Genomic DNA, 55434 nt, shown 5'->3' with positions numbered 1-55434 from the left:
ACGATGAGATCTGAGCGGCGCCGTCCACCGCTACGGATATTTCTCCGCGCAAATAGTTGATGGAATGAATACCATCGGCGCCATCAAATCCTTGCAAAAATGACTCCAAAGCCGACGTTTCCTGCCCGTTTTTCGCGCAAAATCGCATGATTTGGCGCAACTGCGGACATGGTGTGCTACACTTTTGAGGTTTTGCAGCACCGCGGGTGCGGTGGTTGTCCGTAGAAGCTGCGGCAACGTGCGTCAAGCACATGGCTGCTTATTAATTTCCGCCGCGCAAGCGGCATCGGTATATGTCCTTGTCAACTCCCGTTTCCCGACGTGCGCTGCGGCACACGCGTGCCATCGACGTCCAAGCGTTCAAGCGCGACGACGGCCTGTGGGACATCGACGCCCGTATCACCGATATCAAAGCCATGGACACCTTGCTGGCCTCCGGCCCGCGCCCTGGTGGTACCCATCTGCATGACCTCTCCCTGCGTCTGACCGTGGACCTGGACTTGAACGTCGTGGCGGTCGAAGCCGCTTCCGACGCCGTGCCCTATCCCGGTTACTGCGACACCAACGGCCATGCCTACCAACAACTGGTGGGCCTGAACCTGTTGAAAGGTTTCCGACACGAACTCAAGCAGCGCTTGGCCGGCATCGCCGGTTGCACCCATTTGACGGAACTGGCGCAGATCCTGCCCACGGCCGCCGTGCAAGCGTTTGCCAACGACGTGTGGTCGACCAACGATGCCGCCAGTCCCGACGCCGACCTGCCGCACCACAAACCGTTTCAACTGGACAAATGCCATGCCCTGCGCACCGATGGCGGGGCCGTGGCCGAGTTCTACCCGCGCTGGGTGGTCAAAGCAGCACCAGGATAGCGCGTAGCTTCACCTGCTTATTCAAGAGTTATTTTCCGCAGTATCAACCGATCTCAACCGATCTTTACACATCAGCATCAGAAGGGAAGCCAGCATGAAAATCCATGAGTATCAAGGCAAAGAAATCCTCCGGAAATACGGAGTGACGGTACCGCGCGGTATTCCGTGCATGTCCGTGGACGAGGCAGTCAAGGCTGCTGAAACCCTGGGCGGCCCAGTCTGGGTGGTCAAGGCGCAGATCCACGCTGGCGGCCGCGGTAAAGGCGGCGGCGTGAAAGTGGCCAAGTCGCTGGAACAAGTCAAAGAATATGCCAACCAAATCATGGGCATGCAGCTGGTCACGCACCAGACCGGTCCTGAAGGCCAGAAAGTCCGCCGCCTGCTGATCGAAGAAGGCGCCGACATCAAGAAAGAACTGTACGTGTCGATGGTCACCGACCGCGTTTCGCAGCGCGTCGTGCTGATGGCCTCGTCCGAAGGCGGCATGGACATCGAAGAAGTGGCTGAAAAGCACCCAGAGCTGATCCACTCGATCGCCATCGATCCTTCCGTCGGCCTGACCGACGCCGAAGCCGACGCCATCGCCACCAAGATCGGTGTGCCGGCCGCTTCGCTGCCGCAAGCACGCGCCAACCTGCAAGGCCTGTACAAAGCCTACTGGGAAACGGACGCCTCGCTGGCCGAAATCAACCCGCTGATCCTGACCGGCGACGGCAAGGTCATCGCCCTGGACGCCAAGTTCAACTTCGACTCGAACGCCCTGTTCCGCCAGCCTGAAATCGTCGCCTACCGCGACCTGGACGAAGAAGATCCGGCTGAAATCGAAGCGTCGAAATTCGACCTGGCCTACATCTCGCTCGACGGCAACATCGGCTGCCTGGTGAACGGCGCCGGCCTGGCCATGGCCACCATGGACACCATCAAACTGTTCGGCGGCGAGCCTGCCAACTTCCTGGACGTGGGCGGTGGCGCCACGGCCGAGAAAGTGACCGAAGCGTTCAAGATCATGCTGAAGAACCCAGGCCTGAAAGCCATCCTGGTCAACATCTTCGGCGGCATCATGCGTTGCGACGTGATCGCCGAAGGCGTGATCGCGGCCTCGAAAGCCGTTTCCCTGCAAGTGCCGCTGGTGGTGCGCATGAAGGGCACCAACGAAGACCTGGGCAAGAAGATGCTGGCCGAATCGGGCCTGCCCATCATCTCGGCCGACACCATGGAAGATGCAGCCAAGAGCGTTGTCGCCGCCGCTGCCGGTCAAGCTTAATTAAGGAATCAACATGTCCATCCTGATCAATAAAGACACCAAAGTTGTAACCCAAGGCATCACCGGCAAGACCGGCCAGTTCCACACCCGCGGCTGCCGCGACTACGCGAACGGCAAGAACTGCTTCGTCGCTGGCGTGAACCCGAAGAAAGCCGGCGAAGACTTCGAAGGCATCCCTATTTTCGCCAACGTGACGGAAGCGAAAAAAGAAACCGGCGCCAACGTGTCGGTGATCTACGTGCCGCCAGCAGGCGCCGCTGCCGCCATCTGGGAAGCCGTGGAAGCTGAAATGGATCTGGCCATCTGCATCACCGAAGGCATTCCTGTCCGCGACATGATGGCCCTGAAGGACCGCATGGTCAAAGCCGGCTCCAAGACCCTGCTGCTGGGTCCGAACTGCCCCGGCCTGATCACGCCTGACGAAATCAAGATCGGCATCATGCCTGGCCACATCCACAAGAAAGGCCGCATCGGCGTCGTGTCCCGTTCGGGCACCCTGACCTATGAAGCCGTGGGCCAGCTGACCGCCCTGGGCCTGGGCCAGTCGTCGGCCGTCGGTATCGGTGGCGACCCGATCAACGGTTTGAAGCACATCGACGTCATGAAGATGTTCAATGACGATCCTGACACCGACGCTGTCATCATGATCGGTGAAATCGGCGGTCCGGACGAAGCGAACGCCGCTTACTGGATCAAGGACAATATGAAGAAACCCGTGGTCGGCTTCATCGCCGGCGTGACGGCTCCTCCGGGCAAGCGCATGGGCCACGCCGGCGCGCTGATCTCGGGCGGCGCCGACACCGCGCAAGCCAAGCTGGACATCATGGAAGCCTGCGGCATCAAAGTCACCAAGAACCCGTCCGAAATGGCCCGCCTGCTGAAGGCGATGCTGTAATTTGGCAACGAGTTGGTGAATAATGACGGGGAGCCTGGTGCTCCCCGTTTTTTTTTGTGCCCCCTCCGGAGATCTAAGTTGGCGAAAATCATCATATCGCGCGAAGGCGTGGTGGAACAGCAAGTGCAGCTCAGCAAGGAGCGCATGACGATAGGCCGTCACCGGCATAACGATATCGTGCTGACCCACCCGGCCGTGAGCGGCGAGCATGCGGTGATCGTCACCATCCTCGATGACTCCTTCCTGGAGGACCTGCACAGCACCAATGGCACTTTCGTCAACGGCCACCGCATCGGCAAGCATTTCCTGCAGCACCTGGACATGATCAAGATCGCCAAGTTCCAGGTCGAGTTCGTCGCCGACGGCGTGCGCCCGCTGGCTGCGGCGGCCGCGGCCGAACCGCCGCTGGGGCAGATCGAGGTCATCAACGGCAATAACGCAGGCAAGCAGATGGCGCTGACCAAGCCGCTGACCACGCTGGGCCGGCCCGGCGTGCAGGTGGTGGTGATTAACCGCGACGCCGACGGCTACGCCATCGCCCACGCGGAAGGGGCACAGCCGCCGCTGGTCAATGGCGCCGCCGTGGGCAAGCAACCGTTGCGGCTCAAGCATGGCGACGTGATCGACCTGAGCGGCACCCAGATGACGTTCCGCCTGACCAACCCTGTCAGCTGACAAAATTTGTCAGCCAGGCGCCTTTTTTGGCCCGGATGACAGATTTCGGCAAGGGAACTGACAAAAATAGTCACCCATGTCGACAAAAACTGGCGCTCCATCCCGATTTTTCCCTCAAAAATGCCCGAAAAGCGGCTGGCACGGCCTTTGCTCATACAAAAACGTGGCACCAAACTTTTTACCTAACTCGGGAGTAGCAAAATGAAATCGATGAAAATGATCAAGAAACAAGCACAAGCCGGCTTCACCCTGATCGAACTGATGATCGTGGTCGCAATTATCGGTATCCTGGCCGCTGTTGCTATTCCTGCCTACAGCGACTACACGCTGAAAGCCAAGGTCAGCGAAGCGAACTCGACCTCCGGTCCTGCCCGTTTGGCCGTGGGCCAGGCCTTTAACGAAGGCACCCTGGCTGCCGGTGTGGACAACGCCGCCCTGGGCCTGCCAGCCGCCGCTTCGATCACCAGCAAGTATGTGACCTCCGTGGCCGTCGCCGGTGTGGACGCCACCCACGGCACCGTCACCGTGACGATGCAAGGCACCAACAGCGCCGATATCGACGGCAAGACCATCATCTACGCGATCGCTTGCACGGCCGGCTCGACCTGCCAGACCACGATCGACGCCACCAGCACGGTCCTGGCGAAGTACCTGCCTAAGATCTGATAGCAGTCGCTAACACGCAGCAATGAAAAACCCGGGGCGGCCGCGAGGCCGCCCCGGGTTTTTTTTGCATTGCTGGTCGCGCGCGCGGGGGCGGCGCCGGCCAGCGTCCGCGTCACACGATCTTCTGGCGGTCCGCGATCAGCGCTTCATAGGTCAGGTTCTGCAACATGGTGTAGTGCATGGGGTCGAGGTCGACGAACTGCACGCCGTAGGTGAACACCTCGTCCTTGTCGGCCGTGGCCGGCTTGACCACGTTGATGTTGCGGATGGTGGCGTTGGGATTGATGCGCACCTGGCGGTTGCCCGGCTGGGCGATCAGGTAGAACGACAGGCCGACCGTCGGTTCATCCTCGGGCAGGGGCTTGGTCGATTCGATCAGCGCGCCCGACACGCTCAGGTTGACGAGGAACACGGAAGTGTGCCCGTCCGGCGTGGTGACCTGGGCCGGGATATCGACCTTGACCCGCATCGCCGTGCGCAAGCTGGTGCCCTGGATGGCGGTCGGGAACGACAGGTGGACGTAGAACAGCGGCCGCAGGAACACGCGCTGCACGGTGCAGGCGAACGAACACACGTTCACGCCGGAAAACACGCGGATGGTCAGCTTGTCGCCATCGTTGAGCGCGATGGGGGCGCCGTTCTCCATCGGGATCTTGACGATCATGTACTCGTCCTTGACCCAGCCGATCAGCGTGGAAAAGTGCTGGATTGGCTTGATGGTGCGGTGGGTGATGAACTGTATCCTGCCACCGACCTGCAAATTCATCTGCTCGAATTCGTACTGCTGCGTCCTGGCTTCGCTCGGCGGTGCCGTGCTGCTCATTCTTGCGCCCTCTTTGCCTGCATGGATATCCTGTCTCCTGGCCGCCCTCGGTGCCACTTATTGTCAGCCGACAGGAAATATTGTCGGTTGTTATTGATTTATTGATTATATACCGGCCAACTTGCACCAACAACAAGAGGGGCAGGGCGCCGTCAGCTCGTCACGCTCCAGTCGCCCGACTTGCCGCCGTGCTTTTCCATGACGCGGATCTCGCCCATCACCATGCCCCGGTCCACGGCCTTGCACATGTCGTACACGGTCAGCAGGCCGATCTGCACGGCCGTCAGCGCCTCCATCTCCACGCCCGTCTTGCCGAAGGTTTCCACCTGGGCCCGGCAGTGCACGGTCGAGGTGGCTTCGTTCGTTTCGAAGTCCACCGCCACCCGCGTCAGGGCCAGCGGGTGGCACAGCGGCACCAGGTCGCTGGTGCGCTTGGCGCCCATGATGGCGGCGATGCGGGCGATGCCCAGCACGTCGCCCTTCTTGGCGCTGCCGGCCAGGATGATGGCCAGCGTCTCCGGTTTCATGCGGATCTGGCCGCTGGCCACGGCGATGCGGTGGGTTTCCTGCTTGTCGCCCACGTCGACCATGTGGGCCTGGCCGGTGGCGTCGAAGTGGGTCAGCCCGTCGGCGGGCGCGGTGGTTTTGCTGGTCGTCATGGATGAAATGGACTCGTCAGTGGGGCGCGCGCGGGGCGGCCCGTCATAGGGTAAATTGGTGGACGGCCCGCTGCGTGCGGACGCCAAGTGCGGGTATGATAGCACCGTGAACGCAGATCGAATCTTCCCCCCCTCTCACCACGGCCGGCCACGCCGGGCACCGCGCCTGCGCATGCTGGCCGTTGCGCTGTTGTGCGTGTTGCCGCTGAGCATGGCGCAGACGTCGTTGCCGCCCGCTAAAATTCCTAACCTGCCCAACCTGGGCGACACCGAGCGCGAGGATTTGTCGCCGCTGATGGAGCGCAAGCTGGGTGAGGAAATCATGCGCGACATCCGGCGCGACCACGATTTCCTCGACGACGCGCCCATCCTTGAATACCTGAACAATTTCGGCAACGCCCTGGTGGAGGCGCGCCCCGGCGCGCGCGGCGAGGCCAGCTACGATTACTATTTCTTCGCTGTGCGCGACCCGCAACTGAACGCGTTCGCGCTGCCGGGCGGCTTCATCGCCGTCCACTCGGCCCTGCTGCTGGCGGCCCAGAGCGAGGCGGAACTGGCGTCCGTGCTCAGCCACGAAATCGGCCACGTGGTGCAGCGCCATATCGCCCGCTCGCTGGGCCAGCAGCGCCAGGACGCGCTGATCCCGCTGGCCGCCATCATCCTGGCCGCGCTGGCGTCCAAGGCTGGCGGCGACGCGGCCATGGGCGTGTTCCTGGGCGGCCAGGGCCTGGCGATCCAGCGTCAGCTCAACTTCAGCCGCGACGCCGAGCGCGAAGCCGACCGCATCGGCTTCCAGATCATGGGCGCGGCCGGGTTCGACACCACCGGCATGGTGGCCTTCTTCCAACGCCTGCAGGCGGCCACCCGTAACTACAGCGACGTGGTGCCGGCTTACCTGCAAACCCACCCGCTGACCAGCGAGCGTATCGCCGACATCCAGGCCCGCATCCGCGAGCAACCATACAAGCAGCGGCCCGATAGCCTGGATTTCCACCTGGTGCGGGCCCGCGCCCGCGTGCTGCAGGATGAGTCGGCCCAGGGGCTGGCGGCCGCCGAAGCTTTTTTCCATACCCAGCTTGAGCAGGAGAACCGCCAGCAGGTGGCGGCCGCCAAGTACGGCCTGTCGTTTGTCGCCCTCAAGCGCGGCGACACGGCCACCGCCCAGCGCCTGCTGGACGAGGCGCGCGGCGCCATGCGCAAGGCGCCGCCGGCCGGCGTGTACGGCGCGGCGCCGGCCACCACGCCGAATGCCATCTTCGTTAGCATGGCGCTGGATATCAAGCTGGCGCAGGAGGGGAATCCTGCCGTGATCGCCCAGGCGCTGGCCGAGGCCGACGCGGCGCACCAGCAGTTCCCGCTGTCGCGCGGCATCGCGCGCCAGTACGCGCAAGCGATGGTCGCGGCGGGCAAGCTGGAGCCGGCCGCCGCCTACCTGCGCGATCAGGTCCAGCAGTACCGGGGCGAACCGGCCCTGTACGATTTGCTGGCCAGCACCTATGCCAAGCAGGGCAAGCTGGCCTTGCAGCACATGGCGCTGGCCGAATCGTATGTGCTGCAGGGCGGCGTGCTGTCGGCGCTCGACCAGCTGGGCATCGCCCGCAAGGCGCCCGACGCCTCGTTCTACGACCAGGCCGTGATCGACGCGCGCGAGCGCGAGTTGCAGGCGCGCCGCCGCGAGGAATTAGGGGAGAAGGGCAAGAAAGAGAACAAGGCCGCGCCGGACCATGAGCACACGGCGCTGGCGCCGATGATGGGGCGCTAGCTTCAGTGGCTTGAGAGGCAGGTCTTCGCAGCACCCGGGGCGCAGCACAAGGGTCTGACCCTGGTTTTTGTGTGGCGGGGTAGCGGGTGCGTTGAAGCCGAACCGCCAAACCAGGGTCAGACCCAAGGGTCAGACCCTTAAGGCCAAACTGCCAAATTAGGGGCCGCCCTAGCGCCCACTTGGCTACTTTGCCGCGCGGCGACTCAGGGCGCGGGGCGGGGCACGAAGCCGAAGCGCGACGCCAGCGCGGCGCGCTGCACGCGCTGCACCGGCAGCAATTGCCCGCGGTCGCGCAACACGGGGCCGGCGCCGGCCGGCTCGCCGGGTTGCTCCAGCCAGGCCAGCAGCGCTTCGTCGTCGGCAGCGTGGTCGGGCCATTCGAGGCGGGCCAGTACGTCGGCGCCGTCGCGGTCGTCGAGCTGGGCCAGCACGGCGCCGCTGCGCAGGATCAATTCCCCATGTTCCGTCATCAGCGCCTCATCGAGCGGGCCCAGCGCCTCGCCCGTGTGCAGGCGCCAGCCCAGCGCCGGATCGGTGCGCACGATGTAGGGCGTCGCTTCCAAATTCAGGTAGACGCGCTGCGGACCGTTCTGGAAATACCAGCAACCGCGCTCGTCGTTGCCGTAGTTGCGGGCGATGAAGCCGATCAGGGCGGCGTGCTGCAGCTTGTCGCCGGGCAGGTTCAGATGCTGGGCCCGTTCGTCGCGCATGCGCCACTGGCCGCGCGCATCGAGCGCCAGCCAGCCGTAGCAGTGCGGCACGTTGGGCCATTTGGCCATCGCTTGTTTGACGATCTCGTCCATATTGTTGTCAGTTGGTGGCGTGCAGCGGGACCGTGCTGCCGGTGAGGAAATGCAGCATGCGCTGTGGCAGCCAGTCCAGCCGGCCCGGCATCCCGCCCACGGCGAAACCCACGTGGCCGCCATGTTCAGGATAGTCCAATTGCACGCAGGCGGCGGCCCGGCGCGGCAGGTGCTGGCCCGGCAGGAAGGGATCGTTGAGCGCGTTGAGCACCAGCGTGGGCACCGTGATGTCGCCCAGCACATGCTTGGCGCTGGCCCGGTTCCAGTAGTCGTCGGTGTCGCGGTAGCCGTGCAGCGGCGCCGTCACCACGTTGTCGAACGCGTACAGGTCGCGCGCGGCGCGCAGCGCCTCCAGGTCGAACAGGCCGGGGAACTGGCGCAGCTTGGCCTCGCACTTGGGCTTGAGCGTTTGCAGGAACATGCGCGTGTAGACCAGGTTGAAGCCGCGCGACAGCGAGATGCCGCCCTGCGCCAGGTCCAGCGGGGCCGACACGGAACAGGCCGCGTCCACGAAGTCGGCCTGGTGCTGCGCTTCGCCCAGCCAGCGCAGCAGGGCGTTGCCGCCCAGCGATACGCCCGCCACGTAGAACTTGCCGCTGCAGCGCCCGTGCAGCTTGCGCACGATCCAGTCGATCTCGGCCGCGTCGCCGGAATGGTAGAAACGGGGCGCCCGGTTCGGTTCGCCCGAGCAGCCGCGGAAATGGGGCACGGCGCCGGACCAGCCGCGCGCGGCCACGGCTGCCATCAGGGCGCGCGCGTAGTGGCTGTCCGACGAGCCCTCCAGTCCATGGAACAGCACCACGAACGGCTGCCCCGGCTGGCCATCGACGAAATCGACGTCGATGAAATCCCCGTCTGGCGCATCCCAGCGCTCGCGCCGGAACGCGACGGCAGGCTTGGGGATGCAGATGGCCGGATAAATGGTTTGCAGGTGGCCGCTGGGCAGCCAGCGCGGAGCGGGGTAGTGCATGCGGCCTCAGTGCAGGACCTGGCCCGGCGCCTCGGCCGGTCCCACGCCCGGCGCCACGGACACATGGTGCAGCACGATGCGCCAGCCGCGAGGCGTTTTCACGTAGACGTTGGTGGCCAGCAGATGGGCCGGTTCGCCGCTGGCGGTCGAGGTGCCCTCGATCACCGTGTGCACCGAACTCATCAGGTTATGGGTTTCATGCAGCTGGGACGGCCGGATGTGCAGGCCGCCATGTTCGAGGATGGCGGCCCAGGCATCGCGGATGGCCGCGTGGCCGATCAGGCGCGGTCCGCCCGGATGGATGCAGACGATTTCCTCGTCGTCGGCCCACAAGGCCATCAGGGCGTCGAGATCGGCCCGGTTGAGCGCATCGTAGAACGCCGCTTCCACTTCGGCGGCACTGCCATTGAGCTGTTTGGTGCGTTTCATGCGGGTTCCGGGCCGGTCGGGGAGCGATCAGTTGTCGTGGGCGATGCGCTTAGTGGTGCGCAACGACGGTGCCCGGTTTCAGGCGGTAGGCCGTGCCGCAGTAGGGGCACTTGGCTTCGCCGTGCTTGAAGTCGAGGAACACGCGCGGATGGGACGACCACAGCGGCATGGCCGGGTTGGGGCAGTAGGCGGGCAAGTCCTTGCCTTCGAGCTCGACTGCGTTGGCGGCGGCGGGTGTGGTAGCGTGGGTCATCTGCGGGTTCTCCGTGAGGCAAAAGGGCACGACGGCTCCCGGCTGGAAGCCGCCAAACAAAACACGATTTTAACGGATTCGCGCAGCGGACAAAATTCATCGGTAAAATAGCGCCTTCATTATTCCCCTGCCACCAGCGTGTGTTTTCATTCAAACAACGCCGGTGCCGCACTCCACATGACGCCACAAGCCGAACTGTCGACCGCCACCGCCATGCCCGTCACGCCGTCCCCGGCCGTGTGCGCCGCGCGCCGCCGGCGGCCATGCCAGCGCGGCTGTGGCAAGAAAACCACATGACCGAATTGACCCGCGCCGCCACTCCCTACGTCGCCGAGCATGACGAGCCGTCCTGGCGCGAAGGCCTGAAGACGGGCATGCCCACCCTGTTCGGGATCGGCGCCTGGGGCCTGGTGGTGGGCATCGCCATGGTCAAGACCGGCCTGACGGTGCCGCAGGCGCTGGCCATGACGCTGGTCGTGTTCGCCGGCTCGGCCCAGCTGGCCTCGCTGCCGCTGATCGCCGCCCATGCCCCGATCTGGGTCATCTTCGCCACGGCCCTGGTGGTCAACCTGCGCTTTGTGATCTTTTCCGCGCTGCTGGCGCCCCATTTCTCCAACCTGCCGCTGCGCAACCGCTTCCTGCTCGGCTACGTGGCCGGCGACATGACGGTGGCCCTGTTCCTGCAAAAATACCCGAGCGAAGCGCCGCAGGTGGGCAAGCTGTCCTACCTGAAGGGCTTGCTGTACCCCAACTGGGCCGCTTGGCAGGTGGGTTCCATCGCCGGCATCTTCCTCGGCAGCGCCGTGCCGCCCGAATGGGGCCTCGGTTTCGCCGGCACGCTGGCCATCATCTGCATCACGGTGCCGCTGGTGGCCAGCCGCCCGGCCCTGTGCGGGGTGCTGGTGGCCGGCGTGGTGGCCGTGCTGGCGGCTGGCCTGCCGTACAAGCTGGGCCTGCTGGCGGCCGTGTTGCTGGGCATGGGCGCCGCCATGCTGGTCGAAGAATTCACCGCCAAGAAGGAGGCATGATGGCTGACTGGGAAATCTGGGTCACGATAGGCGCGCTGGCGCTGGCCACGGCCTGCACCCGCAGCTCGTTCTGGCTGATCGGCCACCACATCACCATCCCGCGCCGGGTGCAGGACATGCTGCGCTACGCGCCGGCCTGCGCGCTGGCGGCCATCATCGCGCCCGACCTGTTGCTCAATAACGGACAGCTGCAACTGGAGCTGGCCAACCTGAAACTGGTGGCCGGCATCGCCGCCATCGTGTTTTACTTGCTGCGTCGCAATATGTTGCAGACCATCGTGTTCGGCATGGGCAGTTTCACGGCCCTGCGTTTGCTGCACGTGTTCTCGTAAACGGATGAATGGGCGCGGCCTTGCGGTAAAATAGCGGTCTTTCTTTCAACTTTCCTCCTTGGGTAGCCATGCAAGCTGTTCTGAACTTTCTCCGCCTGCAAGACCTCGTCGCGCGCGATGCGCTGCGCGGCAAACGCGTCTTTATCCGTGCCGATCTGAACGTGCCGCAAGATGATGCGGGCCGCATCACGGAAGACACCCGTATCCGTGCCTCCGTCCCGGCCATCCGCGCCGCGCTGGACGCTGGCGCCAAGGTCATGGTCACGTCCCACCTGGGCCGTCCCACGGAAGGCGAGTTCAAGCCGGAAGACAGCCTGGCGCCGGTCGCCGTGCGCCTGGCCGAGCTGCTCGGCCAGCCAGTCGAACTGAAACAGAACTGGGTTGATGGCGCTGGCCTGGACAACCTGCAGGATGGCCAGGTGGTGCTGCTGGAAAACGTGCGCGTCAACCCGGGCGAGAAGAAGAACAGCGACGCGCTGGCCCAGAAGATGGCCGCCCTGTGCGACGTCTACGTGAACGACGCGTTCGGCACCGCCCACCGCGCCGAAGCCTCGACCCACGGCATCGCCAAGTTCGCGCCCGTCGCCTGCGCCGGCCCGCTGCTGGCCGCCGAGCTGGACGCGCTGGGCAAGGCGCTGGGCGCCCCGGCCCGTCCGCTGCTGGCCATCGTGGCCGGTTCCAAAGTGTCGTCCAAGCTGTCGATCCTGAAGGCGCTGGCCGAGAAGGTCGACAACCTGATCGTCGGCGGCGGCATCGCCAACACCTTCATGAAGGCCGTCGGCCTGAACGTCGGCAAGTCGCTGGTGGAAGCGGAACTGGTCGGCGAAGCCAAAGCCATCATCGACATGATGGCCGCGCGCGGCGCCCAGGTGCCTATCCCCGTCGACGTCGTGTGCGCCAAGGAATTCTCGCCCACGGCCGCCGCCACCATCAAGGATGTGGCTGACGTGGCCGACGACGACATGATCCTCGACATCGGCCCGAAAACGGCCGCCACCCTGGCCGGCCAGATCGGCGCGGCCGGCACCGTGGTGTGGAACGGCCCGGTCGGCGTGTTCGAGTTCGACCAGTTCGGCGAAGGCACCAAGACGCTGGCCATGGCCATCGCCAACTCCAAGGCGTTCTCGATCGCCGGCGGCGGCGACACGCTGGCGGCGATTGCAAAGTATGACATTACCGATAAAATTGGTTATATCTCCACCGGCGGCGGCGCCTTCCTGGAATTCCTGGAAGGTAAGACCCTGCCGGCCGTGCAGATCCTGGTCGATCGTCAGGCCAAGTAAGTGTCAAGCAAGTAAGCATCAATAAGCTTTACGACCAAGCTTTAAGAGCAAGCTTTACGGCAGCACCGCAACACGGCAAGCATCACGGCGCGGCCCCGCCGCCGCGCCGGTGCCGTGATTCCAGCCGGGACCCGTGTCCCGGCGAGTCCGCCTGACCTAACGCGCAAGGAAACCTATGTCCCGTGGTACCAAAATCGTCGCAACGATAGGCCCCGCCTCCACCGACTTCAACGTCCTGGTCAAGATGATCCGTGCCGGCGTGGATGTCGTGCGCCTCAATTTTTCCCATGGCAAGGCGCAGGACCATATCGACCGGGCGCGGCTGGTGCGCGACGCGGCGGCCGAATGCGGCCGCGAAGTGGCGATCATGGCGGACATGCAGGGCCCCAAGATCCGGGTCGGCAAATTTGAAAACAACAAGATCGAGCTGGCCAACGGCGACAAGTTCATCCTCGACGCCAAGTGGGGCGAGAACGGCGAACTGGGCAACCAGGAACGCGTGGGCCTGGATTACAAGGCCTTGCCGCGCGACCTGCACGCGGGCGACGTGCTGTTGCTCAACGATGGCCTGATCGTGCTTATCGTCGACAAGATCGTCGGCCACGAGATCTACACCACCGTCAAGATCGGTGGCGAACTGTCCAACAACAAGGGCATCAACCGCCAGGGCGGCGGCTTGACGGCCCCGGCCCTGACGGCCAAGGACATGGAAGACATCAAGACGGCCATGAGTTTCCAGGCCGACTACCTGGCCATCTCGTTCCCGAAAAGCGCGACCGACATGGAAATGGCGCGCCAGCTGGCCAACATCGCCGGCGAGCCGTATGGCCACAAGCCGATGATGATCGCCAAGATCGAGCGGGCCGAAGCGATTCCCGCGCTGGCCGACATCCTCAAGGCGTCCGACGGCATCATGGTCGCCCGCGGCGACTTGGCCGTGGAAGTGGGCAACGCGGCCGTGCCGGCGCTGCAAAAGCGCATGATCCGCATGGCGCGCGAAGCCAACAAGCTGGCCATCACGGCCACGCAGATGATGGAATCGATGATCCAGAACGCCGTGCCGACCCGCGCCGAAGTGTCGGACGTGGCCAACGCCGTGCTGGACGGCACGGACGCCGTGATGGCGTCGGCCGAGACGGCCTCGGGCAAGTACCCGATCGAGACGGTGGAGATGATGGCCGCCATCTGCGAGCAGGCCGAGCAGTCCGAATACAACAAGCTGGACGCCGATTTCCTCGACGCCACCTTCACCCGCATCGACCAGTCGATCGCCTACGGCGCCCTGTTCACGGCCCACCACCTGCGGGTGAAAGCCATCGTCGCGCTGACGGAGTCGGGCTCGACGGCGCTATGGATGAGCCGCCACAGCATCGACACCCCGATCTATGCGCTCACGCCCAGCGTGACCACGCAGCGCAAGGCCGCGCTGTACCGCAACGTGCGCGCCTGCGCCCTGGAGCCCAAGGGCGACAGCGGCGTCGTGCTCCGGCAGGCGGAAGAAGTGATGCTGGCCAATGGCGTGGCCCAGAAGGGCGACCTGATCGTCGTCACCTGGGGCGAGCCGATGGGCCAGGTGGGCGGTACCAATGCGCTGAAGATCGTGAAGGTCGGCGCATTTGAATAGTTGGAAGTAAGCAGCAGCAAGCAGCAGTAAGCAGTAACCAAGAATTCAGGCCCACCGGCCGCCGCCCGGGCGATCCGCCCGGCGCGCAGGACGGCCAGGTGGCCGACACCATTTTTCTATAGTTGGAGTATTTACCATGTCTCTCGTATCCATGCGTCAATTGCTGGACCACGCCGCTGAAAACGGCTACGGTCTGCCTGCGTTCAACGTCAACAACCTGGAACAAGTGCAAGCCATCATGGCCGCCGCCGATGCCGTCGGCAGCCCCGTGATCATGCAAGCGTCGGCCGGCGCCCGCAAGTACGCTGGTGAAGCGTTCCTGCGCCACCTGATCGACGCCGCCGTCGAAGCCTACCCGCACATCCCCGTCGTCATGCACCAGGACCACGGCCAGTCGCCGGCCGTGTGCCAGGCCGCGATCCGCTCGGGCTTCACCTCGGTGATGATGGATGGCTCGCTGGAAGCGGACGGCAAGTCGGTCGCCTCGTACGAGTACAACGTGGAAGTGTCGCGCGAAGTGGTCAAGTTCTCGCACGCCATCGGCGTGACGGTGGAAGCGGAACTGGGCGTGCTCGGTTCGCTCGAAACCATGAAGGGCGACAAGGAAGACGGCCACGGCGCCGACGGCACCATGACCCGCGAACAGCTGCTGACCGACGTCAACCAGGCCGCCGACTTCGTGGCCCGCACCCAGTGCGACGCCCTGGCCATCGCCATCGGCACCTCGCACGGCGCCTACAAGTTCTCGCGCCAGCCCACCGGCGACATCCTGGCCATCGACCGCATCAAGGAAATCCACGCCCGCATCCCCAACACCCACCTGGTGATGCACGGTTCCTCGTCGGTGCCGCAGGACCTGCTGGCCATCATCCGCCAGTACGGCGGCGACATGAAGGAAACCTACGGCGTGCCGGTCGAGGAAATCCAGGAAGGCATCCGTCACGGCGTGCGCAAGATCAACATCGACACCGACATCCGCCTGGCCATGACGGCCGCCGTGCGCAAGTTCATGTTCGAGAACCCATCCAAGTTCGACCCGCGCGACTTCCTCAAGCCTGCCCGCCAGGCCGCGATGGAAATCTGCAAGGCCCGCTTCCTGGCGTTCGGCTGCGAAGGCCAGGCCGCCAAGATCAAGCCTATCCCACTGGAAAAGATGGCCGAGCGCTATGCCGCCGGCAGCCTGGCCCAGGTTGTGAAGTAAAATCCCATCCGGACGGGGCCGCAACGGCCCGTCCTTCCCAACCGGCGGGAGCCACCTCCCGCCGGTTCCGCTTACCAAGATATTGCCCGTTATGAACAGCCTCTACCAATCCTCCATCCAGTCCCTCCCTCTGTTGGGCCACGGCAAAGTCCGCGACAACTACGCCGTTGGCGACGACAAGATCCTGATCGTCACCACCGACCGCCTGTCGGCGTTCGACGTCGTGATGAACGAGCCCATCCCCGGCAAAGGCATGGTGCTGAACCAGATGAGCGACTTCTGGTTCGAAAAACTGGGCCACATCGTCCCCAACCACCTGACCGGCGTGGCGCCGGAATCGGTGGTGGCGCCGTCGGAGGTGGAGCAGGTGAAGGGCCGCGCCGTGGTGGCCAAGCGCCTGCAGCCGATCATGGTGGAAGCCGTGGTGCGCGGCTACATCATCGGTTCGGGCTGGAAGGATTACCAGGCCACGGGCAGCATCTGCGGCATCAAGCTGCCGGCCGGCCTGCGCCAGGCCGACAAGCTGCCTGAGCCGCTGTTCACCCCGGCCGCCAAGGCCGACCTGGGCGAGCATGACGAGAACATCAGCTTCGCGGAAATGGAGCAGCGCATCGGCGCCGAGCTGGCCGAGAAGATCCGTAGCATCAGCATCGCCCTGTACACGGCCGCCGCCGAGTACGCGGCCACGCGCGGCATCATCATCGCCGACACCAAGTTTGAATTCGGCCTGGACAAGGACGGCGTGCTGCACCTGATGGACGAAGTGCTGACGGCCGACTCGTCGCGCTTCTGGCCCGCCGATTCCTACGCGCCCGGCATGTCGCCACCGTCGTTCGACAAGCAGTTCGTGCGCGATTACCTGGAAACGCTGACCGAGTGGAACAAGACCGCGCCCGCGCCCGCGCTGCCGGCCGACGTGATCGCCAAGACCCAGGCCAAGTACCTGGAAGCGATCGAGCGCCTGACCGGCCAGCCGCTGAAGGTGTGATATGAGCGAGCAGAATCAAGCACTGGTGGGCGTGATCATGGGTTCGTCCTCCGACTGGGACGTGATGCAGCACGCGGTGGCCATCCTCAAGCAATTCGGCGTGCCGCATGAGGCGCAAGTGATTTCCGCGCACCGCATGCCGGACCAGATGTTCAGCTACGCCGAGACGGCGCGCGCGCGCGGCCTGCGCGCCATCATCGCCGGCGCCGGCGGCGCGGCCCACCTGCCTGGCATGGTGGCCGCCAAGACCATCGTGCCGGTGCTGGGTGTGCCCGTGCCGTCCAAGTATTTGCGCGGCGAGGATTCGCTGCTGTCCATCGTGCAGATGCCCAAGGGCGTGCCGGTGTCGACCTTTGCCATCGGCGAGGCCGGCGCCGCCAACGCGGCCCTGACGGCCGTGGCCATCCTGGCCGCCACCGACGCCGCGCTGGCCGAAAAACTGGAAGCGTTCCGCGCCCAGCAGACGGCCGCCGCACAAGCCATGACCTTGCCGCTGGCGTAATGCGTAATGAGTAAAGTAGATTCCTCCATTCTGTTGCCCGCGCCCGGCCATTGGCTGGGTGTGATGGGCGGCGGCCAGCTGGGCCGCATGTTCGCCCAGGCCGCCAACAGCCTCGGCTACCAGGTGGCCGTGCTGGAACCGGCCGCCGATTGCCCGGCCGGCCAAGTGGCCCAGCACCTGGTGCAGGCCGGCTATGCCGACGCGGCCGGCCTCGATGCGCTGGCTGAACGCTGCCTGGCCGTCACCACCGAGTTCGAGAACGTGCCGGCCGACAGCCTGTCGCGGCTGGCCGACAAAGTGTTCGTGGCCCCCAACGCGCATGGCGTGTCGGTGGCCCAGGACCGCATCGCGGAAAAGGCATTCTTCGTCGCCTGCGCGCCCAAGTCGGGCGTGATGCCGGCGCCGCACAAGGTGATCGCGTCGTTCGACGACGTGGCCGCCATCGAGGACGCGCTGCTGCCCGGCATCCTGAAAACCGTGCGTATGGGTTACGACGGCAAGGGCCAGGTGCGCGTCAAAACGCGCGAGGACGTGCGCGCCGCGTTCGAGTCCATGGGCCAGGTCACCTGCCTGCTGGAGAAGATGCTGCCGCTGGCCTATGAAGTGTCGGTGCTGACGGCGCGCGGCGCCGACGGCGCCTCCGTGGTCTACCCGATCGCCGAGAACGTGCACCGCGACGGCATCCTGTTCACCACCACCGTGCCGGGTCCCAACGTCTCGGCCGACTGCGCGCGCAAGGCGCAGGACGCGGCGCGCGCCATGGTGGCTGAGCTCGGCTACGTGGGCGTGCTGTGCATCGAATTCTTCGTGCTCGACGATGGCACGCTGGTGGTCAACGAGATGGCGCCGCGTCCGCACAACAGCGGCCACTACACGATCGACGCCTGCGTCAGCAGCCAGTTCGAGCAGCAGGTGCGGGCCATGGCCGGCCTGCCGCTGGGCGAGGTGCGCCAGCATTCGCCGGCCGTGATGCTCAACATCCTGGGCGACCTGTGGTTCGACGGCGACAGCAACGAGCCGCGCGAGCCGGCCTGGGACCGCGTGCTGGCGCTGCCCGGCGCCTGTCTGCACCTGTACGGCAAGGATGATCCGCGCCGTGGCCGCAAGATGGGGCACCTGACCCTGATAGCCGCCACGCTGGAGCAGGCGCAGCAGCAATTGCTGGCCGCTTGCGCCATCCTGGGCATCGCACCGTGAGCGGGATGCAGCAACAAGGCGGCGACGCGGCCGTGAACGTGACCGCAAACGCCGCCGCCGACGCGGCTGCCATCAGCGCGGCCGCCGCGCTGCTGGAAGCGGGCCGGCTGGTCGCCTTCCCCACGGAAACCGTGTACGGCCTCGGCGCCGACGCGGAAAACCCGCAAGCCGTGGCCGCCATCTACGCGGCCAAGGGCCGGCCCCAGGACCATCCGGTGATCGTGCACGTGGCGCCCGGTGCCGACCTCGATTACTGGGTCAGCGATGTGCCGGAAGCGGCGCGCAAGCTGGCGGCCGCGTTCTGGCCCGGTCCGCTGACCCTGATCCTCAAGCGCGCCAGCCACATTCCCGACGCCGTCTCCGGCGGCCAGGACACGGTGGGCGTGCGCTGCCCGTCGCACCCGGTGGCCATCGCCTTGCTGCGTGCGTTCAAGGGCGGCAAGGGTGGCCTGGCCGCACCGTCGGCCAACAAGTTCGGCAACGTCAGCCCTACCACGGCCCAGCACGTGCGCGATGAGTTCGGCGCCGAGCCGCTGCTGGCGGCCGTGCTCGACGGCGGCCCCAGCGAGGTCGGCATCGAATCGACCATCGTCGACCTGTCGCGGCTGGCCACGCACGGCCCGGTGCTGCTGCGCCCCGGCCACATCAGCGCCCAGCAGATCGCCGACGTGATCGGCCAGATGCCGGGCCTGCCGGACCAGAGCGCGCCGCGCGCGTCCGGCACGCTGGAATCGCACTATGCGCCGCACACGCCGGTGGCCATGCTGGCGCCCGGGCAGTTGCCCGCCACGCTGGCTCAGCTGGAAGCACTGGGCCGCAAGGTGGCCCTGATCGCGTACTCGGCCATCACCGGCGCCGGCCCCCGCGTGCGCCTGCCGGATGAGCCCGTTGGCTATGCCTATGGCCTGTACGCAGCGTTGCGTGAACTCGACCAAAGTGGCGCCGATTTGATCCTGGTCGAAGCGCCGCCACATGCGTTGCCTTGGCTGGGAGTAAATGATCGATTGCGGCGCGCAGCGTTCGGATCTTCTGGTATTGTTGAGAGGTTCCTGCGCGCTTGATGACAAGCCCGTTGACCTTGATGTTTTGATATGAGCGGCCACGGCGCGCCTGACCAACTCAGGAGGCCGCCATGTGCACTGATACGCCCATCCCTCTGATCGTGCCCGCCGTTGTGTCCGTCGCCGTGCCCGCGCGTGTGCTGCGTGCCGCGGTGGCGGCGCTGGCGCTGGCGACTGGCTTGGCCTGCGCGGCTGGCAACGGCGACTCCGGCGGCACCGGCGCGTCTGCGCCGTCCGCCGCGCTGTCCGGTTCCCCGGCATCCTCCGTATCCTCCGCATCCGCAGCATCCGCCATGGCGCAACTCGCGCCCGCGCCGCCGCCGGGAACACTGCTCGACGGCCCCACGCTGGTGCCCATCCCGCTCGGCGGCGGCGCCAGCGTGGACAGCCTGGAGCCGGCCACGCTCAGCGCCGTCCTCAAGCGCGCGCAGGGCGGGGTGCTGATGGCCATCGCCGGCGAACCGCTGTGCAGCATCACCGTCTACAAGATGCGCTACGCCACGGGCGGCGGGCGTGGCGAGGCGACCGACGCCGGCGGCGTCATCATGCTGCCCGGCGGCGACGACCAGCGCTGCATGGGTCCGCGTCCCGTGCTGCTGTACGCCCACGGCACCGTGCTCGACCGTAATTTCAGCATGGCCCGCCTGAACGGTGAAGCGCGGCTGGTGGCCGCCATGTTCGTGGCCCAGGGCTACGTCGTGGTGGCGCCCGATTACGCCGGCTATGGCGTGTCGTCCTTGCCCTACCATCCCTACCTGAACGCGGACCAGCAGGCCGGCGACATGGTCGACGCGCTGCGTGCCGCCCGCATCGCCTTGCCACGGCTGAGCGTGCGCACCTCGGACAAGCTGTTCGTGACCGGCTATTCGCAAGGCGGTTTCGTGGCGCTGGCCACCCAGCGCGCCATGCAGGAACGCTACGGCGATGAATTCCACGTGACGGCCACGGCCGGCCTGTCCGGCCCCTACGCCTTGCTGCAAATGGCGGACGACATTTTCAGCGGCCGTCCCAACGTGGGCATCACGGCCTATCTGCCGCTGCTGACCACGGCCGGGCAAAAATCGGGTGCCACGCTGTACACCTCGCCGGCCGAACTGTACGAGGAACCGTATGCGGACGGCATCGAATCCGTGTTGCCGGCCACCCAGCGCATGGACGACCTGATCAAGCAAGGCAAGCTGCCGGCCGGCGCCCTGTTCGCCGGCGACGCGCCGCCGCAGGGCGAGTCCGCGTCCACCCATTTTGCCGATACCAACCTGGTGCGCACCAGCTACCGCAAGGCCTACCTGCAGGACGTCGCGGCGCACCCGTGCGGCACCGACCCGGCGCAGCCGCTGGCCTGCCACAGCGCCAACCGCCTGCGGCTCTGGCTGCAAAAGAACGACTTGCGCAGCTACCAGCCGCGCAGCCCGCTGCTGCTGTGCGGCGGCCAGCGCGACCCGGTGGTGCCGTTCGCCAACGCCAGCGCCGCGCACGACTATTTCGCCGCCCACGGCGTCGCGCCCCAGCTGCTGGACCTGGAGGCGCCCGCGCCCGATGCCTACCAGGACATCCGCGCCGGTTTCGCCAAGGCCGTCGAACGCACGCGGGCCGACGCCGTCGCGCACGACCACGATCCGCACAAGGCGGTGCTGGACAATTACCATGGCCGGCTCGTGGCCCAATACTGCCTGATGGCGGCGCGGGAATTTTTCAGGACGCCAGCGCCTTGACCTTGCCTATCTGCTATGCTTTCGGGATTGCCGGCCGACCATAAATCCGCCCGGCCATCCCGACTCCAGCAAGGAAACGCCATGCGCCCCCCGATTCTTTATCGCCGTTTGCATTCTGTTTGCGCGCCCGCGCTATCGCTGAGCCTGCTGGTCTTGTTGACCGCCTGCGGCGGCGGTGGCGGCGACAGCGGCCAGACTTCCGGTGGCGGCGTGGTCGTCACGCCGCCGCCACCGACCACCCTGCGCGGCACCCTGATCGGCAGCGCGGCCCCGGTGCCCGTCACCGTCAATGGCGCCAGCGTCACCACGCTGCAGCCGGCCGCCTTCACCCAGTTGCTGGAGGCGGCGCAAAAGGGCAGCAGCACCATCACCGGCACGCCCACCTGCGCCGTCACTACCTTCACGCTGAAATACCACACGGTGGGCGGGGCGGGCGAGGACACCGACGCTGCCACCGCCATCATGGTGCCATCCGGCACCGACAGCGCCTGCACGGGCAACCGCCCCGTGCTGCTGTACGCGCATGGCACGTCCGTGCTCAAGCGTAACGACATGAGCGATTTGTCGGCCGCCGAGCCGCGCCTGGTGGCGGCCATGTACGCAGCCCAGGGCTACATCGTGGTGGCGCCCGATTACGCCGGCTATGCGGGCTCGTCGTTGTCCTACCATTCCTACCTGGACGCCAGCCAGCAGGCCAGCGACATGGTCGACGGCCTGCGCGCCGCGCGCAAGGTATTCACCGCCATCGGCGCCCACCCGTCGAGCCAGCTCGTGCTGACCGGCTATTCGCAGGGCGGCTACGTGGCGCTGGCCACCCAGCGCGCCATGCAGACCGGCTACCCCGGCGAATTCACGGTGACGGCCGCCGCGCCCATGTCGGGCCCCTACGCGCTGGTCCAGTTCGGCGACGCCATTTTTGGCGGCAAGCCCACGCTGGGTTCGGCCGCCTTCCTGCCCATGCTGATCAACGCCGGCCAGCACGCCAACGCGGGCCTGTACACGAGCACCAGCGACATTTACGAAGCGCCGTATGCCGCCGGCATCGCCGACCTGCTGCCCGGCGCATCCAGCCTGGGCGACCTGGTGGCGGCCGGCGCGCTGCCGAACGACGTGCTGTTCGCCAAGGATTCGCTGCCGCAGGGCGACGGCTATGCCAGCTTCTTCGGCGCCGGCAACCTGGTCAGGACCAGCTACCGCGACGGCTACCTGGCCGACATGAACAGCCACCCGTGTGGCGTCAACAGCGCCGACCCGCTCAACTGCATGCCCGCGCACACGCTGCGCAAGTGGCTGGTGAAGAACGATTTGCGCAGCTACGTGCCGGCCGTGCCCGTGCTGCTGTGCGGCGGCGCACAAGACCCGGTGGTGCCGTTCCAGAATGCGACGGCCACGGCCGACTACTTCCAGGCCCATGGCATGAGCAGCCCCGGCCTGACCGTGCTGGACCTGGAGAGCGGCATCATCGTCGACAGCTACGGCCCGACCCGCCTGGCATTCGAAGCGGCCAAGGCCCTGCTGCGCACCGCAGCCGGTGGTGGCGCGGCCGGCGACCAGGCCGTGCGCGACAGCTACCATGCCGGCCTGGTCGCGCCGTTCTGCATGCGCGCCACGCGCGACTTTTTCCAGGCCAGGTTGAACCGCTAGCCTGCGGAGGACGTCGTTATCAAATAAACAGGGCGGCCGCACGGGCCGCCTTCTTTTTTTGTAACAGGCCCGGCACTGTTGTGCGCCAGCCTATGCAAGGGGAGACAAGTTTGGCATATTGGTCGGGTTGTGAATAGCACGCGCGTGCTAATGACGTGCTCATAACCTCAAAAAAATCAACAGGAGACACAATGCGTCACACCAAACTTGCACTCGCCGCCATGGCCCTGGCCGTCCTCGCCGGTTGCGGCGGCAGCGGCTCCGCGCCCGGCAACCAAACCCTCAAAGTGCAATACAGCGCCCAGGTGACATTCGGCGACAGCCTATCCGACATCGGCACCTACGCCGTCGGCACGGTCAAGGCGCTGGGCGGCGGCAAATTCACCATCAACGGCAACAACACGGCCGTGAACCCCGCGCTGACGGGCCGCAACTGGACGGAACTGGTGGCGGCGCAACTAGGCCTGCCGGCGCCATGCCCGGCCCAGACCGGCCTGGACGGCGACGCCAGCCAGGGCTTCTCGGTGCAGGTGGAAAACCACCCCGGCTGCTACGGCTATGCCCAGGGTGGCGCCCGCGTCACCGATCCCGTCGGCCCCGGCAACAAGCTGACCGGCAGTCCGCTGGGCAGCATGACGGTGCCGGTCGTGACCCAGGTGGCCAACCACCTGGCGGCCACGGGCGGCAAGTTCAAGGGCGACGAGATCGTGCTCGTCATGGCCGGCGGTAACGATGTGCTGATCCGGCTGGACCAGTTGGCGGCCGCCGCCACGGCGGCCGGCACCGCAGCCGGCGCCAACGCCTACGCGACCAGCCTGGTCGGCCAGCTGGCGGCCGGCGCCACCGACCCGCAGTCGGCGGCCCAGGCCATCAGCGTTGCCATGGCGACCGAGGCGGCACGGCCCGGCCACACGGACGCCAGCGTGACCCAGGCCGCCATCGGCGCGGCCGCCGTCCAGCTCGGCGATTCGGCCGTGGCTTCGCCGGCCGTATACGGCCCCATGGTGGCCAAGGCCCAGGCGGACGCCGCCGCCGCCGGCGCCAAGGCCGGCGCCGATTACGCGGCCGCCCATGGTCCGGAACTGATCGCCGCCCTGGGCCAGGCCGGCACCGAACTGGCGGCCCTGGTCAAGAGCCAGATCGTCGGCAAGGGCGCCAACTACGTGGTCGTCAACAACCTGCCGGACGTGGCCTCCTCCCCGTCCGGACGCAGCCAGGGGGCCACCACCCAGGCCCTGATCAACGCCATGGTGGGCGCCTTCAACACCGCCCTCAGCAACAATCTGGCCGGCGAGGCCAAGGTGCTGCTGGTGGACGTGTTCGCCGTCAGCCACGACGAGGCCATCAATCCCGGCCCTTACGGCCTGACCAATGTGACCGACACGGCGTGCGACCTGAGCCCGGCCAGGAACCCGCTGGGCAGCTCGCTGGTGTGCAACGCGTCCAACCTCAAGGCGGGCGACGTCAGCCACTACTTCTTCGCCGACGACGTGCACCCGACCCCGTTCACCAACCTGCTGCTGGCGCGTTACGTGGCCGAGAAGATGGTGATCAAGGGCTGGCTGTAAGGCCGCGCCGGGCCGCCTGCGGGCGGCCCCGGGCAAGAGGCCGGCAACGGCCACGCACACAACGAATCTGGAGAGACTATGAAAGAGCGCAACAACACCATCGGCAAGACGCTGCAACTGCTGGCGCTGGCGGCCGCCATGACGGCGGCCTCGGCGGCCTCGGCGCAAAGCGCGGGTAGCTGGCTGGGCACGCTGGGCATCAACAAGATCACCCCCAAGGTCGACAGCGGCGACGTGTCGGCGCCGGCCCTGCCGCATACCAAGGCCGACGTGGAGGCCGACACCAAGCCCCGCTTCACGGTGGCCTATATGTACACCGATAACTTCTCCACCGAGCTGGACCTGGGCCTGCCCTACAAGCACGACCTGATCGGCGCCGGCGCCATCGAGGGCTCGGGCAAGGTGGGCAGCTCGGAGGTGCTGCCGCCCACCATCTTCGCCCAGTACCGCTTCCTGCCGCCGGCGTCCACCGTGCGGCCCTACGTGGGCCTGGGCCTGACCTACGCCTACTTCCAGAAGGAGCGCGGCTCGGCGCAGTTGACGGCGCTGCTCAACACGGGCGGCCCCGGCAGCAGCTTCAAGCTCGACAACAAGGTCGCCCCCAGCGTCCAGTTGGGCGGCACGGTGCGCATCAACCAGCGCTGGTTCGCCGATGCCACCGTCATCAAGACCTTCCTGAAAACCAAGGTGCACTTCTCCACCGGCCAGGTGCAGGATGTGCGGCTCGACCCGCTGGCCGTCAGCGTCAGCGTCGGCTACCAGTTCTGACGGACCGGGGCCGGACCAGACCAACCCGCCAGCCGGCGGGTTTTTTTATGGCGACGCGGGCCGCGCTCAGGCCAGGCTGTGGAACTGGCCGCCGTGGAAGATGAGGGGCGGGCGCGGGATGAATTCGCAATGCTCGACCTCGCCCACGAAGATCACGTGGTCGCCTTCCGGATAACGGCTGCGGTTGTGGCACTCGAACCACGCGCAGGCGCCCGTGAGGATGGGTTGGCCGGTGCGCGACAGCTCGTACGGCACCGTGTCCCACGGATAATCGCCGCGGGTGGAAAACAGCTTGGCCAGATGGGCCTGGTCGGCCGCCAGCACGTTGATCACGTAATGGGAATTGCCGCTGAAGATGGGCATGCTGTTGGCGTTCGTGCCCAGGCTCCACAGCACCAGCGGCGGCGTCAGCGAGACCGAATTGAAGGAACTGGCCGTCAAACCACGGAAACTGCCGTCGGCCAGCCGGGTCGTGATGACGGTGACGCCGGTGGCGAACTGACCCAACGCCTGGCGGAAGTGGCCGGTGTCGAAGGTGGGCGCGGGGGCGCGCGGGGAGCTAGTGTTCATGGTGAGCCTGTATCTTTCCGTCATTATGCCAAAGAATCACAGGGGCCATGGCAATCACCGCGTTTTCTGTAATAGGTGCGCGGCCCCGCCGTTTGCGTTACAGTTAGTCTCATCGAACAGCCGACGAGCAGGGGATGTCATGACGAGTAACACGGGGGCGGCGGCCGCGACGGAAACGGCGGTGCTGGGGGGAGGATGTTTCTGGTGCCTGGAAGCGGTGTACCAGGAGGTGGACGGCGTGCTGCACGTGGAGTCCGGCTACACGGGCGGCGCCCAGCCTGATCCCAGCTACGAGCAGGTGTGCAGCGGCACCACGGGCCACGCCGAAGTGGTGAAGCTCGAATTCGACCCGGCCGTGATCGGCTACCGCGAGCTGCTGGAAATCTTCTTCACCATCCACGACCCCACCACGCTGAATCGCCAGGGCAACGACGTCGGCACCCAGTACCGCTCCGTGATCTACCACCAGTCGCCGGAACAGGAGGCCACGGCGCGCCAGGTGATCGCGGCCATGGCCCACGTGTGGGACGCGCCCATCGTGACGGAACTGTCGCCGGCCCAGCCCTACTACAAGGCCGAGGATTATCACCAGGATTATTTCCGCCAGCATCCGCTGCAGGGCTATTGCGCCTTCGTGGTGGCGCCCAAGGTGGCCAAGTTCCGCAAGACCTTCGGCGACCGCCGCAAGTAAGCCCAGCACCGCGGAGCGCCCATGAAGGTAGTCATCGTCGACGATACCCACATCAACCTGGTGCTCATGTCGCGCCTGATCGACAAGCTCGATGGCGTGGGCACCGTGACTTTCCAGTCGGCGCGCGAGGCGCTGGCCTGGTGCAACAGCAATCCCTACGACTTGCTGATCGTCGACTACATGATGCCCGACCTGAACGGACTGGAACTGATCGCCGGCCTGCAAGCGCCCGTCGACGAGCGTCCGCCCGTGCTGATGGTGACGGCCAGCGTGGACGTGGAAGTGCGGCACCGGGCGCTGGAGAACGGCGCCAGCGACTTCCTCATCAAGCCGATCGACAAGGTCGAGTTCCTGGCCCGCACCCGCAACATGCTGGCGCTGCGGCGCGCCAGCGTGAGCCTGCGGCACCGCGCCAGCTGGCTGGCCGACGAGGTCAGCAAGGCCACGGCCGAGCTGCGCGCGCGCGAGCAGGAAACCATCATGCTGCTGTGCCGCGCGTCCGAATACCGCGACCCGGAGACGGGCGCCCACATCCAGCGCATGGCCCACTATTCGTGCCTGATCGCGGCCGAACTGGGCCTGCCGCTGGAACAGCAGCAGGACATCCTGAACGCGGCCCCCATGCACGACATCGGCAAGGTCGGCACGCCCGACCACATCCTGCTCAAGCCGGGCCGGCTCAACCCGGAGGAGATGGTCATCATGCGCCAGCACGCGGCCATCGGCTACCAGATCCTCAAGGATTGCCAGGCCCCCATGCTGCGCTTGGCGGCCCAGATCGCCCTCAGCCACCACGAGCGCTACGATGGCGCCGGCTATCCGCACGGCCTGGCCGGCGACGGTATCCCGCTGGTGGGCCGCATCGTGGCCGTGGCCGACGTGTTCGACGCGCTCACCAGCGTGCGCCCCTACAAGCAAGCCTGGACCATGGACGCCGCGCGCCAGCACCTGCTCGACAACCGCGGCGGCCACTTCGATCCGCAATGCGTGGATGCGCTGCTGCGGCGCTGGGACGCGGTACAGGCCATCCGCGCCCGCTACCAGGACGAGGGGACGCCGGCCTGAGCCGGCGCCAGCCATGCAGTACGAACGCCTGGTCCAGCTGGTGCGGCGCGCGCTGAACGCGGCCGACGAGGCGGAAATGCAGCAGCGCCTGGCCGACCTGCGCGCCATCGGCGAAACCACGCTGGCCAACGGCTTGCTGGCGCTGATCGCCCAGGCCGAGCGGGCCGACCCCGGCATCGAACCCCGGCTGCGCGAGCTGGAAGCGGAGAACGAGCGGCTGCGCCAGGCCAACGCCCTGCTGCGCAAGGAGAACCGCCAGCAGCGCGGCAACGTGGGCACCTGGCGCGACAAGCGGGCCGCGCGCCGCGCCCAGGCCCTCGATGACCAGCACGAAGCGGAGCCGGGCGGCGGCCAGCAGGCGCTGACCGAACAAATCCTCGACCAGTTGCCTATCCCCGTGTTCCTGAAAGACCGCGAGGGCCGCTTCCTGCGTTTCAACCGCCGCTTCGAGGAGCTGACCCAGCGCTCGCGGGTGGAGATCCTGGGCCGCACCATCGACGATTTCGCCTCGCCGCGCTGGGCCGAGCTGACCCACCAGGAGGACGCGCAAGCGTGGGACAGCGGCCGCATGGTCACCAGCGAGCGCCGCCTGGCCGGTTTCGACCCGCCGGTCGACGTGCTGGTGAGCCGCAACGTGATCACCAGCGGCGGGCGCAGCTACATGCTCGGCTACTTCATCGACATCAGCGAACAGCGCGCGGCGCGCCAGGCCATGCAGCGGGCCGTGGAATCGGCCGAGGCGGCCAGCCGGGCCAAGAGCGAATTCCTGGCCAACATGAGCCACGAGATCCGCACCCCCATGAACGGCATCCTCGGCATGACGGAGCTGGTGCTGGAATCGGAACTGACGCCGGCCCAGCGCGCCGACCTGGCGCTGGTGCAAGCGTCGGCCCATGCGCTGCTGCATATCGTGGATGACATCCTCGACTTTTCCAAGATCGAGGCGGGCAAGCTCGACATCGAGGAAGTGCCGTTCGACGTGCGCCAGATGGTGGTCGACACCGTGCGCGCCATGGACTTGCGCGCGCGCCAGAAAGGGCTGGCGCTGGAATGCGAACTGGCGCCGGAGCTGCCGCGCATCGTCAAGGGCGATCCGGGCCGGCTGCGCCAGGTGCTGGTCAACCTGGTGGGCAACGCAATCAAATTCACGGCCACGGGCAGCGTGGTGGTGGCGTTGTCGGTGGTGCGCGACCATGACGACCGCTGCGAGATCCGCTTCGCCGTGCGCGACACGGGCATCGGCGTGCCGCCCGAAAAACAGGCCATGATCTTCGACGCCTTTGCCCAGGTGGACGGTTCCACCACGCGCCAGTATGGCGGCACGGGCCTGGGCCTGGCCATCTGCCGCCGCCTCGTGATCCTGATGCAGGGCCAGCTCGATGTCGAGAGCACGCCGGGCGCCGGCAGCACGTTCAGCTTCACGGTGCCGCTCAGGCACACGGGCGTGGCGCTGGTGGCGCCGTTGCCGCCACTGCGGGTGCAGGTGCCGCGCCCCGATCCGCTTGGTGCCGAGCCCATGCCGCCGCCACTGGACGGCGCCAGCGGCGAGGGCCTGCGCGTGCTGCTGGCCGAGGACAATCCCGTCAACCAGCGGCTGGCCTTGCGGCTGCTGCAAAAGCTGGGACACCAGGTCACGCTGGCCGACAACGGCTTGGCCGTGCTCGAACGCACGGCGCGCGAGCGCTACGACCTGATCCTGATGGACGTGCAGATGCCGGGCCTGGACGGGCTGGCCGCGACCCGCCAGCTGCGCCAGCGCGAGCTGGAGCGCGGCGGCCATGTGCCCATCATCGCCATGACGGCGCGCGCCATGGCCGGCGACCGCGAGCGCTGCCTGGAAGCGGGCATGGACGATTACCTGGCCAAGCCGGTCGACAGCGCCGCGCTGGCCGACATGCTGGCCCGCTACCGGCCGCAGCCGGCCCAGCGCGTGCTCGACTGGCGCGCGGCCCTGCAACGGCTGGACGGCGACGCCGACCTGCTGCATGAGCTGGCCGTGCTGTTCCTCGACGATGGTCCGCAGCTGTGGCGGGAATTGACGGCGGCGCTGGCGGCCGGCGACCCGGAGCGCAGCGCGCGGGCTGTGCACAGCCTGAAGGGCGTGCTGGTCAACTTCGGCGCGGCGCGGGCGCTGGCGGCCGCCGAGCAATTGTCGGCCAGCCTGCGCGCCTGCCGCGAGGGCGGCGCGGGCATGGCCCAGGCGCAAGCGGCGGCGTCCCGGCTGGAGCCGGCCCTGGCGCAGGTCTACGACGCGCTCAGGGCGGTGCTGGACGGCGGCGATCCCAACGCCGGCTGAGCGGCGCCGGACGCGGCATACATGTAGCGGCGCGACCAGGGCAGGGTGGCGGCGGAGCGGCCGGCCTTGCCGCACACGATCTGGTACAGGCTGATCAGGTCCTGTTCGAACGCATAGCTGCAGCCAGCCAGGTAGACATGCCAGATCCGGAAGCGCTTTTCGCCGCCGAGCGTGCGCACCTGCTCGGCGTGCGCCTCAAAATTCTCGGTCCACAGGGCGCAGGTGCGCGCATAGTGGCGGCGCAGGTTCTCCACGTCATACGCTTCCAGCTGGCCCTGCTGCATGGCCTTCAGCACCTGGCCGAGGTGGGCCAGTTCGCCGTGCGGGAACACGTATTTCTGGATGAATTCGCCGCCGCCGTAGGGCGTCTCGCCGTTGTCCGGATCGGTGCTGGTGATGCCGTGGTTCATGGCCAGGCCATCGTCGGCCAGCAGGTCGCGGATGGTGGCGAAGTAGGCCGGCAGGTGGCGCAGGCCCACGTGCTCGAACATGCCCACGCTGGTGATGCGGTCGAACTGGCCGCGCACGTCGCGGTAATCCTGCAGGCGGATTTCGACCAGGTGCTCAAGCCCGGCCGCGCGCACCCGTTCGCGCGCCAGCGCGCACTGGTTTTCCGACAGCGTGATGCCGACGCAGCGGGCGCCGTAGCGCTGGGCCGCGCGGATCACCAGCGCGCCCCAGCCGCAGCCGATGTCGAGCAGGCGCTGGCCCGGCCGCAGGGCGATCTTGGCCAGGATGTGGTCGATCTTCTTGAGCTGGGCCGTGGCCAGGTCTTCCTCGCCCGATTCGAAATAGGCGCAGGAATACACCATGTTCGGGTCCAGGAACTGCTGGTAGAACTCGTTGGAGACGTCGTAGTGATAGCGGATGGCCTTGGCATCCTTGTCGCGGTCGTGGCTGATGCTGCGCGCGATGCGGGCGAATTTGCCTTCGGCCTTGAGGGTGGTGCGGGCCAGCGCGTTGACCACGGCGATCATGTCGCGCGCCTTGCCCTTGACCTCGATCGCCCCTTCCACGTAGGCCGTGCCCAGGTTGGACAGCGAGGGTGTGAGCAGGTAGCGTGCGGCCGAGGCGCGCGGCAGGCGTATCGTCACGCGCGGCGCTTCGTGCGAAAAATCGATGCGCTGTCCGTTCCACAATTCGATGCGCAGGGGCAGGGCGATTTGCTGGCGGATGCTGGCGATCCAGCTGCTGAGTCGGTTTTGCAGGAACACGGTAGCCTCCGGGTGAGGGACGGCGGCGCCGTCCCAGGTTCAGAAACGTCTGTCCAGCCGTGCCCGCCCGTCAGCGGCGCCCTGTTTGTCATCCCGGCCCCGCCGGGGCGGGGTCAGGGTTGCAGGCGCTGCTTCAGCCACGAGCCGTCGGGCTGGCGCACATACACGATGCGGTCGTGGAAGCGCGAGCGCCGGCCTTGCCAGAACTCGATGCGCTCGGGCACCAGGCGATAGCCGCCCCAGTAATCGGGACGCTTGGGCTGCTCGCCCTCGGCCTGGGCCACGGCCTCATAGTTTTCCTCCATCTGCGCCCGGCTGGCGATGGGCGCGCTTTGTTTCGACGCCAGCGCGGCCAGCTGGCTCTTGACGGGCCGGCTGTAGAAATACTTGTCGCTTTCCTCGGCCGAGGTTTTCTCGACCCGGCCTTCGATGCGCACCTGGCGCTCCACCTCGCTCCAGAAGAACAGCAGCGCCGCATGCGGATTGGCGGCCAGCTGCTGGCCCTTCTGGCTGTCGTAATTCGTGTACCACGTGAAGCCGCGCTCGTCGTACTGCTTGATCAGCACGATGCGCGACGTCGGTTTGCCGTCCGCGTCCACGGTCGATACGCTCATCGCATTCGGCTCGGCCACCTGGGCGTTGAGGGCCTCGTCGAACCACTTGGAGAACTGCGCGATCGGGTTGGCCAGCACGTCCTCCTCGCTCAGGCTGGCCAGACCGTAGTCAAGCCGCAGATCGGCCAGCGTCTGCGCGCTGGTGGGGACGATGCCGCGCCGGCGCTGCATGGCCTGGCCCAGCAATTCCATCTGCTCATCCGTGAACAGGCGCTTGGCCATCGGCGCGATCTGGGTTTCTTCCGTCAGCATGTGGGCCGCGTAGGCTTCGCTGAAGCGGTTCACATCCTCGACCGACAGGGCGGTGCTGCTACCGTTGGCAATTTTATCAAGTTGCGATTTTAGTATAGTCCATTCCGCGTCCATGCGCGCGTGATCCGCCAGGATGCCGGGCACCACGGCCGCCAGCAGCGCCGCGTCGGCGCCGCGCGCCGTGGCCTGCAGCATGGGCATCAGGTCTTGCTCCTCGTCGCCATGGTGCAGCGGGGCGGCGTTGTCGAAGTATTTCAGGATGGCTTCGGCCGCCTTCTGGGCGGCCGTGTCGGCGCCATGCTGGGGCAGGTGGCCCAGCAGGTTCTGCAGCGTTTGCAGTTGCTTGCGGATGCGATCGTGGCAGTGTTTGAGGACAGCGATCGGCTGGTTGAAATCGGGCGCGGTATCGATCAGGGAAATGCTCATGGATGGTCTCGGAAAAGGCGCGTGGAGGGAGGTCGGCAGGAGTTGACTGGCTGCCAACTAATGCATTCTAAAATAATTTCGGCAGCACGTCCGTTAAAATGGCGGGATGAACAGTACCGATATCAATAGCATGCCAATTATTGGCGACGAGGTCGACTTCGAGCGCCGCTTCGGCGGCATCGCGCGGCTGTACGGGGCCGCCGCGCTCGAGCGCTTCCGCCATGCCCACATCTGCGTGATCGGCGTGGGCGGGGTGGGTTCGTGGGCGGTGGAGGCGCTGGCCCGCAGCGCCATCGGCCAGCTCACGCTGATCGACCTGGACAACGTGGCCGAGTCCAACATCAACCGCCAGATCCAGGCGCTGACGACCACCGTCGGCCAGGCCAAGGTGACGGCGCTGGCCGAGCGCATCGCCCAGATCAACCCGTATTGCCAGGTGCACCAGGTGGAGGACTTCATCACGCCCGACAACCTGGACCAGATGATAGGCGGCAAAGGCTACGACTACGTGCTCGACGCCATCGACAGCGCCAAGGCCAAGGCCGCGCTGCTGGCCTACTGCCGTGCGCACGCCATCCCGCTGATCATGATCGGCAGCGCCGGCGGCCAGACCGACCCGACCCAGATCCAGGTGCGCGACCTGGCCCGCACGGAGCAGGAACCGCTGCTCAAGCGCGTGCGCAAGCTGATGCGCAACCAGTACGGCTTCCCGCGTGGCACCAAGAACAAGTTCAATGTGGACGCCGTGTTCTCGATGGAACCGCTCAAGTTCCCCGAATCGGGCGAGGCGTGCGCCGTGGACGGCGACGACCGTGGCGGCGTGACGGGCCTGAACTGCGCCGGCTTCGGTTCGGCCATGGTGGTTACGGCCAGCTTCGGCATGGTGGCGGCCAGCCACATGCTGCGCAAGCTGGCCGACAGCGTGGCCGTGGCGCCCGGGGCAGCGGGCGACGCGGAGGCCGACGCTGTGGCCGAAACGGTGGCCGAAACGCCCGCCACCGCCGGCTGATCTTCACTTCACCCTCCGCGCCGACGCGGGCGGACTAGCTTCGCCTCGCGCGCAGCACGCGGTACACGCCGTCCGGTGTCCCCGAGCGCATCAGCGCCACCTGCGCGTGGCGCCAATGGACGGGCGTGGCGATCTGCACTTCCGGCGCGGGCGCGTGGCGCGTCAGCGTCACGTGCGGGCGGAATGGCCCGTGGCTGTCGGCTGAAAATCCGGCCTGCGCCAGCGCGGCGATCAATTGTTCCTGCAACGCCAGCAGCGCCGGCGGCGGTGCGCGCATGCCGGCCCAGGCGATGCGCTGGCCGCTGAAGTAGCCCACCATATCGAACGCCAGTTCCAGCGGCGGCACGCGGAGGCCGTCGAGGATGGCCATTAGCGGCGCCACGGCCGCCGCCGGCTGCCAGCCCAGGAAGGCCAGCGTCAAATGCAGGTTGGCCGTCACCACCGGACGTCCGCGCACCAGCGTCTGCCATGGTGCGAGCGCATCGCGTTCGGCCGGCTCGGGCCAGAGCGCGAAAAACAACTTCTGTGGTCCAGTATCGTCGTGCATAAATGGCAGGTTTTGCTATGATAATGCCGCTCCGTCTTGACGCCCCGGCTTGCCGTGCGCGGCCAAGTCCAACTCTGACCGAAAGAATACAACATGATGCGTCGTTTGATTACCCTCGCTTTCTGCAGCGCCAGTGTCGCCATGGCGGCCATGCCAGCCCAGGCCCAGGATCAGGCACAGGTGCAGCCGCAACCTGCCAGCGCACCGGCCGCCGACGCGCCGGCCGCCGCGCCAGCCGCAGCGCCGGTGGTGCCGGGGTCGGCCAGCCCCGGTCCGCTGGCCGATCAGCTGATCGTCACCGACACCAAGGTCGGCCACGGCAAGGAAGCCGTGACCGGCGCCACCGTCCGCGTCCATTACACGGGTTGGCTGTACCGCCCGCTGGCGCGCAATTTCCGTGGCAAGAAGTTCGACTCGTCGCGCGACCCCGGCCGTGAGCCGCTGGAATTCCCGCTCGGCGCGGGCCGCGTCATCAAAGGCTGGGACCAGGGCGTGCAGGGCATGAAGGTGGGTGGCAAGCGCACCCTGATCATCCCCGCCGACCTGGCCTACGGTTCGCGCGGCGCCCCCGGTGGCGACATTCCTCCCAATTCCGCACTGCTGTTCGAGGTCGAACTGGTGGACGTGAAATAAGGCGCAGCGAGCGCGGCTACCGCTCCCGCGTGCAACAAAAAGCGGTAGACTATTGATTCGAATTCCACCCGCGGAGAACAACAAATGAAAATCGCCAACGACATCACCGAATTGATCGGCAACACCCCGCTGGTACGCCTGAACCGCCTGGCCGCCGGCGCCGGCGCGCAAATCCTGGCCAAGCTGGAATACGCCAATCCTGGCCACAGCGTGAAAGACCGCATCGGCCTGGCCATGATCGAGGCCGCCGAAGCGGCCGGCCAGATCCGGCCCGACACCATCATCGTCGAACCCACCAGCGGCAACACTGGCATCGCGCTGGCCATGGTGTGCGCCGCGCGCGGCTACCGCTGCACGCTGGTCATGCCCGACACCATGAGCCGCGAGCGGCGCATGCTGCTGCGCGCCTATGGCGCCGAACTGGTGCTCACGCCGGGCGCCGAAGGCATGCTGGGCGCCATCCGCAAGGCCGAGGAAATGTGCGCGGCCGACCCGCGCTGCCTGATGCCGCAGCAATTCAACAATCCCGCCAATCCCGCCGTGCACCGCCGCACGACGGCCGAGGAAATCTGGCGCGACACTGACGGCCGGATCGACATCCTGGTGGCCGGCGTGGGCACCGGCGGCACCATCACCGGCGTGGGCGAAGTGCTCAAGGCGCGCAAGCCCGGCTTCCAGTGCATCGCCGTGGAGCCGGAGGCGTCGCCCATGCTGTCCAAGGGCACCAAGGGGCCGCACCCGATCCAGGGCATCGGCGCCGGCTTCGTGCCGGGCGTGCTGAACACCCAGGTCTACGATGAAGTCGTTTGCGTCAGCAACGATAACGCGTTCACCACGGCGCGCGACGCGGCCCGGCAGGAAGGTTTGCTGGTGGGGATTTCCGCCGGCGCGGCGCTGTGGGCCGCCATGCAGGTGGCGCAGCGTCCGGAAAACGCAGGCAAGATGATCGTCACGATCGTGCCGTCGTATGGTGAGCGTTACCTGAGCACGCCGCTGTACGCCAACCTCGCGGACTAAGAAAGGAAGTGGCGCCACCAGGGCGCCGCAACGAACAACGGCCGGCTTGCATGCCGGCCGTTGTGCTTAGTGGCTGTGCTTAGTGGCTGCGTTTAATGCTGGTGGCCGTGATTGTGTGCATGGCCTTGGTTGTGCTGATGCCCGTGGTCATGCCCGTGATCATGCTCATGATCGTGATCGTGATCGTGATCGTGGGCATGGCTGGCCGCAGCCGGCTCGCCATGGTCGTGCAGGCTGCACGCGTGGACGGTGGTGCCTTGCTCGATTTGCAGCGTGCAGTGGTGGATAGCGTAGTCGTGCTTGAGCTGGGCGGTGATGGCGTCCATCGCCACGTCACCCGGATAGCCGGACGGCATCACCAGGTGCACGGTCAGGGCCGTCTCGGTGGTGCTCATGGCCCAGATGTGCAGGTCGTGGATGTCGGTCACGCCGTCGCGGCCGCGCAGGAAGCGCTCCACGTCGGCATGGTTCACGCCATCGGGCACGGCTGCCATCATCATCCGCAGCGACATCTTCAGCAGCGACCAGGTGCTCCACGCGATGATGGCCACGATGGAAATACTGACCAGCGGGTCGAGCCAGCTCCAGCCCGTGTACATCACGGCCAGGCCGGCCAGCAGCACGCCCAGCGAGATGGCGGCATCGGCCGCCATGTGCAGGTAGGCCCCGCGGATGTTGATGTCGTCCTTGCTGCCGGCCATGAACAACCAGGCCGAGAAACCATTGATCGCGATGCCCACGGCCGCCACCACCGACACCGTCACGCCCGCCACCGGGGACGGATGCAGCAATTGCTGGACCGCTTCCCACGCGATGGCGCCGCAGGCCAGCATCAGCAGCATGGAATTGAACAGCGCGGCCAGCATCGAACTGCTGCGCATGCCGTAGGTGTAGCGGCCATCAGGCAGGCGCTTGGCCAGGATGGCCGCGACCCAGGCCAGCATCAGGCCCAGCACGTCCGACAGGTTGTGGCCGGCGTCGGCCATCAGCGCCGTCGAATTGGCGATGAAACCGTAGATGAATTCGATCGCCACGAACACGCTGTTGAGCACGATGGCGATGGCGAACGCGCGGCCGTGGGTGGTCGGGTCGCCGTGGTGGTGATGGTGGCCGTGACCGTGACTATGGCCGTGGCCATGCTGGTGGTCGTGGTGAGCATGGTCATGCCCGTGGTGATCGTGGTGGCGGCTCATGCTTCGCTTCCTGGAGTAGGTTCGGCGATATGTTCGAGCATATCGCACAGGACGTCGCTGATGTGGCCATCGGCGGCGGTGTAGAACACTTGTTTGCCATGCCGTTCCGACTTGACGATGCGGGCCGCGCGCAGCAGGCGCAGGTGGTGACTCACCAGCGAGCCGCTCAGGTGCAGCGACGCGGCGATCGAGCTCACCGCCACCGGCGTGGTCAGGCAGGCCAGCACGATGCGCAAGCGCGTCGGGTCGCCCAGCAAGTGGAACAAATCGGCCAGTTGCGCGATGGCGGGATCGGATTCAGCGTAGGATTTCATGGCTAACATATGAATAGGTGTTCATATGTTAGCAGAAAACGGCGCGCGATAGCAGTTGACGTCGGAACGTCAGGTTATTTCTGCATTTCCGCCTGCACCAGATTGCGGGCCTTGGGGTCGAGCTTTTGCACGGCCTTGGCCAGCTTTTCGCCGTTCTGGATGGCCAGCAGTTGTTCGGCTGTCAGGCTCTTGGCTTGCACGATGGGTGCGGGGGGCGGGACGGGTTTGAAGAACAGGGCCTGGCCGCCCAGCACCAGCAGGGCACTGAGCATGGACACGGCCGCCGCCGCGCCCAGCAAGCGCCATTCGCGCGGCGAGAAGGCGCCAGCCGTGGGCGCGTCCGCTGTGGACACCGGCGATGGCGCCTGCGCGGCCAAAGGCATGGGGGACGCGTCGGCCGCCATGCTGGCGCCGGCCGCCGCCGATGACGACGCTGGCCCCCCTGCTGCCGCCGGTGCCGCCACCGCTGGCAATGCGGCCGCCTCCGTCAGGCCGCCGGCCGCGCGTGCGTGCTGCGCCAAGTCGCGCGAGGCCGCTTCGATCAGCGCCACGTGGCGTTCCACGGTCTCCTCCAGCACCGCCTCGTTCAGCGCCACCAGCGCGAAGATGGGATCGTCGACGTCGATCCGCACACCGGTTTTTTCAAAGACGAGGCTGCGCAGCTTGTGCTGGTCCATGGCTTACCACTGCACTTTGTCGAGTTGCTCGAACAGGTCGCGGAACACGACCTTGATGCGCTGCTTCTCCATCACATTGAACTTGTCGCTTTCCTTGACCTCGTTGGCCGTCATGCGCGCCGTGTTCATCTTCTTGATGTCGGCGCCGAAGGTGTCGGCGTTGCGCTGGGCCAGCACCACGCGGCCCTTGACCCGCGCCGCGTTGTCGGCATAGGTCTGCGATTCCGTGAACTGCTTGCCGGAGGCCGACTGCAGCAGGCCGAAGTGCTCGTTCTCCCACAGCACCAGCGGCACATTGGTCGACTTGGCCGTCGACACGAAGCCCATGGCCGTGTCGTGCAGCGTGTCGCCGCCGCCGACGATGGTGTGGATGTAGACCTTGCGGCCCGATTCCTCCAGCAGCGAGAAGCAGTCGTTCTCGATCAGGTAGCCCATCAGCGGCGAGAAGGTGTTGGCGCCGTTGTCGATCACGCAGTTGCCGTCTTCCTCCAGGATGTCGATCATCAGGGCGTCGAAGCGCTTGGGGTCGATGTTGCGCGTGTCCGTCATCACCGGCACGTGCTTGACGGCCATCGCCTTGTAGCGCGAGAAGGTGGCGTTTTCCTGGTCGGTGTCGTAACAGCGCAGCGGCGTTTCATCCTTGCCCGCGATCCACTGGGCCAGGATGGTCGACACCAGCGTCTTGCCGATGCCGCCCTTGCCCTGGAGAATGAAATGTACCGTGTTTTGCATCAAAATACTCCCTGAGTCTGTGATTCCTTCGGACGTGCGGCCACCGCGGGGCGCGTCGCACAGCGTCGAGGGTAATTGTTTTGGGAGCGGATAGCAACCGGGCCGTGGCGGCCGGCAATGCACTCAGGCGATGACTCAGTCGATGAAGCGCAGCAGTCCGCGCAGCGCATGGACCACCGTCTGTTCGCGCACGGCCTGGCGGTCGCCAGGGAACACCAGGCGCTCGGTGCGCACCTGGTTGCCATCGGACCAGCCAAAGCACACCGTGCCCACCGGCTTGCCCGGCACGGCCCCGGTGGGACCGGCGATGCCCGTCACCGACACGGCCACATGGGCGTTGCTGGCGCCCAGCGCGCCATTGGCCATGGCAGCCGCCACTTCCTCGCTCACGCTGCCCAGCTGCGCCATCAGCGCGGCCGGCACGTCCAGCATCTCCGTCTTGGAGGCGTTGGAATAGGTGACGAAGCCGCAGTCGAACCAGCCGGTGGACCCGGCGATCTCGGTGATGGCCTGGGCGATACCGCCCCCCGTGCACGATTCGGCCGTCGTCAGCAGCCAGCCTTTCTGTTGCAGCGCCTGGCCGACCCGGGTGGCCAGTTCGATGATGGTGGGGGTGGTCACGATATGCTCCTTCACGGCAGAGTCTGTCGGATGCGGGACGGTCTCCTCGTCACGGCCTGAGTTCACTTTACCATGCCGCACTGGCCCGTGCCAGTGCCGTTCCCCGCTGCGCCGGTGCTCCTGTTCAATCGGTAATGTTGTGAAAAAAGCTCCCCAAGCGGCGGGAAAGTGCGTACACTCGGAGACGCACCACGCCCGCCCGCGCCTGTGGGCGCGCGCCGCGAGACTGTCCATTTGCAAGCCGCGCCCGACGCGCGGACCTGGCCGACGGCGCCCACCGCACGGTGCCCGGCCCGCATCGCATTGACTCTGACAGCCCAGCTATGACGTCGTTGAACGGTTTCGACACTGGAACGACCCCGGCCGCACGTGCGGACGCGCCCGCGCGCGTGCGCCGGCGCCTCTTGCTGGCGGCCGCCGTGGCCGGCGTCACCGGGCCGGCGCTGCTGGCGCCGGGCGCCGCGTCGGCCCAGGCGGGCGCGCTGGAGCGCCAGGTCAAGGCCGCCTACCTGTACAAGTTCGCCGGTTTCGTCGAATGGCCCGAGGGCAGCTTCGCCCATGCCGACAGCCCGCTGCTGATCGGCGTGGCCGGCGCCGACGCGCTGGCCGACCAGCTCGAACTGACGGTGGCCGGCCGCAATGCCGGCGGCCATCCGCTGCAGGTGAAACGGGTGCGCAAGGGCGATTCCCTGGCCGGGCTGCACATGCTGTTCCTGGGCGCCGTGGACAAGGCGCAGTTGCCGGACTTGCTGGCCACCTGCCAGAACCAGTCCGTGCTGACCGTGTCCGACAGCGAGGAAGTGCATGCGCAGGGCAGCATCATCCATTTCGTCATCGCCGACGACAAGCTGCGCTTCGAAGTGGCGCTCAAGCAGGCGCTGGCCGCGCACATCAAGATCAGCGCGCGCATGCTGTCGGCCGCCTACCGCGTGCAGGGGGCGATATGAGACAGGCCCGCAGCTTGCGCCAGAAACTGCTGGGGGTGGTGCTGCTGACCACACTGGTGGCGCTGCTGGTGTCGGTCGGCACCATCATCGGCTACGACCTGCGGGCATACCACCGCAACATCCTGGCCGACATGAGCACCCAGTCCGAACTGATCGGCCACATGACGTCGGCCGCGCTGGCGTTCGACGACCCGCGCCTGGCCACGGAAAACCTGGCCCTGCTGCGGTTGCGGCCCAAGATCAACGCCGGCGCCATCTACAACGCGCGCGGCCAGTTGTTCGCCACCTACGTGGCGCCGGGCCAGCAGGGCGCGTTCCCGCCCAAGGCCGGGACCGAGGACGGCACGCGCTTCGAGCGGGGCAAGCTGATCCTGTTTAAGCGCATCGTCGACAATGGCGAACTGTTGGGCACAGTCTATCTGCGCGCCGAGTACGAGATGGTGGGGCGCACCGCCGACTACCTGGTGATCGCGTTCGGCGTGACGGCGCTGGCCATGCTGATCGCCTGGCTGGTGCTGGGGCGCCTGAGCCACGTGGTCACCCAGCCCATCCTCGACATCGCCGCCATCGCGCGCGAGGTGGTGGAGACGGGCGATTATTCGCGCCGCGCGCGCAAGCTGTCGGACGACGAGGTGGCGCAACTGGTGGACTCGTTCAACCGCATGCTCAGCGAAATCGAGGCCCGCACCCGGGCGCTCGAATCATCCAACCACGCGCTGGCGGGCGAGGCGGAACAGCGCAGCCTGGCGCAGCAGGAAGTGATGCGGCTGAACGCGGAGCTGGAGCAGCGCGTGCATGAGCGCACCTTGCAGCTGGAAGCCGCCAACGCCGAGCTGGAACGGGCCATGGAGGAGGCGCGCAGCGCCAACCAGGCCAAGACGGCTTTCCTGTCCTCCATGAGCCACGAGCTGCGCACGCCGCTCAACGCCATCCTCGGCTTCGCTCAGATCCTGACCTCCGACAAGCTGCCCTCGACGCTGCCGCAGAAGAAGGAATTCGCCAGCCACATCCTCAAGTCGGGCCGCCACCTGCTGACCCTGATCAACGAGATCCTGGACCTGGCCAAGATCGAATCGGGCGCCGTGGCGCTGTCGCTGGAACCGGTGGCGCTGGACGACATCCTGCACGAGTGCCACACCATGACGGAGCCGCTGGCGGCCCAGCGCAATATCCGCCTGCTGTTCCCGGGCGACTGCCACGCCACCGTCCGGGCCGACCGCACCCGCCTCAAGCAGACCGTGCTCAACCTGCTGTCGAACGCCATCAAGTACAACCGCGATGGCGGCGCCGTGGTGGTCGATTGCGCCATGACGGGCCCGGAGCGGCTGCGCCTGACGGTGCAGGACACCGGCCTCGGCCTGCGGCCCGAGCAGGTGGCCTTGCTGTTCCAGCCGTTCAACCGGCTGGGCCAGGAAGCCGGCGCCGAGGAGGGCACCGGCATCGGGCTGGTGGTGACCAAGCGGCTGGTGGAGCTGATGGGCGGCGCCATCGGGGTGTCCAGCAGCGCCGGCGTGGGCAGCATGTTCTGGATCGAGCTGCCGGCCACCGAACCGTTGGCGCCGCCCCAGGAGGACGAGGCGGCGCGCGCGCTGGCGGGCGTGCCGGCCGGCGGCGAGGGCGGGCAGGTCACGCTGCTGTACGTGGAGGACAACCCGGCCAACCTCAAGCTGGTGGAGGAGATCCTGCGTTACCGGCCCGACGTGCGCCTGTTGTCGGCGCCCGACGGCCACCTGGGCATCGAACTGGCGCGCGCCCACCGGCCGGACCTGATCCTGATGGACATCAACCTGCCCTGCGTGAGCGGCTTCGACGCGCTGCAACTGCTGCGCGCCGATCCGGCCACGGCCCACATCCCCGTGATCGCGCTGACGGCCAACGCCATGCCGCGCGACGTGGAGAAGGGGCTGGCGATGGGCTTTTTCCGTTACCTCGTCAAGCCCATCAACATTGAAGAATTCACCGAGGCGATCAACGCCACGCTGGCCCACCTGGCCAGCCGGCGCGCCCTGGCCAAGGCGGCGGAGCGCACATGATCAGCCAAGACGACATCCTGCGGGCGAAAATCCTCATCGTCGACGACCAGCCGGTCAACATCCAGCTGCTCGAATTCCTGTTGTCGAGCAGCGGCTACCAGGCCGTCAGCGCCACCGGCGACCCGACGCAGGTGGCGCCCTGGCACGCCGAGCACCGCTACGACCTGATCATCCTCGACCTGCACATGCCGCACATGAGCGGCTTCGAGGTGATGGAGGCGCTCAAGCCGCTGGAGACGGAAGCCTACCTGCCGGTGCTGGTGGTGACGGCCGAACCGGACAAGAAGCTGGCCGCGCTGGAAGCCGGCGCGCGCGACTTCGTCAGCAAGCCGTTCGACCCGGTGGAGGTGCTGACCCGCATCCGCAACATGCTGGAGGTGCGCCTGCTGCACCGCGAGGCGCGCGACTACAACGCCCGCCTGGAGCAGACCGTGCGCGAGCGCACCGCCGAGTTGCAGCGCTTCCGCAGCGCCATGGACGCCACGGCCGACGCCATCTTCCTGCTCGACGCCCACAGCCTGGACCTGCTGGACGTGAACGACGGCGCCTGCCGCATGCTCGGCTACGAGCGCGACGCGCTGCTGGCGCAGACGCCGCAGCGGCTGGCGCTGGGCACGCCCGAGGCGCTGCGCGAGCAGGCCGCGCGGCTGGCCGGCCAGGCCGGCGCCGTGGCCGGCGCGGCGGCGTCGCGCGCGCCGGAGCTGGCCGAGATCGAACTGGCGCGCTACGACCAGGCCAAGGTGCCGGCCGAGATCTACTGGCAGTTGCAGCCGGGCGCCGCGCCGGGCCAGGCGCCCGTGCTGCTGGGGGTGGCGCGCGACATCAGCGAGCGCCGCCAGGCCCAGGAACGGCTGCGCCACATGGCCCGCTACGACAGCCTGACGGGCCTGCCCAACCGCAGCCTGTTCTTCCAGACCCTGGCCGAATCGATCGAGCTGGCGCAGGACAAGGAATGGCGCATCGTGGTGCTGTTCATCGCGCTCGACCGCTTCAAGAACATCAACGATTCGCTGGGCGCGGCGCTGGGCGACGAACTGCTGCGCCAGTTCAGCAACCGGCTGGTGCAGTGCGTGCGCATCCGCGACACGGTGGGCCGCCTCGGCGGCGACGAGTTCGGCCTGATCCTGACCATGACGCGCGACCAGCAGGACGCCGTCTACGTGGCCAACGAAGTGCGCGAGGCGCTGCGCGCGCCGTTCGAGCTGGGCGAACACCACCCCACGCTGACGGCCAGCATCGGCATCGCCATGTACCCGGACGACGCCACCGACCCGGAAACCCTGGTCAACTACGCCGACACGGCCATGAACCGGGCCAAGGAGGCCGGGCGCGACGGCTACCGCTTCTTCACGGCCGGCATGAACGTGCAGGTGCTGGCGCGGCTGGACCTGGAGATGGCGCTGCGGCGCGCGCTCGACAACGACGAGCTGGTGCTGTATTTCCAGCCCAAGGTCAACCTGCACACGGGCGCCATCAGCGGCGCGGAAGCCCTGCTGCGCTGGCAGCGGCCCGGCTACGGCCTGGTGTTCCCGGCCGAATTCGTGCCGGTGCTGGAGGACACGGGCCTGATCGTGCGGGTCGGCGCCTGGATCATCGACACGGCCTGCCGCCAGATCGCGGCCTGGGCGCGCGCGGGCGCGGGCGCCGTGCACGTGGCGGTGAACGTGTCGAGCCGCCAGTTCGTCGAGGGCGACCTGGAACAGGAGGTGCGCACGGCGCTGGAGCGCTACAAGGTGCCGCCCGAACTGCTGGAACTGGAGCTGACGGAGACGGCCCTGATGTCGAACGCCGAGCGCACCATCGTCGTGCTGTCCAACCTGCGGGAACTGGGAGTGCAGGTGGCGATCGACGATTTCGGCACCGGTTATTCCAGCCTGGCCTATTTGCAGCGCTTCCCGATCGACAAGCTCAAGATCGACATCGCCTTCGTGCGCGACATCACCACCAATCCCAACGACGCGGCCATCGCGCTGGCCATCATCAGCATGGCGCACAGCCTCAAGCTGCGGGTGATCGCCGAAGGGGTGGAGTCGCGCTCCCAGCTCGAATACCTGCGCCGCAACCGTTGCGACGAGATGCAGGGCTTCTTCTTCAGCCGTCCGCTGCCGGCCGACGAGATGGGCGCGCTGGTGGAGGCGGGCAAGGGCTTGCCGCCCGAAGCGGGCGGACAGGATACGCCGGCCCAGACTTTGCTGATCGTGGACGACGACGTCAATGTGCTGTCGTCGCTGCACCGGCTGTTCCGGCGCGACGGCTACCAGATCCTGACGGCCGTGTCGCCGGCCGAAGGGTTTGAACTGCTGGCGCTGCACCCGGTGCAGGTGATCCTGTGCGACCAGCGCATGCCCATCATGAGCGGCACGGAATTTCTCAGCAAGGTCAAGGAGATGTACCCGGACACGATACGCATCATCCTGTCCGGCTACACGGGGCTGGAGGCGGTGCTCGATTCGATCAACCGCGGCGCCATCTACCGCTTCTACACCAAGCCGTGGGACGACATCCAGTTGCGCGACAACATCCGGCTGGCCTTCCACCACTACTGGCTGATGCACGGCACCGGCCGCCGCGTGGGGCTGCCGGACGAGGACCACACGGCGTTGTGAAATTAAGAAGTGAAGTGGTCGAAGCTGGACAGTTTCAAGTCGAGCGCGTGGCCGGCCGCGTCCACCAGCCGCAGTCCCGGTTCCGCCTCGATGCGCCCGACCCGCGTGACGGGCGTGGCCACGCTGCCGGCCGCCGCCAGCACCGCCGCGCGCGCGCTGGCCGGGGCCGTGAAGCACAGCTCGTAATCGTCGCCGCCGGCGGCCGTGTAGGCGCGGCGCAGGGCCGTGTCGCGCGTGGCCAGCACGTCGCCGGCCGGCAGCGCGTCCACGTCCAGCGTGGCGCCCACGCGCGAGCGGGCCAGGATGTGGCCCAGGTCGCCCACCAGGCCGTCGGAGATGTCAATCGCCGCGTGCGCCACGCGCTGTTGGGCCAGCAGCATGCCCAGTTCCACGCGCGGCGTGGGCGCATGCATGCGCACGGCGGCCGCGCGCAGGCTGGCCTCGTCCAGCGGCACCTCGTTCAGGTAGCCGGCCAGCGCCAGGCGCGCGTCGCCCAAGGTGCCCGAGATCCAGATGTCGTCGCCGACCTTGGCCGCGTCGCGCCGCAGCGCGTGGCCCGGCTGCAGTTCGCCGAACACGGTGATGCAGATGTTGAGCGGGCCCTTGGTGGTGTCGCCGCCGATCAGTTCGCAATCGTGGGCGTCGGCCAGCGCGAACAGGCCGGTGGAGAAACCGTGCAGCCAGTCGCGCTCGGCCGCCGGCAGCGCCAGCGCCAGCGTGCAGGCCACGGGACGCGCACCCATGGCCGCCAGGTCCGACAGGTTCACGGCCAGGCACTTGTGGCCCAGCTGGACCGGCTCGGCGCCGGCGAAGAAGTGGCGGCCCTCGACCAGCATGTCGGACGAGATGGCCATCTGCATGCCGGGCGTGGGGGTGAGCAGGGCGCAATCGTCGCCGATGCCCAGCGTGGCGCGGGCGGGACGGTCGCGGTTGAAATAGTGCTTGATCAGGTCGAATTCGGAGAGCATGGCGCTATTGTACCGAAGCGTGGAGGGGGCCGGCGCGGGCCGATTGTTACTTAATGATATGCAATTTCCGTTCGCAACGTATCATTTACATACAAAATGGTTATAACAGTTGGTGAAAATACCTACTTAATTGAAAGAATGGGTCTGATAAAATCGGAAGCTTTCCGATCGAACATACAGGAAGGCTGCACAGCATGGATTCGTCATCTGATCAAAAAGAGGAACTTCGCCAACAACTGCGCCTTGCCGCACTTGAGTATCACGAGATACCACGCCCCGGCAAAATCAGCGTCACCCCCACCAAGCAACTGACCAACCAGCGCGACCTGGCGCTGGCGTATTCGCCCGGGGTGGCGGCGCCGTGCGAAGAGATCGTTGTCGATCCGGCCAACGCCTACAAGTACACGGCGCGCGGCAACCTGGTGGCCGTGATCACCAACGGCACCGCCGTGCTGGGCCTGGGCAACATCGGCCCGCTGGCCGCCAAGCCCGTGATGGAAGGCAAGGGCGTGCTGTTCAAGAAGTTCGCCGGCATCGACGTGTTCGACATCGAGATCAACGAGTCCGACCCCGACAAGCTGTGCGACATCATCGCCGCGCTAGAACCGACCTTCGGCGGCGTGAACCTGGAAGACATCAAGGCGCCAGAGTGCTTCTACATCGAGCGCCAGCTGCGCGACCGCATGAAGATCCCCGTGTTCCACGACGACCAGCACGGCACCGCCATCATCGTCGGCGCGGCCATCCTCAACGGTATTAAAGTTGTCGGCAAGAATATCAAGGATTGCAAACTGGTGGTGTCGGGCGCCGGCGCCGCCGCGCTGGCCTGCCTGGACCTGATCGTCGACCTCGGCTTCCCGCTGGAGAACATCTTCGTCACCGACCTGGCCGGCGTGGTCTACAAGGGCCGCACCGAACTGATGGACCCGGACAAGGAACGCTTCGCGCGCGACACCACGGCCCGCACCCTGGCCGAAGTGATCCCCGGCGCCGACATCTTCCTCGGCGTGTCGGCCGGCGGCGTGCTGAAACCGGACATGGTGCGCCAGATGGCCGCCAAGCCCCTGATCCTGGCGCTGGCCAACCCGACCCCGGAAATCCTGCCGGAGGAAGTGAAGGCCGTGCGCGATGACGCCGTGATCTGCACCGGCCGTTCGGACTACCCGAACCAGGTCAACAACGTGCTGTGCTTCCCCTACATCTTCCGCGGCGCCCTCGATTGCGGCGCCACCACCATCACGCGTGAGATGGAGATCGCCGTGGTGCACGCGATCGCCGAGCTGGCCCATGCCGAGCAGAGCGACATCGTGGCCACCACCTACGGCATCAGCAACCTGTCGTTCGGCCCTGAATACCTGATCCCGATGCCGTTCGATCCGCGCCTGCTGATCCAGATCGCCCCGGCCGTGGCCAAGGCGGCCGAGCAGTCCGGCGTGGCGACCCGCCCGATCAAGGACTTGCAAGCCTACGCCGACAGCCTGCAGCAGTTCGTGTACCGCAGCGGCACCTTCATGAAGCCGCTGTTCCAGGTGGCCAAGAACACGCACGCCGACCTCAAGCGCATCGTCTACGCCGAGGGCGAGGAAGAGCGCATCCTGCGCGCCGTGCAGGTGGTGGTCGACGAGCGCCTGGCGCGCCCGATCCTGGTGGGCCGTCCGGCCGTGCTCGAATCGCGGATCCAGAAGTTCGGCCTGCGCATCAAGCAGGGCGTGCACTTCGACGTGATCAACCCCGATTTCGACGAGCGTTACCGCGATTACTGGAAGTCGTATTACGAGCTGACCGCGCGCAAGGGCGTGACCCAGGAATACGCCAAGCTGGAAATGCGCCGCCGCCATACGCTGATCGGCTCCATGATGATCGCCAAGGGCGACGCCGACGGCATGATCTGCGGCACCTTCGGCACCACCGACCTGCACCTGAAGTACATCGACCAGGTGCTGGGCAAGCGGGCCGGCGCCAAGGTGTACGCGGCCATGAACGTGCTGATCCTGCCCGAGCGCCAGCTGGTGATGGTCGACACCCACGTCAACGAGAACCCGAACGCCGAGCAGCTGGCCGAGATCACCATCATGGCCGCCGATGAGATGGTGCGCTTCGGCCTGTCGCCGCGGGCGGCGCTGCTGTCGCACTCGAACTTCGGCTCGTCCAACAGCGAATCGGCGCAGAAGATGCGGGCCGCGCTGGCCATCATCAAGGAACGGGCGCCGGAGCTGGAAATCGACGGCGAGATGCACGGCGACACGGCGCTCGACTCCAAGCTGCGCGCCAAGATCATGCCCGGCTCCAACCTGGACCATGACGCCAACCTGCTGGTCATGCCCAACATCGACGCCGCCAATATCGCCTACAACCTGGTCAAGACGGCGGCCGGCAACGGCATCGCCGTGGGCCCGATCCTGCTCGGCTGCGCCCGTCCGGTGCACATCCTCACGCCGTCGGCCACGGTGCGCCGCATCGTCAACATGACGGCCCTGTGCGTGGTGGACGCGGTGGCCGAACGCAAGAACTGATCGGCCTCCGCTCCCTAAACCGGGGTCAGGTCATGCCGTCAGGCAAGTCGCAGTGTGGCTTGCCTGACGGAATGACCTGACCCCGGTGTGCTTTTTGATGCTAAAAATTGCTCTGTAACAAGATGTAAGTGTTGTAATCGACATAATTGGTGAGAAGTGCGCCACAGACCCTCTGTTACAATACCGGGTTGTTCGAGGGCGAGCATGTCCTCCCGCCATTCCCAGCATCGGATCTCAATATCATGCACAACACGAAGAAAGCGCTCATCACGGGCATTACCGGCCAGGACGGCGCCTATCTGGCAGAATTGCTGCTGGAGAAGGGGTATGAAGTCACGGGCACCTACCGCCGCACCAGCTCCGTCAACTTCTGGCGCATCGAGGAACTGGGCATCGCCGCCCATCCCAAGCTCAAGCTGGTCGAGTACGACCTGACCGACCTCGGTTCCAGCATCCGCCTGCTGCAGAACGTGGCGCCGGACGAGATCTACAACCTGGCCGCGCAAAGCTTCGTCGGCGTGTCGTTCGAGCAGCCCGTGACGACGGCCGAGATCACCGGCATCGGTCCCGTCAACCTGCTGGAGGCGATCCGCATCGTCAACCCGAAGATCCGCTTCTACCAGGCGTCGACCTCGGAGATGTTCGGCAAGGTGCAAGCCATCCCGCAGAAAGAGGACACCCCGTTCTATCCGCGCAGCCCGTATGGCGTGGCCAAGCTGTATGCGCACTGGATGACGGTCAACTACCGCGAGTCGTACGGCATCTTCGGCAGCTCGGGCATCCTGTTCAACCACGAGTCGCCGCTGCGCGGCCGTGAATTCGTCACCCGCAAGATCACGGACGCGGTGGCCAAGATCAAGCTGGGCAAGCTCGACGTGCTGGAACTGGGCAACCTGGACGCCAAGCGCGACTGGGGCTACGCCAAGGAATACGTGGAAGGCATGTGGCGCATCCTGCAGGCCGACCAGCCGGGCACCTATGTGCTGGCCACCAACCGCACGGAAACCGTGCGCGACTTCGTCACCATGGCCTTCAAGGCCATCGACGTGGCCATCGAATGGCAGGGCACGGCCGACCACGAGACGGGCCACTGCAGCCGCACCGGCAAGGTGCTGGTCAAGGTCAGCCCCAAGTTCTATCGTCCGGCCGAAGTGGAGCTGCTGATCGGCGACCCGACCAAGGCCGTCACGGAACTGGGCTGGAAGCCGCAGACCACGCTGGAGCAGCTGTGCCAGATGATGGTCGAGGCCGACCTGCGCCGCAACGCGGCCGGCTTCTCGTTCTAAGCGCGCGCCATGGCGACCGCACCGCTGGCCCTGATGGCCGCCGCGCAGGAAGGCGCCGGCAAGCGCGCCCTGGTCACCGGCCTGGCCGGCTTCACGGGCCGCTACCTGGAGCAGGAACTGCGCGCGGCCGGCTATGAGGTGCATGGCACCACCACGCCGGGCCACCCGGCCGCTCCCGGTTTGTACCCGGTCGACCTGACCGACCGCGCCGCCGTGGCGGCCATGGTGCAACAGGTGCAGCCGGATGTGGTGGCCCACCTGGCCGGCATCGCCTTCGTCGGCCATGCCGACGTCGAGCAGTTCTACCGCGTCAATGTGGTCGGCACGCGCCACCTGCTGGAAGCGCTGGCCGGGCTGGCGCGCAAGCCGTCGGCCGTGCTGCTGGCGTCCAGCGCCAATATCTACGGCAACACCAGCGTGCCCGTCATCGACGAGAACGTGGCGGCCGCGCCGGCCAACGATTACGCCGTCAGCAAGCTGGCCATGGAGTACATGGCCCGCCTGTGGCAGGACAAGCTGCCCCTGATCATCACCCGGCCGTTCAACTACACGGGCGTGGGCCAGCACGAGAACTTCCTGCTGCCCAAGATCGTCGGCCACTTCCGCCGCCGCGCCACCGACATCGAACTGGGCAACCTGCACGTGTGGCGCGATTTTTCCGACGTGCGCATGGTGGCGGCCAGCTACCGCGCGCTGCTGGCGGCGGCGCCGGCCGGCCAGACCTTCAACATCTGCTCCGGCCGCGCCCATTCGCTGGGCGAGGCGCTGGACATGATGGCCGACATCGCCGGCTACCGCATCAACGTGCATGTCAACCCGGCCTTCGTGCGCGCCAACGAGGTGGAACGGCTGACGGGCGATAATGCCCGCCTGGCCGCCGTGGTGGGCGCGCTGGCGCCGCCGCCGCTGGCCGACACGCTGCGCTGGATGTACGAGGCGTGAGCGCGCTGCGCATCGGCCTGTCCACCACCACGATGGAGCCCGAGCTGACGGGCGGCCGCCTGGATGGCATCGGCGTCTACACCCAGGCCTTGCTGGCCAACCTGCCGGGGGCCGGCTGCGTGGTGCAGCCGCTGTCGTTCGCGCCACCGGGCGCGCCCGAGCGCCTGCGCGTGGGACGGGCCTTGCCGCTGTCGTTCACGCTGGCCACCATCGGCGACCTGATCCTGCCGTCGAGCGCCCGGCTGGCCGTGCGCGACCTGGGGCCGGACGGCCAGCCGCTGGACCTGTACCACGCCACCGACTACCGCATTGTGCGCATGGATTGCCCGGTGGTGGCCACGCTGCACGACGCGCTGCCGATCGCCCATCCGGAATGGTGCAGCCCGCGCCTGCGCGGCCTGAAGAACTGGCTGCAGGCCAAGGCCGCCCGCAAGGCCGACCATGTGATCACCGGCTCGCAGTACTCGGTGCGCGAGCTGGTCGAGTGCTTCGGCGTGGACGAGCGCCGCATCAGCGTGGTGTACCACGGCGTCGATCCATGCTGGTTCGACGCGCCCGACGCGGCCGACGTGGCCGCCACACTGACGCGCCATGGCCTGCGGCCCGGCTACTTCCTCACCGTCGGCACCCTGCAGCCGCGCAAGAACATCGAGCGCCTGCTGCAAGCCTACCTGGCGCTGCCGCCCGTGGTGCGCGCGGCGCGCCAGCTGGTGATCGTGGGCGCGCCCGGCTGGCGCAGCGAGGAGCTGGTGCGCCGCATCGAGGCGGCCCGCCAGCAGGGCGAGAACGTGTGCTGGCTGTCGGCTGTGACCGAACATGCCGAGCTGCGCCAGCTGTACGCGGGCAGCGGCGCCTTCGTGTTCCCGTCGCTGTACGAAGGTTTTGGCCTGCCGGTGCTGGAGGCGTTCGCCAGCGGCGTGCCGGTGGTGGCGTCGAACGCGACCTCGCTGCCCGAGGCCTGCCAGGGCGCGGCGCTGGAAGCGGATCCGCTGTCGGTGCCCGAATGGACGGCCGCCATGCACACCATCGTGCGCGACGAGGCATTGCGCACGCGCCTGGTCGCGGCCGGCCAGCGTCGCGCGCTGCAACTGACCTGGGCCGAGACGGCGCGCCGTACGGTGGCCGTCTACCAATCCATCCTTACCCAGTGACGCGCGAGCGTCCGATTCCCCATGCGCGTGCTTCATTTCTACAAGACCTATTACCCCGACACGTGGGGCGGCATCGAGCAGGTGATCCGCCAGCTGTGCGTGGGCACCGGCCGGCTGGGCGTGCGCAACGAGGTGCTGACGCTGACCCGCCAGCCCGAGCCGGCCGAACTGGCGTTCGAAGGCCACCAGGTGCACCGCGTACCGCTCGATTTCGAGATCGCCTCCACCGGTTTCTCGGTGTCGGCCATCCGCAAGCTGGCGCGGCTGGCGCGCCAGGCCGACGTGATCCATTACCATTTCCCATGGCCGTTCATGGACCTGGCCCATTTCCTGGCGCGGGTCGATAAACCGAGCGTGGTGACCTACCATTCGGACATCGTGCGCCAGAAGAACCTGCTGCGGCTGTACACGCCGCTCAAGCGCGGCTTCCTGCGCAGCGTGGACGCGATCGTGGCCACCTCGCCCAACTACCTGGCCTCGTCGCCCGTGCTGAGCCGCTACCAGCACAAGACCCACACCATCACCTATGGCCTGGACCAGGCCATCTATCCGGAGCCGTCCCAGGCCACGCGCGACAAGTGGCGTGCCAGGTGCGGCGAGCGCTTCTTCCTGTTCGTCGGCGTGCTGCGCTATTACAAGGGCTTGCACATCCTGCTCGACGCCATGGCCAGCGTCGACTACCCGGTGGTGATCGTGGGCGCCGGGCCCATCGAGCAGGAGCTCAAGGCCCATGCGGCGCGCCTGGGCCTGCACCACGTGCAGTTCGTGGGCGCGCTGGACGAGGAGGACAAGGTGGCGCTGCTGCAGCTGTGCTACGCGATGGTGTTCCCGTCCCACCTGCGCTCGGAAGCGTTCGGCATCTCGCTGCTGGAAGGGGCCATGTACGGCAAGCCCATGATCTCGAGCGAGATCGGCACCGGCACCACTTACATCAACATCGACCAGGAGACCGGGCTGGTGGTGCCGCCCAACGATCCGCCCGCGTTCGGGGCCGCCATGCGCACCCTGTGGGAGCAGCCGGAACTGGCCGCCGCCATGGGCCGGCGCGCCGCGGAGCGCTACCACGCCCTGTTTACGGCCGAGCGGATGGCGGCCAACTACGCGGCCCTGTACCACGAGGTGGTGGCGGCGCGCGCGCGCTGATTTTCTGGTCGTGGCTTGATCTGGCGCAAACCATTGCGGCGGGCTGGCGCTACCATGGCGCTGGACTCTCTGCCCCCGTTTCCGGTCCGTAACACCGATCTTCCCAGTTATCGACGGTTTCATGCGACGCAACGACGGTGCGGGTGGCGAGAGTTCACCGCCGCGCCGCCGTTTGCGCCCGCCGCCCCATCCGGGTTACCATGGCGGCGCGCCCCGGCATTCCCGCCGCCGGGCGCTCCACCGAAAGGGCGGCCCTTCCGTGACGCACGCATACCCGCTGGCAGCACCCTGTCGCGCCGTCCGGCCATGAACGGCGTCCCCACCGTTTCCGTCTGCATCCCCACCTACCGTGGCGCGGCCCTGCTGGGCCAGGCCATCGATTCGGTGCTGGCCCAGCACTACACCGATTTCGAACTGCTCATCATCGACAACCATTCCGGGGACGGCACCGACCAGCTGGTGGCCAGCTACACCGATCCGCGCATCCGCTACCTGTGCAACGCGCGCAACCTGGGCGCCGAGGCGAACTGGAACCGTTGCCTGGACGAGGCGCGCGGGCGCTACATCAAGCTGCTGCCGCACGACGACCTGATCGCGCCCGACTGCCTGGCGCGCCAGGTCGAGGTGCTCGAGCGCGACCAGGCGCAGGCGATCGCGCTGGTCTATTGCGCGCGCACCGTGATCGACGCGGGCGGGCGCGCCGTGATGGTGCGCGGCGGCGCGCGCCGCGGCGGCGTGGTCGCGGGGCCGGCGCTGGTGCGGCGCTGCCTGCGCCGGGGCACCAACCTGATCGGCGAACCGGGCGCGGTGTTGTTCCGGCGCCAGCTGGCGCGCACGGTCGGCCCGTTCGACGCCAGCCTGCCCTACGTGGTGGACCTCGATTACTGGTGCCGCCTGCTGCGCCATGGCGACGCCTGCCACCTGCCGCAACCGCTGGCGTCGTTCCGGCTGTCGCGCGCGGCGTGGAGCGTGGCGCTGGAGCGGCGCCAGGGCGCCGACTTCCGCCGTTTCATGGACCGGCTGGCGGCCGACCCCCGTTATGCGCTGGGCCCGGCCGGCACGCTGGCCGGGCGCCTGATGGCGAGCCTGAACGGCGGCCTGCGGCTGGCGTTCTACCGTTTGTTGCTGGATTGAGGCCGATATGACGACGGCCTCTTGCGGCGGGCGCGGAAAGTGGTCACCATGAGCGCGTGGTCGCGCGCGGCGCCGGCCCTGCGCGCGCTGTGGACGGGCCTGTGGCGGCGGCGCTGGTTCCGCTTCGGCCTGGCCGGCGCGCTTAACACCGCGTTCGGCTATGGCGCCTACGCGCTGCTGCTGGCGCTGGGCCTGCATTACGCGCTGGCCAACCTGGGCGCGCTGGCGCTGGCCGTGTGCTTCAGCTTCCGCACCCATGCCACGCTGGTGTTCGGCCATGGGGCCGGCCGCGCGCACGGCCCGCGGTCCGGCCCGCTGTTTGGGCCGCTGTTTATCCGTTATGTGCTGGGCTGGCTGGTGCTGTACGCGGTCAACGTGGCGGCCATCGCCGTGCTGCTGCGGGCCGGGCTGGGGGCCTACGCGGCCGGCGCGCTCTGGCTGGCGCCGCAGGCCGTGCTGTCCTACCTGATGCAGCGCCATGTCGTGTTTCGCCGCACCGTCAATGCTATGGAGACCAGATGAGCGTCACGCTTGCCATCGTCGTGCCCTGCTACAACGAACAGGAGATGCTGCCCGAGGCGAGCCTGCGCCTGCTGGCCTTGCTGGACCGCTTGTGCGCGGCCGGCCAGGCCAGCGCCGACAGCGCCGTGTATTTCGTCGACGATGGCAGCGCCGACCGCACCTGGGCCCTGATCGAGGCCGAGCGCGCGCGCGACGCGCGCGTGCATGGCGTCAAGCTGTCGCGCAACTGCGGCCACCAGCGCGCGCTGCTGGCCGGGCTGTCCGTAGCCCGGGGCGACGCCGTGGTGACCATCGACGCCGACCTGCAGGACGATCCCGAGGCGATCAGCGCCATGCTGGTCCACCACGCGCAGGGCTGCGACATCGTGTACGGCGTGCGGCGCGACCGCGGCAGCGACAGCGCCTTCAAGCGCGGCACGGCGCGCGCCTATTACCGGCTGCTGCGCCTGCTGGGGGTGGAGGTGGTGCACGACCACGCCGATTACCGCCTGATGAGCCGGCGCGCCGTGGACCACCTGCTCGACTACGCGGAAGTGAATGTGTACCTGCGCGGCATCCTGCCGCTGCTGGGGCTGCGCAGCGCCGTGGTCCATTACGACCGCGCGGCGCGCCACGCCGGCACCAGCAAGTATCCGCTGGTGCGCATGCTGGCGCTGGCGGCCGACGGCGTGACCTCGTTCAGCGTGGCGCCGCTGCGCGCGATCGCGCTGATGGGCCTGATCGTGTTCGTGCTCAGCTTCGCGATGGTGGGGTGGGTCTTGTACGGCAAGTGGTTCCTCAACACGGAAATCCCGGGCTGGGCCTCGTCCGTCATCCCCATCTATTTCCTCGGCGGCACCCAGTTGCTGAGCATCGGCGTGCTGGGCGAGTACGTGGCCAAGATGTACCTGGAGACCAAGCGCCGGCCGCGCTTTTTCATCGAAACGGTGCTATGAGCGCCGCCGGCGAGCGCGCGTACCAGCCATTGCCAGGACGTGACGGTGCCGTTTCGGGCATCGCGCCATCCTGGCCATGGCCGTCGCTGGCGCTGGCTGCGCTGCTGACTGTTCTGCTGGGGACGCTTGCGCAGTTTCGCTTGCCCATGAACCACGACGTGGCCTGGCTGCTGGCGCTGTCCGGCCGCGTGCTCGAGGGGGCGCGGCTGTACGTCGATTACCCGGAAGTCAACCCGCCACTGATCGTATGGCTGAACCTTCCCGTCGCGTGGGCCGCCGGCCAGACGGGGCTGGCGCCGGCCACCGTGTTCCGGCTGGCGGTGGTGGCACTGGCCGGCATCGCGCTGGGCGCCGGCGCGGCCCTGTCGCGCGGGCGGCACGCGGGCGGGGGCGGGGCCGGGGCGGCC

Annotated in this window: 54 protein-coding genes (1 of these 54 only partly in view); 38 read left to right on the top strand and 16 right to left on the bottom strand. The window is 67.1% G+C overall.

The features are described 5' to 3' along the window. The 6 genes from recX to H3H37_RS26060 all read left to right on the top strand — a co-directional run. Positions 1–14, top strand: partial view of a recombination regulator RecX gene (gene recX, locus H3H37_RS18550; protein WP_182165241.1) — the 3' end only. It extends 445 nt beyond the left edge of the window; 14 of the gene's 459 nt are visible here — the last part of the coding sequence; the start codon falls outside the window, past its left edge; it ends in the stop codon at positions 12–14. Positions 15–293: 279 nt separating this feature from the next. Then, positions 294–869 (top strand): DUF2889 domain-containing protein, encoded by a 576-nt coding sequence (locus tag H3H37_RS18545; RefSeq protein ID WP_182165239.1) that lies wholly within the window; start codon positions 294–296, stop codon positions 867–869. A 94-nt stretch (positions 870–963) separates the two neighbouring features. Next, positions 964–2133, top strand: coding sequence for an ADP-forming succinate--CoA ligase subunit beta (sucC, locus tag H3H37_RS18540; protein WP_182165236.1), 1170 nt, complete (start codon positions 964–966; stop codon positions 2131–2133). A 13-nt stretch (positions 2134–2146) separates the two neighbouring features. After that, positions 2147–3028: a succinate--CoA ligase subunit alpha gene (sucD, locus tag H3H37_RS18535; protein ID WP_182165233.1), complete on the top strand. Its 882-nt coding sequence runs from the start codon at positions 2147–2149 to the stop codon at positions 3026–3028. Positions 3029–3106: 78 nt separating this feature from the next. After that, positions 3107–3703, top strand: coding sequence for an FHA domain-containing protein (locus H3H37_RS18530; protein WP_182165231.1), 597 nt, complete (start codon positions 3107–3109; stop codon positions 3701–3703). Positions 3704–3904: 201 nt separating this feature from the next. Continuing rightward, on the top strand, positions 3905–4369 hold the full coding sequence (locus tag H3H37_RS26060) for a pilin (RefSeq protein ID WP_182165229.1): 465 nt from the start codon (positions 3905–3907) through the stop codon (positions 4367–4369). 112 nt (positions 4370–4481) lie between these two features. Here the strand turns inward: H3H37_RS26060 and H3H37_RS18520 are convergent, their stop codons facing one another. Further along, positions 4482–5192, bottom strand: coding sequence for a flagellar brake protein (locus tag H3H37_RS18520; protein WP_182165227.1), 711 nt, complete (start codon positions 5190–5192; stop codon positions 4482–4484). Positions 5193–5344: 152 nt separating this feature from the next. After that, complete coding sequence (gene moaC, locus H3H37_RS18515) at positions 5345–5851, bottom strand: cyclic pyranopterin monophosphate synthase MoaC (RefSeq protein ID WP_182165225.1); 507 nt, start codon at positions 5849–5851, stop codon at positions 5345–5347. 172 nt (positions 5852–6023) lie between these two features. Here moaC and H3H37_RS18510 point away from each other — a divergent pair, with 172 nt between their 5' ends. After that, complete coding sequence (locus tag H3H37_RS18510; protein WP_182165223.1) at positions 6024–7613, top strand: M48 family metallopeptidase; 1590 nt, start codon at positions 6024–6026, stop codon at positions 7611–7613. Positions 7614–7816: 203 nt separating this feature from the next. Here the strand turns inward: H3H37_RS18510 and H3H37_RS18505 are convergent, their stop codons facing one another. Genes H3H37_RS18505 through H3H37_RS18490 form a run of 4 tightly spaced genes read right to left on the bottom strand, consistent with a single transcriptional unit; the run spans position 7817 to position 10068 of the window. Next, positions 7817–8416, bottom strand: coding sequence for a DUF2946 family protein (locus tag H3H37_RS18505; RefSeq protein ID WP_182165221.1), 600 nt, complete (start codon positions 8414–8416; stop codon positions 7817–7819). A gap of 7 nt (positions 8417–8423) precedes the next feature. Then, positions 8424–9386, bottom strand: coding sequence for a YheT family hydrolase (locus H3H37_RS18500; RefSeq protein ID WP_182165219.1), 963 nt, complete (start codon positions 9384–9386; stop codon positions 8424–8426). A gap of 6 nt (positions 9387–9392) precedes the next feature. Beyond that, entirely contained in the window at positions 9393–9815 is a 423-nt protein-coding gene (locus H3H37_RS18495; protein WP_182165217.1) for a YybH family protein, read from the bottom strand. A gap of 49 nt (positions 9816–9864) precedes the next feature. Beyond that, positions 9865–10068, bottom strand: coding sequence for a zinc-finger domain-containing protein (locus tag H3H37_RS18490; RefSeq protein WP_182165215.1), 204 nt, complete (start codon positions 10066–10068; stop codon positions 9865–9867). Between the two features lie 293 nt (positions 10069–10361). Between H3H37_RS18490 and H3H37_RS18485 the strand changes: the two genes are divergently transcribed. From H3H37_RS18485 to H3H37_RS18425, 13 genes are all read left to right on the top strand, one after another. Next, entirely contained in the window at positions 10362–11096 is a 735-nt protein-coding gene (locus H3H37_RS18485; RefSeq protein WP_182165213.1) for an AzlC family ABC transporter permease, read from the top strand. Continuing rightward, complete coding sequence (locus H3H37_RS18480; protein ID WP_182165446.1) at positions 11096–11428, top strand: branched-chain amino acid transport AzlD family protein; 333 nt, start codon at positions 11096–11098, stop codon at positions 11426–11428. The genes H3H37_RS18485 and H3H37_RS18480 overlap by 1 nt, the downstream gene beginning before the upstream one ends. Before the next feature lie 68 nt (positions 11429–11496). Next, positions 11497–12711: a phosphoglycerate kinase gene (locus H3H37_RS18475; protein WP_311197549.1), complete on the top strand. Its 1215-nt coding sequence runs from the start codon at positions 11497–11499 to the stop codon at positions 12709–12711. Between the two features lie 175 nt (positions 12712–12886). After that, a complete protein-coding gene (gene pyk, locus H3H37_RS18470; protein ID WP_182165210.1) occupies positions 12887–14335 on the top strand; it encodes a pyruvate kinase in 1449 nt (482 codons plus the stop codon). 136 nt (positions 14336–14471) lie between these two features. Beyond that, positions 14472–15536, top strand: coding sequence for a class II fructose-bisphosphate aldolase (fba, locus tag H3H37_RS18465; RefSeq protein WP_182165207.1), 1065 nt, complete (start codon positions 14472–14474; stop codon positions 15534–15536). A 91-nt stretch (positions 15537–15627) separates the two neighbouring features. After that, entirely contained in the window at positions 15628–16524 is an 897-nt protein-coding gene (locus tag H3H37_RS18460) for a phosphoribosylaminoimidazolesuccinocarboxamide synthase (RefSeq protein WP_182165205.1), read from the top strand. A 1-nt stretch (position 16525) separates the two neighbouring features. Continuing rightward, entirely contained in the window at positions 16526–17026 is a 501-nt protein-coding gene (gene purE / locus H3H37_RS18455) for a 5-(carboxyamino)imidazole ribonucleotide mutase (RefSeq protein WP_182165203.1), read from the top strand. Between the two features lie 6 nt (positions 17027–17032). Beyond that, the gene (locus tag H3H37_RS18450; RefSeq protein ID WP_182165200.1) at positions 17033–18223 is read left to right on the top strand and encodes a 5-(carboxyamino)imidazole ribonucleotide synthase; all 1191 of its coding nucleotides are present in this window, start codon (positions 17033–17035) and stop codon (positions 18221–18223) included. A gap of 5 nt (positions 18224–18228) precedes the next feature. Next, positions 18229–19284: an L-threonylcarbamoyladenylate synthase gene (locus H3H37_RS18445; protein ID WP_182165198.1), complete on the top strand. Its 1056-nt coding sequence runs from the start codon at positions 18229–18231 to the stop codon at positions 19282–19284. Between the two features lie 71 nt (positions 19285–19355). Continuing rightward, positions 19356–20996, top strand: a complete 1641-nt coding sequence (locus tag H3H37_RS18440; RefSeq protein ID WP_182165196.1) for an alpha/beta hydrolase family protein — start codon at positions 19356–19358, stop codon at positions 20994–20996. Between the two features lie 81 nt (positions 20997–21077). Beyond that, positions 21078–22640, top strand: a complete 1563-nt coding sequence (locus tag H3H37_RS18435; protein WP_182165194.1) for an alpha/beta hydrolase — start codon at positions 21078–21080, stop codon at positions 22638–22640. Between the two features lie 191 nt (positions 22641–22831). Beyond that, a complete protein-coding gene (locus H3H37_RS18430; protein ID WP_182165191.1) occupies positions 22832–24208 on the top strand; it encodes an SGNH/GDSL hydrolase family protein in 1377 nt (458 codons plus the stop codon). Positions 24209–24286: 78 nt separating this feature from the next. After that, positions 24287–24976, top strand: a complete 690-nt coding sequence (locus H3H37_RS18425) for an OmpW/AlkL family protein (RefSeq protein WP_220456500.1) — start codon at positions 24287–24289, stop codon at positions 24974–24976. A 66-nt stretch (positions 24977–25042) separates the two neighbouring features. Here the strand turns inward: H3H37_RS18425 and H3H37_RS18420 are convergent, their stop codons facing one another. Next, the gene (locus tag H3H37_RS18420) at positions 25043–25546 is read right to left on the bottom strand and encodes a flavin reductase family protein (protein ID WP_182165189.1); all 504 of its coding nucleotides are present in this window, start codon (positions 25544–25546) and stop codon (positions 25043–25045) included. Between the two features lie 139 nt (positions 25547–25685). Between H3H37_RS18420 and msrA the strand changes: the two genes are divergently transcribed. Genes msrA through H3H37_RS18405 form a run of 3 tightly spaced genes read left to right on the top strand, consistent with a single transcriptional unit; the run spans position 25686 to position 29598 of the window. Continuing rightward, positions 25686–26237 carry a peptide-methionine (S)-S-oxide reductase MsrA gene (gene msrA, locus H3H37_RS18415; RefSeq protein WP_182165187.1) on the top strand — a complete coding sequence of 184 codons (552 nt, stop codon included), beginning with the start codon at positions 25686–25688 and terminating at the stop codon, positions 26235–26237. Between the two features lie 21 nt (positions 26238–26258). Further along, entirely contained in the window at positions 26259–27302 is a 1044-nt protein-coding gene (locus tag H3H37_RS18410) for an HD domain-containing phosphohydrolase (RefSeq protein ID WP_182165184.1), read from the top strand. Between the two features lie 13 nt (positions 27303–27315). After that, on the top strand, positions 27316–29598 hold the full coding sequence (locus H3H37_RS18405; RefSeq protein WP_229218909.1) for a PAS domain-containing hybrid sensor histidine kinase/response regulator: 2283 nt from the start codon (positions 27316–27318) through the stop codon (positions 29596–29598). Here the strand turns inward: H3H37_RS18405 and H3H37_RS18400 are convergent. Then, a complete protein-coding gene (locus H3H37_RS18400) occupies positions 29547–30812 on the bottom strand; it encodes a class I SAM-dependent methyltransferase (protein WP_182165181.1) in 1266 nt (421 codons plus the stop codon). The genes H3H37_RS18405 and H3H37_RS18400 overlap by 52 nt on opposite strands. A 113-nt stretch (positions 30813–30925) precedes the next feature. Then, a complete protein-coding gene (gene pdxH / locus H3H37_RS18395) occupies positions 30926–32104 on the bottom strand; it encodes a pyridoxamine 5'-phosphate oxidase (protein ID WP_182165179.1) in 1179 nt (392 codons plus the stop codon). Positions 32105–32234: 130 nt separating this feature from the next. Between pdxH and tcdA the strand changes: the two genes are divergently transcribed. Beyond that, on the top strand, positions 32235–33113 hold the full coding sequence (gene tcdA / locus H3H37_RS18390) for a tRNA cyclic N6-threonylcarbamoyladenosine(37) synthase TcdA (RefSeq protein ID WP_229218908.1): 879 nt from the start codon (positions 32235–32237) through the stop codon (positions 33111–33113). A gap of 34 nt (positions 33114–33147) precedes the next feature. Here tcdA and thpR read toward each other — a convergent pair whose 3' ends face one another. Continuing rightward, positions 33148–33660 carry an RNA 2',3'-cyclic phosphodiesterase gene (thpR, locus tag H3H37_RS18385; protein ID WP_182165175.1) on the bottom strand — a complete coding sequence of 171 codons (513 nt, stop codon included), beginning with the start codon at positions 33658–33660 and terminating at the stop codon, positions 33148–33150. A 93-nt stretch (positions 33661–33753) separates the two neighbouring features. On the opposite strand from thpR, the gene H3H37_RS18380 reads away from it, so the two are divergent. Both H3H37_RS18380 and cysK read left to right on the top strand, forming a co-directional pair. Beyond that, positions 33754–34293 (top strand): FKBP-type peptidyl-prolyl cis-trans isomerase, encoded by a 540-nt coding sequence (locus tag H3H37_RS18380; RefSeq protein ID WP_182165172.1) that lies wholly within the window; start codon positions 33754–33756, stop codon positions 34291–34293. Positions 34294–34377: 84 nt separating this feature from the next. Continuing rightward, the gene (gene cysK / locus H3H37_RS18375) at positions 34378–35310 is read left to right on the top strand and encodes a cysteine synthase A (RefSeq protein WP_182165170.1); all 933 of its coding nucleotides are present in this window, start codon (positions 34378–34380) and stop codon (positions 35308–35310) included. 92 nt (positions 35311–35402) lie between these two features. Here the strand turns inward: cysK and H3H37_RS18370 are convergent, their stop codons facing one another. The 5 genes from H3H37_RS18370 to H3H37_RS18350 all read right to left on the bottom strand — a co-directional run bounded on the left by H3H37_RS18370 (position 35403) and on the right by H3H37_RS18350 (position 38847). Beyond that, a complete protein-coding gene (locus H3H37_RS18370) occupies positions 35403–36503 on the bottom strand; it encodes a cation diffusion facilitator family transporter (RefSeq protein ID WP_182165168.1) in 1101 nt (366 codons plus the stop codon). Continuing rightward, entirely contained in the window at positions 36500–36817 is a 318-nt protein-coding gene (locus H3H37_RS18365; RefSeq protein ID WP_182165166.1) for an ArsR/SmtB family transcription factor, read from the bottom strand. The genes H3H37_RS18370 and H3H37_RS18365 overlap by 4 nt, the downstream gene beginning before the upstream one ends. Before the next feature lie 74 nt (positions 36818–36891). Next, positions 36892–37494 (bottom strand): hypothetical protein, encoded by a 603-nt coding sequence (locus H3H37_RS18360; RefSeq protein WP_182165164.1) that lies wholly within the window; start codon positions 37492–37494, stop codon positions 36892–36894. Between the two features lie 3 nt (positions 37495–37497). Further along, positions 37498–38226: a P-loop NTPase family protein gene (locus H3H37_RS18355; RefSeq protein ID WP_182165162.1), complete on the bottom strand. Its 729-nt coding sequence runs from the start codon at positions 38224–38226 to the stop codon at positions 37498–37500. A gap of 135 nt (positions 38227–38361) precedes the next feature. Beyond that, positions 38362–38847, bottom strand: coding sequence for a CinA family protein (locus H3H37_RS18350; protein ID WP_182165160.1), 486 nt, complete (start codon positions 38845–38847; stop codon positions 38362–38364). Between the two features lie 323 nt (positions 38848–39170). On the opposite strand from H3H37_RS18350, the gene H3H37_RS18345 reads away from it, so the two are divergent. From H3H37_RS18345 to H3H37_RS18335, 3 genes are read left to right on the top strand one after another with little or no spacing between them, the layout of a single operon-like run. Beyond that, positions 39171–39794: a TOL_0243 family YfiR-like periplasmic protein gene (locus H3H37_RS18345; protein ID WP_182165158.1), complete on the top strand. Its 624-nt coding sequence runs from the start codon at positions 39171–39173 to the stop codon at positions 39792–39794. Then, entirely contained in the window at positions 39791–41827 is a 2037-nt protein-coding gene (locus H3H37_RS18340; protein ID WP_182165155.1) for a sensor histidine kinase, YfiR-like protein-associated, read from the top strand. Before H3H37_RS18345 ends, H3H37_RS18340 begins: the two co-directional genes overlap by 4 nt. Next, the gene (locus H3H37_RS18335; RefSeq protein WP_182165153.1) at positions 41824–44433 is read left to right on the top strand and encodes an EAL domain-containing protein; all 2610 of its coding nucleotides are present in this window, start codon (positions 41824–41826) and stop codon (positions 44431–44433) included. The genes H3H37_RS18340 and H3H37_RS18335 overlap by 4 nt, the downstream gene beginning before the upstream one ends. Positions 44434–44435: 2 nt before the next feature. On the opposite strand, the gene thiL is transcribed toward H3H37_RS18335, so the two are convergent. After that, a complete protein-coding gene (gene thiL, locus H3H37_RS18330; RefSeq protein WP_182165151.1) occupies positions 44436–45401 on the bottom strand; it encodes a thiamine-phosphate kinase in 966 nt (321 codons plus the stop codon). A gap of 194 nt (positions 45402–45595) precedes the next feature. Between thiL and H3H37_RS18325 the strand changes: the two genes are divergently transcribed. From H3H37_RS18325 to H3H37_RS18285, 9 genes are all read left to right on the top strand, one after another. Then, entirely contained in the window at positions 45596–47914 is a 2319-nt protein-coding gene (locus H3H37_RS18325; protein WP_182165149.1) for an NADP-dependent malic enzyme, read from the top strand. 242 nt (positions 47915–48156) lie between these two features. Beyond that, on the top strand, positions 48157–49200 hold the full coding sequence (gmd, locus tag H3H37_RS18320; RefSeq protein WP_182165147.1) for a GDP-mannose 4,6-dehydratase: 1044 nt from the start codon (positions 48157–48159) through the stop codon (positions 49198–49200). Positions 49201–49233: 33 nt separating this feature from the next. Next, positions 49234–50142: a GDP-mannose 4,6-dehydratase gene (locus H3H37_RS18315; RefSeq protein WP_182165438.1), complete on the top strand. Its 909-nt coding sequence runs from the start codon at positions 49234–49236 to the stop codon at positions 50140–50142. Then, positions 50139–51293, top strand: coding sequence for a glycosyltransferase family 4 protein (locus H3H37_RS18310; protein ID WP_311197548.1), 1155 nt, complete (start codon positions 50139–50141; stop codon positions 51291–51293). Before H3H37_RS18315 ends, H3H37_RS18310 begins: the two co-directional genes overlap by 4 nt. Before the next feature lie 21 nt (positions 51294–51314). Continuing rightward, positions 51315–52436, top strand: a complete 1122-nt coding sequence (locus H3H37_RS18305; RefSeq protein WP_182165145.1) for a glycosyltransferase family 4 protein — start codon at positions 51315–51317, stop codon at positions 52434–52436. Between the two features lie 306 nt (positions 52437–52742). Further along, complete coding sequence (locus H3H37_RS18300) at positions 52743–53570, top strand: glycosyltransferase family 2 protein (protein WP_182165143.1); 828 nt, start codon at positions 52743–52745, stop codon at positions 53568–53570. Positions 53571–53618: 48 nt separating this feature from the next. After that, positions 53619–54092: a GtrA family protein gene (locus H3H37_RS18295; RefSeq protein ID WP_182165141.1), complete on the top strand. Its 474-nt coding sequence runs from the start codon at positions 53619–53621 to the stop codon at positions 54090–54092. Further along, complete coding sequence (locus tag H3H37_RS18290) at positions 54089–55027, top strand: glycosyltransferase family 2 protein (RefSeq protein WP_182165139.1); 939 nt, start codon at positions 54089–54091, stop codon at positions 55025–55027. The genes H3H37_RS18295 and H3H37_RS18290 overlap by 4 nt, the downstream gene beginning before the upstream one ends. Positions 55028–55173: 146 nt before the next feature. Beyond that, positions 55174–55434, top strand: a 261-nt coding sequence (locus H3H37_RS18285; protein WP_220456499.1) for a hypothetical protein, incomplete at its 3' end; no start/stop codon positions are given.

This window comes from Rugamonas brunnea (genome assembly GCF_014042345.1).
GTDB lineage: Bacteria > Pseudomonadota > Gammaproteobacteria > Burkholderiales > Burkholderiaceae_D > Rugamonas > Rugamonas brunnea.
Note: the sequence above shows the minus strand (reverse complement) of the source record. Positions and strands in the feature narration are given on the sequence as shown.

What these genes read in the sequence shown, in the direction of transcription:
- H3H37_RS18325 (WP_182165149.1), top strand. Translation starts at nt 45,596, where the DNA reads ATGGATTCGTCATCTGATCAAAAAGAGGAACTTCGCCAACAACTGCGC.
- H3H37_RS18410 (WP_182165184.1), top strand. Translation starts at nt 26,259, where the DNA reads ATGAAGGTAGTCATCGTCGACGATACCCACATCAACCTGGTGCTCATG.
- H3H37_RS18545 (WP_182165239.1), top strand. Translation starts at nt 294, where the DNA reads ATGTCCTTGTCAACTCCCGTTTCCCGACGTGCGCTGCGGCACACGCGT.
- H3H37_RS18290 (WP_182165139.1), top strand. Translation starts at nt 54,089, where the DNA reads ATGAGCGTCACGCTTGCCATCGTCGTGCCCTGCTACAACGAACAGGAG.
- H3H37_RS18520 (WP_182165227.1), bottom strand. Translation starts at nt 5,192, where the DNA reads ATGAGCAGCACGGCACCGCCGAGCGAAGCCAGGACGCAGCAGTACGAA.
- H3H37_RS18365 (WP_182165166.1), bottom strand. Translation starts at nt 36,817, where the DNA reads ATGAAATCCTACGCTGAATCCGATCCCGCCATCGCGCAACTGGCCGAT.
- gmd (WP_182165147.1), top strand. Translation starts at nt 48,157, where the DNA reads ATGCACAACACGAAGAAAGCGCTCATCACGGGCATTACCGGCCAGGAC.
- cysK (WP_182165170.1), top strand. Translation starts at nt 34,378, where the DNA reads ATGAAAATCGCCAACGACATCACCGAATTGATCGGCAACACCCCGCTG.
- thiL (WP_182165151.1), bottom strand. Translation starts at nt 45,401, where the DNA reads ATGCTCTCCGAATTCGACCTGATCAAGCACTATTTCAACCGCGACCGT.
- H3H37_RS18380 (WP_182165172.1), top strand. Translation starts at nt 33,754, where the DNA reads ATGATGCGTCGTTTGATTACCCTCGCTTTCTGCAGCGCCAGTGTCGCC.
- tcdA (WP_229218908.1), top strand. Translation starts at nt 32,235, where the DNA reads ATGCCAATTATTGGCGACGAGGTCGACTTCGAGCGCCGCTTCGGCGGC.
- H3H37_RS18360 (WP_182165164.1), bottom strand. Translation starts at nt 37,494, where the DNA reads ATGGACCAGCACAAGCTGCGCAGCCTCGTCTTTGAAAAAACCGGTGTG.
- H3H37_RS18420 (WP_182165189.1), bottom strand. Translation starts at nt 25,546, where the DNA reads ATGAACACTAGCTCCCCGCGCGCCCCCGCGCCCACCTTCGACACCGGC.
- H3H37_RS18315 (WP_182165438.1), top strand. Translation starts at nt 49,234, where the DNA reads ATGGCCGCCGCGCAGGAAGGCGCCGGCAAGCGCGCCCTGGTCACCGGC.
- H3H37_RS26060 (WP_182165229.1), top strand. Translation starts at nt 3,905, where the DNA reads ATGAAATCGATGAAAATGATCAAGAAACAAGCACAAGCCGGCTTCACC.
- H3H37_RS18475 (WP_311197549.1), top strand. Translation starts at nt 11,497, where the DNA reads ATGCAAGCTGTTCTGAACTTTCTCCGCCTGCAAGACCTCGTCGCGCGC.
- pyk (WP_182165210.1), top strand. Translation starts at nt 12,887, where the DNA reads ATGTCCCGTGGTACCAAAATCGTCGCAACGATAGGCCCCGCCTCCACC.
- H3H37_RS18485 (WP_182165213.1), top strand. Translation starts at nt 10,362, where the DNA reads ATGACCGAATTGACCCGCGCCGCCACTCCCTACGTCGCCGAGCATGAC.
- H3H37_RS18435 (WP_182165194.1), top strand. Translation starts at nt 21,078, where the DNA reads ATGCGCCCCCCGATTCTTTATCGCCGTTTGCATTCTGTTTGCGCGCCC.
- H3H37_RS18505 (WP_182165221.1), bottom strand. Translation starts at nt 8,416, where the DNA reads ATGGACGAGATCGTCAAACAAGCGATGGCCAAATGGCCCAACGTGCCG.
- fba (WP_182165207.1), top strand. Translation starts at nt 14,472, where the DNA reads ATGTCTCTCGTATCCATGCGTCAATTGCTGGACCACGCCGCTGAAAAC.
- H3H37_RS18370 (WP_182165168.1), bottom strand. Translation starts at nt 36,503, where the DNA reads ATGAGCCGCCACCACGATCACCACGGGCATGACCATGCTCACCACGAC.
- H3H37_RS18490 (WP_182165215.1), bottom strand. Translation starts at nt 10,068, where the DNA reads ATGACCCACGCTACCACACCCGCCGCCGCCAACGCAGTCGAGCTCGAA.
- H3H37_RS18450 (WP_182165200.1), top strand. Translation starts at nt 17,033, where the DNA reads ATGAGTAAAGTAGATTCCTCCATTCTGTTGCCCGCGCCCGGCCATTGG.
- H3H37_RS18425 (WP_220456500.1), top strand. Translation starts at nt 24,287, where the DNA reads ATGAAAGAGCGCAACAACACCATCGGCAAGACGCTGCAACTGCTGGCG.
- H3H37_RS18355 (WP_182165162.1), bottom strand. Translation starts at nt 38,226, where the DNA reads ATGCAAAACACGGTACATTTCATTCTCCAGGGCAAGGGCGGCATCGGC.
- H3H37_RS18405 (WP_229218909.1), top strand. Translation starts at nt 27,316, where the DNA reads ATGCAGTACGAACGCCTGGTCCAGCTGGTGCGGCGCGCGCTGAACGCG.
- H3H37_RS18495 (WP_182165217.1), bottom strand. Translation starts at nt 9,815, where the DNA reads ATGAAACGCACCAAACAGCTCAATGGCAGTGCCGCCGAAGTGGAAGCG.
- purE (WP_182165203.1), top strand. Translation starts at nt 16,526, where the DNA reads ATGAGCGAGCAGAATCAAGCACTGGTGGGCGTGATCATGGGTTCGTCC.
- H3H37_RS18460 (WP_182165205.1), top strand. Translation starts at nt 15,628, where the DNA reads ATGAACAGCCTCTACCAATCCTCCATCCAGTCCCTCCCTCTGTTGGGC.
- moaC (WP_182165225.1), bottom strand. Translation starts at nt 5,851, where the DNA reads ATGACGACCAGCAAAACCACCGCGCCCGCCGACGGGCTGACCCACTTC.
- H3H37_RS18305 (WP_182165145.1), top strand. Translation starts at nt 51,315, where the DNA reads ATGCGCGTGCTTCATTTCTACAAGACCTATTACCCCGACACGTGGGGC.
- H3H37_RS18345 (WP_182165158.1), top strand. Translation starts at nt 39,171, where the DNA reads ATGACGTCGTTGAACGGTTTCGACACTGGAACGACCCCGGCCGCACGT.
- msrA (WP_182165187.1), top strand. Translation starts at nt 25,686, where the DNA reads ATGACGAGTAACACGGGGGCGGCGGCCGCGACGGAAACGGCGGTGCTG.
- pdxH (WP_182165179.1), bottom strand. Translation starts at nt 32,104, where the DNA reads ATGAGCATTTCCCTGATCGATACCGCGCCCGATTTCAACCAGCCGATC.
- H3H37_RS18480 (WP_182165446.1), top strand. Translation starts at nt 11,096, where the DNA reads ATGGCTGACTGGGAAATCTGGGTCACGATAGGCGCGCTGGCGCTGGCC.
- H3H37_RS18335 (WP_182165153.1), top strand. Translation starts at nt 41,824, where the DNA reads ATGATCAGCCAAGACGACATCCTGCGGGCGAAAATCCTCATCGTCGAC.
- H3H37_RS18500 (WP_182165219.1), bottom strand. Translation starts at nt 9,386, where the DNA reads ATGCACTACCCCGCTCCGCGCTGGCTGCCCAGCGGCCACCTGCAAACC.
- sucD (WP_182165233.1), top strand. Translation starts at nt 2,147, where the DNA reads ATGTCCATCCTGATCAATAAAGACACCAAAGTTGTAACCCAAGGCATC.
- sucC (WP_182165236.1), top strand. Translation starts at nt 964, where the DNA reads ATGAAAATCCATGAGTATCAAGGCAAAGAAATCCTCCGGAAATACGGA.
- H3H37_RS18430 (WP_182165191.1), top strand. Translation starts at nt 22,832, where the DNA reads ATGCGTCACACCAAACTTGCACTCGCCGCCATGGCCCTGGCCGTCCTC.
- H3H37_RS18510 (WP_182165223.1), top strand. Translation starts at nt 6,024, where the DNA reads ATGCTGGCCGTTGCGCTGTTGTGCGTGTTGCCGCTGAGCATGGCGCAG.
- H3H37_RS18340 (WP_182165155.1), top strand. Translation starts at nt 39,791, where the DNA reads ATGAGACAGGCCCGCAGCTTGCGCCAGAAACTGCTGGGGGTGGTGCTG.
- H3H37_RS18445 (WP_182165198.1), top strand. Translation starts at nt 18,229, where the DNA reads ATGCAGCAACAAGGCGGCGACGCGGCCGTGAACGTGACCGCAAACGCC.
- H3H37_RS18295 (WP_182165141.1), top strand. Translation starts at nt 53,619, where the DNA reads ATGAGCGCGTGGTCGCGCGCGGCGCCGGCCCTGCGCGCGCTGTGGACG.
- H3H37_RS18300 (WP_182165143.1), top strand. Translation starts at nt 52,743, where the DNA reads ATGAACGGCGTCCCCACCGTTTCCGTCTGCATCCCCACCTACCGTGGC.
- H3H37_RS18440 (WP_182165196.1), top strand. Translation starts at nt 19,356, where the DNA reads ATGTGCACTGATACGCCCATCCCTCTGATCGTGCCCGCCGTTGTGTCC.
- thpR (WP_182165175.1), bottom strand. Translation starts at nt 33,660, where the DNA reads ATGCACGACGATACTGGACCACAGAAGTTGTTTTTCGCGCTCTGGCCC.